This is a genomic window from Rhizobium sp. K33 (assembly GCF_056501445.1).
On the sequence record NZ_CP096479.1, the window covers coordinates 57,672 to 115,342 of the forward strand.

Consider the following 57,671-nt stretch of genomic DNA (forward strand, 5'->3'; position numbering starts at 1 on the left):
AATCACATCCGGCTCGAGATGGATGAAGATTACATGGCCGATCCGACCGAGCCTTTTTACTGGAAGAGTGAAAAGAGATCGGGATACGGCGCACTCGATGACTTCGCAGTTCATCCGATTTCGCTGCTGGCAGTCCTCCACGGACGCATCACCTCCGTGGTCGCCGATATGGCCAAACCCTATCCAGACAGGCCGACCAATGATGGTGGTCGTCGCAATGTCGAGAACCACGACATCGCCCAGGCTCTGTTTAGGACTGAGCTGGGTGCTTCGGGTGTGCTGATGGTCAACCGTTCAGCCTGGGGTAGGAAAGGTCGAATTGCGCTGCAAATCTTTGGCTCCAAGGGATCCATCCTCTACGATCAGGAGCGGATGAACGAACTGCAGATCTATTCGACTGAAGATCCTGCTGACCTTCAGGGCTACCGGACGATACTCGCGGCACCCATCCATGCCCCCTATCGCCAGTTTATCCCTGCCCCGGGCCATGGTTTGGGGTTCAACGAACTCAAGGTGATCGAATGCCATGAACTGCTAGAGGCAATACCCGGTAACCGAGGAGCTCATGTGATCGACTTTGAAGACGGTCTTGAGATCGAGCGAGCGGTGCACGCAATGGCTCAGTCTAAACAAGTTGAGAGGTGGGTGGATTTGTAAGTGACAAACTCTCCAGCATCTGAACGGTTCACGTCGCCAAAGCCTAAGCGTGCTTGAACGTGTTGCGGACTGCCGACCGAGCTTCGCGCACTTCAAGTCAGCTCATTTGATTAAACGCGATCTGGCTTTCATATCTGCAACATCCGCGCTGAAATGTGCAGCTTAGAGTGTGACGTGATATCTGCAAAGCTCCGACCCTCGAGAGCTGCCGCGCATCGCGTGCAACAGCATTCCAGCCTACAGAGATCTACGCCACCGCCTGAGCACCAGTGATTTCCACGAGCGAGCCGCAGATGAATTGAGCCTCTTCAGAAGCCAGAAACGCCACCAACGCAGCGACTTCCTCCGGCTTTCCGATACGGCCGTACGGCACCAGCTTGTCGAGATCCGCAATCGTTCGCCCGGATCGCTTCACGCCTGCCTCCAGCATGGGCGTATGTATCTCACCCGGACAAACCGCGTTCACGCGGACCTTGTTGGGCGCGTAGTCACGAGCAAGGTTCTGCGTGAACGCAGCCACCGCAGCTTTTGTCGTGTTGTAGGCGATGTGGTTCGGCGCCGGATAGAGGCCCCACTGTGACGCTGTGTTTACGATTGCACCGCCTCCGGCCTCGATCATCAGCGGCAGAGCGGCACGGCACAGATGGAACATGGAGTCCAGATTGACCGCGAAGCTCAGGGCCCAATCTTCATCGGTGAGAGACAGAAGATTACCGCGTCGATTGATCCCAGCATTGTTGACGAGCACATCCAGACGGCCGCGCAGTGCATTTGCTCGTCGGACGAGGTCGAAGCATGCATTCTTGTCCGTAATATCAGCGGTCATCGCTTCGGCGACATAGCCGTCAGCAACGATCTCGGCAGTGACCGCAGCCGCAGCGTCAACGTTAACATCCGCAACGACGACCAGTGCACCCTCAGATGCAAGTCGCTTGGCGATAGCCGAACCGATTCCCCCGCCCGCGCCGGTGACGATTGCCACCTTGTCTTCGAAACGCTTCATCAAGCTGTCCTTTCAACGAATGTAGCTGCCGCCGTTGACGTCAAGTGTTGCGCCATTTAGCGATGTCTGGGAGGGGCGGAACGTGAAGGCGACCAGTTCGGCAACGTCCATTGGATCCGCCATCTCACCGATCGGAATATCCGCCACGGCCGCCTGCTTGCCGTTTTTCGCGATGAAGTCATCGGCCATGTCGGTATGAACCCAGCCCGGTGCGATGGCGACCGCGGTCACGCCATCCGGACCGAAGGAGCGCGCAACCGATTTCGTCAGGTTGATCAGGGCGGCCTTGCTCGCACCATAAGCCATGGCGTCAGCGGCATAGCCTCTTTGTCCGGCCCGGCTTGCAATATTCACAATGTGACCGCCACCCACCGCTTTGAAGTGCGAGATTGCCTGCTTTGACAAGTCGACCGCCGCGAAAAAGTTGATCTGGAAGTCTCGCTGCCATGTCGTCTGCCAGACCTCCACATCGGCCTCGATCCCCACTCGACCCAGGGTCCCGGCATTGTTGACAAGCCCGTGAATGCGGTCAGCGGAACGAAGCGCTTCCTCCCAAAGGACAAATGCGCCTTCACTTGAGGCAAGATCCGCAGTCAGCACGATACCCTTGCCGCCGATCTCATCGTTCAGGGCCTCAGCAGCTTGCCGATCGCGACCGTAGTGAATGATGGGCCTAGCACCTTCTGCTGCAAGCGCCTTCACAATGGCGCGGCCTATTCCGCCAGAGGCACCAGTCACCAGTACCGTTTTGTCAACGAGTGCTGCCATCAACACTTAGCCTTCAGAAGATCACCGACCTGCGAGCCCCAGGTGTCCGACAAAGCGAAACCTGCCGCGAAAGGATCGTCGCTTCGCAAGAACAATTGTTCACGCCCGTAGATGTAGCCGCGCCCCGTGATGCGGGGTAGCACGGCCCGGCGTCCGGCCACGTCGGTCTCGCCGATCGCCTGGGCAAGGAATTCGCCACCGATGATGGAGCGCGACACCTTGCGGTCCCCGACACCAATCTGGCCGCGCGCGAAGAGCGTCGCCAGGTTGGCGGAGCTCCCCGTGCCGCAGGGGGACCGATCGACACGACCCGGCTTCAACGTGGTACAGGTTCGCACAGCGCCATCCACTTCCAGCGAACGGAACATGACGTAGGCGATGTCACTGAGGCCATCGATCAGCGGATGGCTGACCTGAACCTGGTGACCGAGAAGTTCCTTCAATTCTGTGCCCGCCTCCGCCAGGTTCCGGGCATTATCCGGCGCGATTGACGAGCCGATCTGCTTTACGTCAACAAGCGCATAGAAGACACCGCCGAACGCCAGATCCACCTTGATCCGTCCCCATTTCGGCGTCTCGATTTCGCGATCAAGCGCCTCGGCATAGCTCGCGACATTGTCGAGGCTCACCGCTAGGCAGCGGCCGTTTCGGCACGTCGCGCGAGCCACGATCAGACCCGCGGGCGTGTCGAGCCTGACTTTCGTCTCCGGTTCCTGCATGGGCAAGCGTCCGCTCTCCAGCAGTGCGGTGACGACGCAAATGCAATTACTGCCGGACATCGGATGAGCGCGATCCGGCTGAAGCACGATGAAGCCGGCATCAGCATCGGGGCGGGTTGGTGCGAGCACCAGGTTGACCGACATGGCAACATGTGCGCGTGGCTCGAAGGTTACGAAGCGCCGCAAGCTGTCGTCCACCGTGTTGATATGGTTCATCTTGTCGAGCATTGTCGCACCAAGTATCTCTGGTGCTCCACCCAAAATAACCTTGCCGATTTCACCTTGGCAGTGGACCAGAAGTATGTCGAGTTCACCCTCCAGGTTCATCATGCACCTGCCTGCGGTTTGATGTACCATCCCCACGGCTCGTCGTTTTGGAACCGTGTGATCTGCTTGGTTTCCAAGTAATTTTCGAAGCCCCAGCGACCGAGCTCACGCCCGATACCGGATTGCTTGTAGCCGCCCCATGGCGCTTCGGTGAAGGTCGGCTGCGAGCAATTGATCCAGACAATACCCGCTCGGAAGGCCGCCGCGACCCGTTCCGCTCGTGTCTCGTCTTTCGACATGACTGCCGCTGCCAGACCGAAACGGCTATCATTTGCCAAAGCGACCGCCTCGGCCTCCGTTTGGAATGGCCGGATGCAGACGACTGGTCCAAAGATCTCTTCGACCCAAGCCTCGCTATCAAGCGGCACATTTGCAAGAATGGTCGGCTCGAACCAGAAACCTCGGTCGAATCCTTCCGGTCGCTGTCCACCGCACAGTACGTCCGCACCTGCAGCCCTCGCCTTCTCGACGTCTCCCGCCACCTTGGCATGCTGACGGGCCGACACCAAAGGACCGAGAAGTACCCCGTCTTCCAGCCCATGACCGATCTTGATTTTCTTAGTTTCTTCGACAAGGCGGGTAACAAGCCGCACATAGATATTCTCTTGCACGAGCACTCGTGAAGTGGCCGAGCAGACCTGACCCTGATTCCAGAAAATGCCGAACATGATCCATTCAACGGCCTCGTCTATATCCGCATCGTCGAAGATCACGAAAGGCGATTTACCGCCGAGCTCCAGGCTAACCCGCTTCACGTCGCGCGCAGCTTCAGCCATGATTTTGGAGCCCACCGGTCCAGATCCGGTGAACGCGAGCTTGTCGACCAGTGGATGCTCAACAATGGCTTGCCCCGTCGTCGAGCCCGTGCCTGTCAACACATTCAGCACACCTGCTGGCAGTCCGACTTCATCGGCGATTGCCGCGAGCTCAAGCGCTGTGAGCGATGTGAGTTCGGCTGGCTTGAGGACGACCGTGCAGCCAGCGGCCAATGCAGGCGCGACCTTCCAGGAGGCCATAAGCAGAGGGTAGTTCCAGGGTACGATCGCGCCGACCACACCAAGAGGCTCTTTCACAGCCTTGGACACGAAACGCGCGTCCCCGAGCGGGATTGGCTCAACCCGATTGTGGTCGAACTCCTCCGCCAGGCCCGCGTAGAAGTCGAAGCATCCCGCCGCATCCGCGATGTCCCAATCGGCTTCAGGAAACGGCTTGCCGTTGTCGAGCACTTCAAGGCGGGCGATTTCGGCTTGTCGAGCACGAATTCCGTCTGCGATGGCGCGAAGATATCTCGCCCGTTCAGCTCCCGAAAGCTGAGGCCAACCGTCTTGATCGAAAGCGCGCCTCGCGGCCTTGACGGCAACATCAACGTCTTCGGCTGTTGCCATGGCGATCTGCTGAATGACCTCTTCAGTGGCCGGATTAATGACATCCGCGCTACCGCCACGGGCCGGGGCAACCCAATGTCCGTCGATGTAAAGCTTGTCGTGCATGGATATGTCTACCTGGTTGAACCTGATTCAAAAGCGATCGACGCGATAGGGCGCCATGTCGATAGGGGGGGCGATACCGGAGATCAGATCTCCCATCAGCCTTGCAGTTGTGGCCGCGTAGGTCAGACCCAGATGACCGTGCCCGGTTGCATAGAAGATGTTGCGGTGCCGGCCCGACGCGCTCATCACAGGCACCGTGTCGGGCAAGGCCGGTCGATGCCCCATCCATTCGGAAGTCTCTCTCACCTTGAGGTCCGGCAGGGCTTCCAGCGCTCGCTTTACTGTGATCTTCGCACGGCGATAATCGGGGGCTGCATCTATGCCGGCCATTTCGACCGTACCTCCGACGCGGATCCCACCCGCTGTTGGAGTAACCATGAATGCCTTTGCGGGCCAGATGATCGAATGGCGCATTGAGATGCCAGGATCCATGATTTGGGTGTGATAGCCGCGTTCTGTTTCCAGCGGGATTGGCTCTCCGAGTTTTTTAGCCAACTGGGCGGTGAATACCCCCGCTGCCAGCACAACCTTCTCGGCCAGGATCTTGCGACCATCCTTTAAGGAAATGGCCCTGGTCTCGCCTTCACTGACATCGACATTCGCTACATCGCCTTTAACTACCGACCCGCCGAGGGCTCTGAACCTGTCGGCAAGCGCTGCGACCAACTTGAAGGGATCGCTTACCGACCGGTTGTCGGGAAACAGGATCGCCTTGCTGATCTTCGTCGTAAGCGCAGGCTCCAGATCACGGATGGCATTCCACCCAATCAGCTCATAGCGAAAGCCGAACCGCTCGAGGATTTCAATGTGCTCACGGTCGGCATGCAGCTCGCCCTCATCGGCATAAAGGCTCAGGCAGCCTTCGCGACTGAGCATGTGGGAAAGCTCAGTCTCTTTCAGAAGAGCATCCAGATCCTCGTGCACCCGGCGGCACAGTACCGCCCCCTGCTCTTCCAGAGCCCGCAACTTGGACGGTCGACTGGCAGCGAGAAACCGCAGGAACCAGGGGACGAGCTTGGGCATGTAGCTGGGTCGAACACGAACCGGACCCTCAGGATCCAGCAGCCATTTGGGCATTTGTCTCCAGATTGCGGGCCTGGACGCCGGCATAAACTCGGTAACTGCGATGCTTGCCATGTTGCCATAGCTTGCACCGCGACCGGGCGCGTCACGCTCGATAAGCGTGACAGCGTTACCTCGTTTTTGAAGGTCGTAGGCCATGGCAGTCCCGATGATGCCAGCGCCGATGATCGCGATGCTTGCCATTGACTGCTCCCTAAGGCCGCGTTGCTGCCATTACCACTTGAGGATCGGTTCCATGGCAGCCCGGAATTCGGCCTTCTCGTCCTCGGTCAGCGCACCCAGCGGTGCTCGGCACTCTCCGACGGGCATACCCTGCAGCTCGCAGCCATACTTGATTTTCTGGACGAACTTGCCGGACTCCAGGATGTTCATGGCACGGTAAAGGACCTTCATCATGTCTCTCGCTTTGCCGAGATCGCCCGACTTGTAGGTCCGGTCGAGATCGCAGCAGGCTTTAGCCATGCAGTTGGATGGACCGCAGATCCAGCTCTCGGCACCCCAGAACATGAAATCGAGCGCGATGTCGTCGGAGCCGCTGACGAGCTGGATCTTGCCTTCGTAGCGGCTGGCGATGTCGATGGCGCGCTGCAGAACCCCGGAGCTTTCCTTGATGCCGATCACACGCGGGTTGTCCGCGAAATGGTCCATCAGTTCGAAGGAGATGTCGGAACCGTCCTTCGCGGGGTAGCTGTAGAGAACCAGGTTTACGTCTACTGCCGAAAGAACAGCTTCATAATGGCGGGTAAGCTCGTCCTGGGTGGGACGGGTGTAGAACGGAGGGGCCAGCAGTACAGTGTCATAACCGATGTCCTTTGCCATTTCAGTCTGCTCAATGACCTCGCGGGTCGCGGGCGCATTGGTCCCAGCAATAAGGATTTCACCCGGTTTAGCGAAATCTTTGACGAACTGGAGAACTTCGCGGCGTTCTGCAGTCGATTGGCTGAAATACTCACCTGTCGAACCGTTCGGCACCCACCCGGTTACCCCTGCCTCGCGCAGATGGACGAGAAGGTTCTCGAAGGCCTTGAAGTCGATCTTGCCTGCAGCGTCGAAGGGGGTAACGAGCGCAGGCATAACGCCGGACAGTTTCATAGAAATCTCCATTGGCTAATGTGACAGGCCTCAGACGGCGAGGCGTTTCAGAATGCGTTGTTCGATGACAGTAACCGCACGGGTTAGTGGGAAGGCGATCACAAAGTAGATGAAGGCAACCACCGTCAGCACCTCGACAGGTCGCGCGGTGTTGTTGGAGATGTTCTGACCAACAAACATCAGGTCCGCCATTCCCACAGCCGATACGAGAGCGCTTTCCTTGAAGAGACTGACACAGTTCGAGAGAAGTGTGGGGGCAGCTCTCAGCACCGCCTGAGGAAGCACGACACTCGTTGTGCGGACCCAAGGCGTGAGACCGAGCGCCACACAAGCATCCAGTTGCTCGCGACCAACAGATTTAAGCGAAGCCCTGAAAGTCTCGCTGCTGATTGCACCCATGTAGAGCGACAGCGCGATGATGCCTGAAGCCAGGTTTGAAAGTTCGACACCAAGGACCAACGGCAGACAAAAGAAGATCCAGAAGAGCTGCACAAGAACCGGAGTACCCCGGAAGAACTCGACATATATGCTCGAAACCGCACGCAACGTGGTACTTTTCGAGGTTCGGGCCAGAGCAATCAGGAAGCCAAGGATACAGCCCAGCAGGATGCAGACGACAGTCAGCTTGATCGTCATCCACAAGCCGAGGAGCAGAGCATCCTGGAATTTGAGGATTACTGCGAAGTTCAGATCCATCTCCCGTTACCCCTCAGCTTGCCAGAACTTCACGTCGGCGCTCGAGATAGCCGACGATTTGGGAGACTGGGAAAGAGACCGCAAAATAGACCAAGGCCACGATGGTGAAGGTCTCGATGGGTCGATATGTCTGCGTCGCCAGCGTCTTCCCTTGGTACATGAGATCCTGAACGGCCACGATGGCGACCAGGGCACTCTGCTGGAAGGTGCCAATACCGTTGGTAAGGAGGACGGGAACCGAATTGCGCACGGCGGTCGGCAGGACGATGTAGAGGATTCGTTGCAGTGGTGTCAGGCCCAGCGCTATTCCGGCGTCGAGCTGCTCTCTAGGTACGCCTTGAATTGAGGCACGATAGGCTTCGGCATTGAAGGCCGCCAAGTTAAGGCCAAGTGCCAGGATGCCCATGGTGACCGATCCCAGGAACACGTTGAACAGCATCGGCACACAATAGAAGAACCAGACGATCTGGATAATAGCTGGCGTACAGCGGAAGAACTCGATGAAGAGCATGACCGGGATGCGGATGACCGCCCACTTGCTCATCACCAAGAGGGCAAGAACGAAGCCAAGGGTCAAGCCGATCAGATTTGCGGCGATCGTCAATTCGATGGTAACAGCAAGGCCTTCCCAAAGAGGACCGAAGTTGCGGAAGACCGATGCGAAGTCGAATGTGTAGTTCATCATCGTCCCTCCCTAGTGCTTGATGTGGAATACCCGTTCGATGAATTCCCTGGTACGCTCCTCCTTCGGAGCCCCCAGAACCTGTTCAGGAGGCCCGTCCTCGACGACCACTCCGCCAGCGCAGAAGATCACCCGAGAGGCAATGTTTCTTGCAAACCACATGTCGTGAGTGACAATGACCATCGGCATTTGCTGCTCGGCCAGTTGCAGGATGACCTGCTCGACCTCGGCAACCAATTCCGGATCGAGAGCCGACGTGACCTCATCGAACAGCATGAGCTTGGGATCGAGCATGAGCGCCCTGGCGATCGCTACGCGCTGCTTCTGCCCGCCGGAAAGTTGGGCCGGATAGGCACGCGCCTTCTGGGCAAGACCAAAACGGGTCAATAGCGCCATTGCCCGTGCCTCTGCGTCTGCTCGCCTTTCCCCTCTGACTTTCACCGGTGCCAGGACGAGATTGCCGATGACATCGAGATGCGGGAAGAGCGTGTAATGCTGAAAGACCATACCGATCGAGCGACGAACATTCACATCGATTGCGGTCTTCCCACCATTCGCGGCGATATAGGGTTTGCCTGCGAAAGAGATTGAACCCTTGTCAATCTGTTCGAGCCCCATGAGGACGCGCAGGAGCGTGGACTTGCCGCCGCCACTGGGGCCGATCACGACGACCCTGTCGCCAGGTTTCATTTCGATGTCGAGCCCCTGCAGCACTTTGATGACGCCGCCGTAGCTCTTGTGCAATCCTTCGACCTTCACCAGCGCTGCGCTGTCTGACATGGCCGCCTCCTCACTCGAATGGAAGGTGAGCCGCCCAAAGGCGGCTCGGGTTGGTCAGTTGCCAGCCTTCAGGACTTCGTCGACGGCCTTGCGGATCAGCTCGTCGACGTGTCCGGTTGCCACACGCTCCTCGAGGAAAATATCGACAACTTCGACATCAGCCGCAGAAAGCTGGTGCGGCAAGCCAAAGGCTACGCCCTGCTTGGCGAGCGCCGGAGTGGGATTCATTGCAACCGCCCAGTCCGGGTTGGACTGCGTGAAGAGCTGATTGGTGTCTGAGGCATCTACGAGAATATCGGCCCGGCGAGACACGACGGCGAGACGGGTCTCATCGTTGGTGGGCAGTCGAAGGATCTGAGCGTTCTTCACAGCAGCGGAAATCGCCTTGTCCTGAGCAGTGCCCGACATGACCGCGAGGGTAACGTCGGCCTTGTCGATATCTGCGACGGACGTGGCCCCAGCCGGGATCTTGGGGTTCTCCTTGTTGTAGGCGAGCGAGATCTGATACTCCATCGCGGGGATCGAGAACTGAACCGCCATAGCACGAGCCGGCGTGCGGTTGAGTGCGAGCGACAGATCCCATTTGCCCGCCTGGAGACCCGCCACGATGTTGTCCCAGGTCGTATCGACGAACTCGGGCTTCACCTGCAGGACTTCGGCGAACTCGCGGCAAAGATCCGCAAAGAAGCCGGAATACTCGCCCGATGCCGGGTCACGCATGACATAAGGCGGTGCGACAGCGGCACCACAGCGCAGGGTTCCACTCTTCTGGACGCCCTGCCAGTAGCCGTCTGCCGTCTGTGCCGCAGCCGTTGTTGCGAATCCTGTCAGCAGGACGAGCGCTGCCGTCGCCCGCGTCGCGGACGTGAAAACTTTCGAAAGCATGTCATTCCCCTTTTCAAAGCGCGAGGATCGCGCGGTTCCACCCGTCGGCTGAGGCCGTTCTTGATGTCTTTTTATGTCGGCTCCGTGTCGACTAGAGAATTTATGTCGTCTGCGTGTCGACAAAGTCAAGCGGAAAAATTACAATTGATGACGACCGGAAATTCTGGCCCAATGCCCGCGAACACACGAAAGGGGCGCAAGTGTCTGACGAAATTGAAAACAAGCGGGTCAGGGGTACTGGCTGGAAGAACGTGTACGACACACTGCGCAACGAGATCCTCGCTTTGACGCTGCCGCCCGGGCAGCTCCTTGATGAGACGACACTGGCCGAGAGATTCGATATGTCACGTTCGCCAGTCCGAGAGGCTCTCATTCGCCTCGCGGGTGAAGATCTGGTGGTGACCCTGTCCAATCGCAGTACGATCGTCGCGCCGATCGATGTGGCCAGCTTTCCGAAATACGTTGAGGCGCTGGACATCGCGCAGCGAATGAATACCCGGCTAGCTGCCGCCCTTAGAACCGAAGCCGACCTGAAGGTCATCGCCAAACGGCAGAAGGAATTCGAAGCGGCCGTGAAGACCGGCAATCACCTCGCCATGTCCGAGGCCAACAAGCGCTTCCACATGGCGATTGCTGATGCGGGTAAGAACCCGTTTCTCGCTTCCTTCTACGAGCGTTTGCTCGCACAGGGCCAGAGAATGCTCCACCTGCACTTCGAATATCTCGAACGCACGCACGAGGGCTACCTTCTGACGGACGAACACGACCTGATGCTGCAAGCGATCCGTGACAAGGATGTCGAGCGCGCCGACGAACTTGCACATGCGCATACCCGGCAGTTCCAGGACAACTTCATCAACTTCATGCGCGAAAACTACACAACGGACGTCTCCCTCATCCCCTTGAGTGCTGCTGAATGAGTGCGGCATCTCACTATGGGTTCATCGGTACGGGTGCGATTACCAAAGCCATCATCGCTGGTCTGCTAAAGGAGCCGGACGAGGCGCTGCGCATCACGGTTTCGCCGCGTAATGCAGAACTGGCGGCTGAACTTGCCGCCCGATATCCGCAGGTTACGGTGGCGGCCGACAACCAGACAGTAGTCGATGAAGCCGACGTCGTATTTCTGGCAGTGCGGCCACAAATTGCTCCTGAAGTCGTCCCTGCCCTGCAGTTTCGGCCGGATCAGCAAGTCATCAGCCTGATCGCGGCGACGCGCCTCGAGCAACTTGAGAAATGGATGCCGGCCGTCTCCCGAATTAACCAGGCAATTCCCCTCCCCTTCGTGGAAGATCGCGAAGGCGTAACAGCCATTTTCCCTCCGAGCGCCCCAGTTGCCGCGATCTTCGATCGGATCGGCACAGCCCTCCAGTGTGAGAACAAGAACGAGTACGATCTGCTGGCCACAGCAAGTGCGACAATGTCTGTGTACTTCGGGTTCATGGGCAGAATTGTTGAATGGCTTCAATCCAACGGCATGCCTGACGATAGCGCACGTGCGTATGTCGCCGGGCACTTTGAAAGCCTCTCAAAGGTCGCAGTCAGACAACCAGATGCGCCACTCCACACGTTGGCACGCGAGTATGCGACCAAGGGGGGCCTCAACGAGCAGGTCTGGATGGATTTCGATCGGCGCGGCGGGACAAGGGCGCTCTTCGAGTCACTCGATAGGGTGCACCTTCGCATAAAACGGTCGGCTTGATTATTGACTTGTCGTCACGGTGTCGACATAGATAGCTCGCAAGTCTTATGACGCCATGCGTTCCCGGAGGCTACATGACCTTGAATCTTCAAACCAACGATCTTGGCGCAGTTGTCGAAGCCGACCGCGCCCATGTCTGGCACCATCTCAGCCAACATAAAGCTTATGAGACGGTGGACCCGCGCATCTTCATTGAAGGCAAGGGCATGCGTCTCTGGGATGCCAAAGGCATGGAATATCTGGATGCAGTCTCGGGTGGTGTCTGGACAGTCAATGTCGGATACGGACGTGAGAGCATCGCCAATGCGGTTCGCGATCAACTTGTGAAGCTCAACTACTATGCGGGTGCAGCAGGCACTGCGCCCGGCGCAATTTTCGCCGAAAAGCTCATTTCCAAAATGCCGGGCATGAGCCGCGTCTACTATTCGAACTCGGGATCCGAGGCGAACGAGAAGGTCTACAAGATGGTGCGCCAGATCGCTCACCGTCGCCATGGCGGCAAAAAGTGGAAGATCCTGTTTCGTGAGCGCGACTACCACGGCACCACGATCGGCACCCTGGCTACATCTGGACAGCCACAACGCGCCGCGCAGTATGGTCCCTACCCCGACGGTTTCGTTCAGGTTCCGCATTGCCTTGAGTACCGCAAACAATGGGATGTCGAGAATTACGGTGAGCGAGCGGCAGACGCAATCGAGGAAGTGATCCTGCGCGAGGGGCCGGACACGGTCGGCGCCATCGTTCTGGAACCGGTCACGGCTGGCGGTGGCGTAATAGTTCCCCCGGAAGGTTACTGGCCTCGCGTGCAGGAGATCTGCCGAAAGTACGACATCCTCCTCCACATCGACGAAGTCGTTTGCGGTTTAGGCAGAACCGGAAAATGGTTTGGCTACCAGCACTACGGCATCGAGCCGGACTTCGTCACAATGGCCAAGGGCCTGGCCTCCGGCTATGCGGCCATCTCTTGCACTGTCACCACCGAGCGCGTCTTCGACATGTTTAAGGACGACGCAACTGACCCAATGAGCTACTTCCGCGATATCTCCACCTTTGGAGGTTGCACAAGCGGTCCAGTGGCTGCGATCGAAAACATGCGCATCATCGAAGAGGAAGGCCTTCTCGAGAACACAACGCAGATGGGCGAATACTGCCTTGGGCGGCTTGAAGACCTCAAGGTCAAGCATACGGTCGTCGGCGATGTGCGCGGTAAGGGGCTTTTCCTGGGGGTCGAGCTTGTCTCGGATAGAGACACCAAGGAACCGCTCCCGGAGAAGTTGGTGCAGGCAGTCGTAGCAGACTGCCTCAAACAGGGTGTCATCATCGGCGCGACCAACAGGTCTCTCGACGGCCACAACAATACTCTATGTCTCTCGCCTGCATTGATCGCGACGCGGGAGGATATTGATCGGATTGTTGAAGCCATAGATGCTGCTCTGACGAGGACCATGCAGGAATCGCTCGGCATGCGGCAGGGGCTCTAGGACGCGCCTCGTTCTATCTTTGCCGAAAGCGGCCCGCCGAAAAGCAATGTGGGAGCTATAAACATCCGCTATCAGAAAGTTCGGCGATTAACCCATGGAGCCGCTTGGTGGCTAACCGCCTTCGGACCCAGAAGACGCAAGGGACCAGAGCAGTTCGCTTCCCCAAGTGCGCCTTTGGCCTTCGAACTTCTGTTGTATGCCGTAGCTCACGAATTGGCAGGCAACACCTCAGGATTGATCTAAGCTGATCAGCATCGGTTCGCGCGTGCATGAGCGGATAAATGCGAGAAGGTCCATAGGCCTCAGACCGGTGCTCTCCGTGTTGACCAGCGGGTGAAAGTTGACTTGGTCAGCGTCCATCAAGGAGGCGTCAATGACGGCTGTCACGACCCCATCATGATCGTTGATCAATCCGAGCGGCGTCAGTGCGCCGGGCACCACCCCCAGTAGCTCCGTCATGCGTTCGGCGGATACAAAGCCGAGACGGCCATTCGCGCCAACACGCATGTGAAGCGTCTTGAGGTCCAGAAGCCGATCCTCATGGATCGCGAAGAGGAAGACGCGGCCTTTCTTGTCCTTGAGGAGAAGGTTCTTGGTGAAGGTGCCTGCCATCTGCCCACGCAGCGCCTTGCCTTCTTCGACTGTAGAATGAACCGGATAAGGGACAGTCGGAGCCTCGATCCCGAGTTCGGCGAAGCGGGCGAACAATCGTGCGCGGGCGTCGGCACGGGTGGTACCGTTAGGTGCCATCTCATTCATGTTCTTCAACCCTGCAGTGACTTCGACGCGAGACCAGCCTTCGAGCTCTTGCCTCGCTTCCAGCCGAGCCAGAGGAGCGCAAGGGCTGCTACCGCCATCCATGGTAGAAGCACGAGATTGAGCGTTTGCCAGCCGAGGAACTGTAGCAGAGCACCAGCACCAAAGGAGCAGGCCAGTCCCACGGCGAAGATCGTCATGTCATTGGTGGCCTGTGCCTTGCCTTTCTCAGCAGCAGTGTAGGTACCGGTCAGCAATGTGGTGCCGCCGATGTAGAGGAAGTTCCAGCCGACGCCGAGCAGGATGAGCGCCCCGGCGAAGGAAACGAAACCGGTCCCGGTCAAGGACATCGTCACGTGCCCAGCGAAGAGGAGGACGCCCGTCAGCATGACCCTGAGGACGCCGAAACGGGCGATCAGCGACCCAGTGAAGAAGGAGGGCAGGAACATGCCCAGCACATGGAGCTGTATCACTGTCGCGGTTTCCGGAAGGTCATGGTGGTGATGAGCCATGGCGAGCGGCGTGGCGGTCATTGCGAGGATCATGATCCCGTAACCGGTGACAGCACCGAACAACGCCACGAGGTAGGTCGGCTGCGTGACGATCTCCCGCCACGAGCGGCCTTTGCTTATATCGGCCTGAGAGGGCTGAGTATTGGGGATATGAAGCCCGAGCAGAATTCCTGCCGCGATCAGCGAGACGAGGGCCAGCAACAGGAAGGATCCCATATATTCAGGAGTGAGCAGCGGCCCGCCGAGACGGCCGAGCATCGGTCCAGCCAGGGCAGCGACGACTCCACCGCCGAGCACCAACGAGATGGCCCGTGGGCGGAAAGCTTCGTCGGCCACCTCGCTAGCGGCGAAACGATAGAACTGCGCGAACGCCTGATAGGCTCCGACGCAGAACGTGCCGAGTGAGAGCAGGAGCAACGATCCGATCCAGATGCCGAGGGCCGCTAGAAGGCCACCCGCAACCCCTAGAGCTGCACCCGCCACGAAGCCGGCCCGACGGCCGACCCGCGTCATCCACATTGAGGCGGGAAAGGTCATCGCTGCCGTTCCAAGAAACATCGCCGCAATGGGCATCGTAGCCAATTCAGGTCGCGAGGCGATCTCGCCTCCTGCCAAGCCGCCAATGGTCATTACGAGAACAGACGCAGTCTGAAAGAGCGCCTGCGCTGCGGCGAGCAGGAAGACCTGCCAGTGCATGGGATTGCGGATCATCTGGAGCCCTTACAAAAGAGGTGTTGGCACTGGTAGTAGCGAAATTCTATTATGAGCGGAAATGGCGATATCTCATGAGCTGATAAGCAGGAGTAATCGATGCTTGAGCGACAACATTTGACGATCTTGCGTGAGGTGAACCGTCTCGGGAGCGTCACAGCCGCCGCCGAGCGTCTAAACGTGACGCAACCCGCCTTGAGCCATATCATCCGGAAGCTGGAGGAGCGGAATGGCATCAGGATTTGGATGAAGCATGGACGCAGCCTTAGGCTGACACAGGCGGGAGAGTACCTCCTAAGCCTTGCCGAGCGCATACTTCCACAGCTTGAACATGGGGAACGGGTACTGGCGGATTACGCTTCAGGCCGACGCGGTGCCTTGCGGGTCGGGATGGAATGCCATCCTTGCCAGAAGTGGCTGATGCGCGTTACAGCACCTTACCTAACGGCATGGCCGGATGTGGATTTCGAGCTGCGGACCGCTTTCCCACTCACGGGGATCAATGCGCTGACGAACTATGAGATCGATCTTCTGATCACGCCTGATCCGGTTGAGCTTCCAGGGCTCCATTACACTCCTGTGTTTGATTATGAACTCGTGCTGGCGGTCCACGAAAGCCACCCGCTGGCCGAACGGGGTGTCGCAGTTCCCTTCGATCTAGTGGACGAAGAACTCATCACCTATCCCGTCAGCTTCGAGCGCCTGGACGTTTATACGCAGTTCCTCGTGCCCGGCCGCTGTCGGCCACGCCGATACAGAACGGCCGAAACTACGGAACTCATGCTGCAACTCGTGGCCGCCGGGCGGGGCATCAGCGTCGTGCCCGACTGGTTGCTATTCGAAGATGGTGCCGAGCTTCCACTCAAACCCGTACGCCTCGGGTCCGAGGGCATCATGAAGTCTATCCATCTCGGTGTGAGGAAGACCGAGAAGGATGTCGACTTCATCTCCGGGTTCCTGGACATGGCAAAGCGGGGACGAGTTCTGGCAGACGCTTGATGCCCGCGTTTCTCTTGATGCTAGCATCAATTGTGGCAGCCGTTCCGAACTCAACCAACAAGCCTTTCAACGAGGATGTCTTGCCTCAGGCGGGGCACAACGAGTGATCGCCTCTACATGCTGGGGAGCGCGCGTGATGCTTCGGCAACCGACGAGAGACTACCTCAAGCGTCTAATCAACATTTGCCTCTATCAGAACTGGCCGGCCCAGGGTCCGTGATGGATGTCCTTGCCATCGAGGCGATCGAAGCCGTGGGCACCGAAGAAATCACGCTGAGCCTGGATCAGGTTGGCCGTACCCCGCCCACGACGATAGGTGTCAAAGTAAGACAGCGCGGACGCAATCGCCGGGACCGGAAGCCCCGACAGCGCGGCATGGGCGACAACACGGCGCAGCGCACCATCGGTTTCCTTGACCATGGCAGCGAAGGCCGGGGTGACGACGAGGTTCGGCACGTTCGGATCCTTGGTGAAGGCCGAGGTGATCTCGTCGAGGAACTGCGAGCGGATGATGCAGCCGGCGCGCCAGATGCGGGCGATCGTCGGCATGGGCAGCGACCAATTGAATTCGGCAGACGCCGCCGACATCACGGCGAAGCCCTGGGCGTAAGCCGCGATCTTGGCGGCCAGCAGCGCGTTTTCGAGATCGGCGATGAAGGCCGCCTTGTCCGCAGGCTCTTCGGCCAGCGCTGGCAGGCCGAAGAGCTGTTCGGCCGCGATGCGCTCTTCGCGCAGCGAGGACAGGACACGACCGGAGACGGCCGCTTCGATCCCGCTCGCGGCGACCGCGAGGTTCTGCGCCTCGATGGCCGACCATTTGCCGGTGCCCTTCTGGCCGGCGGCATCGACGATGACGTCGACCATGGGCTTGCCGGTTTCCGGATCGGTTGCCTTCAGCACCTTCTCGGTGATCTCGATCAGGTAGGAATTGAGGCGATCCTTGTTCCACTCGCCGAAGATCTCGCCGATTTCGGCAGCCGACATCTTCAGGCCGTCGCGCAGGATGCCGTAGATCTCGGCGATCATCTGCATGTCGGCATATTCGATGCCGTTGTGGATCGTCTTGACGAAGTGACCGGCGCCATCGGTGCCGAGCCAGGCGACGCATGGGTCGCCGTTGAACTTTGCGGCAATCGAAGTGAGAACCGGCTCGACGCGCTTCCAGCTCTCTTCCGTGCCGCCGACCATGATCGAGGGCCCATGGCGGGCCCCTTCTTCACCACCCGACACACCCATGCCGATAAAAGTGACATCGGTTCCGGCGAGCCGCTCGAAGCGGGCGACGGTGTCGCGGAAATTGGCATTGCCGGCATCGATCATGATGTCGTTCTCGGCAAGATGCGGCAGAAGCGCGGCCATCTGCTGATCGACGGCCTCGCCGGCCTTGATCATGACGATGATCGGACGCGGCGGGCGGATGGCAGCGACGAATTCTTCGATCGTGTGGCAACCGATGATGCGGTCGGCGAGATCGCCAGCTTCGCCGAGGAATTCATCCGTGCGCGCGGGCGTCCGGTTGAAGACTGCGATGCGACTGCCTTTCTCGGCAATGTTGAGCGCCAGATTGGAGCCCATGACTCCGAGACCGATCAGTCCGATTTCCGCTTGCTGCATAATGCCTATCTCCATTTCTCAGCGCGATCAAAAGGCAAGCTGAACCTTCATGGATTGGGTCCGATCTCCGGCTATATCGAAGGCGCGCACGACCTCATTAAGGGGATAGACGCCCGTGAGGAGAGGCGAGAGATCTACTCGGCGTCGATTGATAAGATCAACTGCCAAGCCAAACTCTTCGTGGAAGCGGAACGTGCCCTTAAGCTCGATCTCCTTGGTTACCACCATGTTCTGCGGGAAGGAGATGTCGCCGCCTAGGCCCAGCTGCACCAGGGTCGACTGCGGCCGAAGAGCTTCCAGCCCCGAGCGCATGGCACGCTCGTTGCCGGAGGCCTCGAACTGCACGTCGAAGTAGCCCTTGTTGGCTGCATAGTCTGAAAGACGTTCAGGGTTTTCGGTGCTGTTGATGACCCGATCGGCCCCGACCTGCAGCGCCTTTTTCAGTACCCCGTCCATGACATCTGTCGCGACAATCTCGCGAGCGCCATGGGCGCGTGCGGCAATGATCGCAAGCACCCCGATTGGACCGCACCCGGTGACAAGCACGCGCTTGTTGGTGAGGGTCCCTGCCCGCTTAACCCCATGCAGCGTCACTGCGAAGGGTTCAGCCATCGCAGCCTCGTGGATCGAGATCCCGTCATCGACCGGATGGCACTGCCAAGCTTCCGCAACCAGACGCTGACGGAAGGCTCCCTGGATGTGCGGCATTGGCATGGCCGAACCATAAAAGCGCATGTTGAAGCAATGGTTCTGCTTGCCTTCGAGGCAGTAGTCACATTCATTGCAGGGGCGGCTCGGTGAAATCGCGACACGGTCGCCAACCTCCAGATGGGATACACCTGCGCCGAGAGCTTTGACCGTGCCGGCCACCTCATGGCCGAGGATCATCGGCTCACGGATCCGGACCGTGCCGAAGCCTCCGTGATTGTAATAATGCAGGTCCGAGCCGCAGATTCCACCGGCATCAACCGCGACCTCCACCTGGCCGGCGCAGAGTGCCTCAACCTCACGGTCTTCGATACGCAGATCCTTGGCGGCATGAATGACGATGGCTTTCATCGAAGAGCTCCTCAGAGAACCGGGGTCGGCAGCGCTGCGCCTGCAAAATGGGCGGCGAGATTGTCGCGCACCAGCTTGCCCATTGCCTTGCGCGTTTCGATCGTGCCGGAGGCGTGATGCGGCTGGACAAGCACATTCTCCAGCGCCAGAAACCGGGGATTGAGTTTCGGTTCACCTTCGAAGACATCGAGGGCCGCTGCACCCAGTACACCTGTCTCCAGAGCATCAAGCAATGCAGCCTCATCGATATTCGAGGCACGGGAAATGTTGATCAGCATGCCTTCGGGGCCCAGTGCCTCGATCACTCGCTTGCCGACGATGTGGCGCGTATCGGCAGAGGCCGCCAGTGTCACGAATAGGAAATCGGCATGGCGGGCAAGCTCCACCGGATCGGCGACATAGGTCATGCCTTCCGCATACGGCTTGGCCGCAACGTCGCTATAGGCGATGTCCATGTCGAAGCCCTTGAGGCGCTTGGCCACCTCGTAGCCGATGCGGCCGAGGCCGAGCACGCCGGCCTTGCGGCCCCAGACGCGGCGCTTCAGCGGATAGAGGCCCTTCTGCGCCCAGCTGCCGTCGCGCACCCAAGTCTCGGCTCCGATCATGCCGCGCGACTGGACCAGCATCATAGCCACCCCGAGATCCGCCACGTCATTGGTCAAAACGTCAGGGGTATTGGTGACGCGGATGCCGCGGGCACTGGCCGCCTCCAGATTGACCGCATCGAAGCCGACGCCGTAGACCGAGATGATCTCCAGCTTGGGAAGCGCTGCGATCAGCTCTGCCGAGGCACCAAGCTCGCCGCGCGTGGCAATCGCCCGGATCTTGTCCGCACGGCTGCGGATGAAGGCGTCGCGATCGCTTGCCTCATACAGCTTGTGGACCGTGTAATGGGCTTCCAGTTCGACCATATCCCATTCCGGATAGGGTCCGACCAGAAGGAGTTCGGGCTTCGTCATGGTGTCCTCCGATAGCGTGGTTCAGCTCGTCTTTCGCTTGCGCAGCGCAAGCACGGTCATGGCCCGTCCGACGATGGCTTCCAGCGGTTGATTGATATCGATCGTCACGACGTCGGCTTCCGCCTGGGGCAGTTCCAGCGTCGCAAGTTGGCTGTCGAGCAGCGACAGAGGCATGTATTCGTGGCGGCGTTCGGCCATGCGCGCGGCGAGCAGCGTTCGGTCTCCTTGCAAGAAGATGAAAGTCAGCGGCTGGCCGGCCAACTCCCGCAGCCGATCACGATAGGCGCGCTTCAGCGCCGAACACGAGACCACAACCGATCCTGATCCTTGCGCCCCGCCCGACAGCAGCTGACCGATCCGGTCGAGCCACGGCCACCGGTCCTGATCCTGAAGCGGCGTGCCAAGCCGCATCTTGCGTACATTCTCCGGCGGATGCAGGCTGTCGCCCTCAACGAAAACTGCCTCGAGATTGTCCGCAAGGCTTGCGCCGACCGACGACTTGCCGCAGCCCGACACGCCCATGACCACGACCGGGCCGGGTGAATAAGCCTTGGCTGAGATTGTCGGGTCAGAGACTGCCGGATCAGAGACTGATGGTGATGCCGCCGTCGACATAAAGCGTGTGTCCATTCACAAAGGAGGAAGCATTCGACGACAGGAACACGGCCGCACCGACCAGTTCCTCCACGTCACCCCAGCGACCGGCCGGCGTGCGCTTTTCCAGCCAAGCGGAGAATTCCGGATTGTCGACCAAAGCCTGGTTGAGCGGCGTACGGAAGTAGCCCGGTGCGATCGCATTGACCTGGAGGCCATGTTTGGCCCAATCAGTCGACATGCCACGGGTCAGGTTCTTTACCGCGCCCTTGGTGGCCGTGTAGGGCGCGATACCAGGCCGGGCGAGCTCGCTCTGCACCGAGGCGATATTGACGATCTTGCCGCGACCGCGGGCAATCATGTGGCGGGCCACAGCCTGGCCGACATAGAATACGCTCGAAACATTCGTCTTCAGCAACTGCTCCCAACGGTCAACCGGGAAGTCTTCCAGAGGCGAACGATACTGCATGCCGGCGTTGTTGATCAGGATGTCAATCGGACCGATCTCAGCCTCGATCGCGGCAACGCCTGCCTTAACCGCCTCGGCATCCGTCACGTCGAATTCGCTGGAGGAGGCATTGAAGCCGGCATCCTGCAAAGTCTTGACCGCCGCATCAAGCTTCACCCGGTCACGGCCGTTCAGCACCACTTCGGCACCATGCGCCGCAAGGCCCTGCGCCAGCGCAAGGCCAATGCCCTGCGACGAACCGGTGATCAGAGCACGACGCGCCGACAGGTCAAATAGTGCGCTTGTCATGGCGGGCTCCTATTGTTTCAGCGTCTGCTTCACACCGGCAATGCCACGACGCAGGAAGGGGTCGGTGTGAATGTAAAAGTACTGAACACCCCGCTCCAACCAGTGCGACAGCTCTTCTGCGGTCACCAAGGTGCCCGCAATCCTGCCGGCCGCGCGAATCTTGTCGACGGCAACCGCAACTTTATCCATCACAGGTGCTGGGCGCGGTTCACCGAAAGGTGGTGCGGGTGGAAATCCCATGTCCTGCGACAGGTCACCCGGACCGATGAAGAAAACGTCGATACCTTCAACAGCCAGGATCTCATCGAGACGATCGATTGCATCCGCAGTTTCGATCATGACTACGACAAGACGTTTCTCGTAGTCAGAGGGCAAGGCGTAACGCACGGCTTCGACGATTGCCCGGGCCTGCTCTGCCGTGTCGACCATCGGCACCATGATGCCGTCCGCGCCTGCATTAAGGTAGCGGATGATGACTGGTCGTTCGTGGGAGTGAGGCCGAACGATAGCTGCTCCCCCTGCGGCCCGAACGATCTGTCCGGTCATGCGGACATCTTCGAAGCTCCAGGTGCCATGCTCGCAATCAACGAAAACGGAGTCAGCACCCAGCTCGATCAGGCGCGATGCCAGGCCTGACGATACGTGGTGGGTGTTATACATGGTGACAGCCTCGCCGGCCAGAAGCCGCGAGCGTAGCTTCGCCCCGTTCATGAATTCCTCCTATTTCTTCGGCATGTCCGGCGTGTCCGCCGGCGCGCCGACCCAGCGTGCGATCTCGATGTCCTGGGACGTGTCGCGCATGAAGGTCGGACAGATATGAAGTTCCGGGATGACCGCGCTTTTGTTCAGGCTCGCGCAGAGAGCGATGGCCCGGGCCACGTCATGCGGATCCATCATGACAGCACGCTCCGTCTCGAGAGGCGGCCGCGCACGATTGTCCATGATCGGCGTATTGGTCTCGCCCGGAAGGATTGTCGTCGCGCGGATACCCTGATTGCGATAGGTGTTGTGCAGAAAAGTCATGAAATTCTTCACGCCTGCCTTTGCTGCACCATAGGCTGCCCCGCCCAGGAGGTTCGGATTGACAACAGCAAGCGAAGAGACGGTGATAATCGTTCCGTCGCTCTTGGCGATCATGTCCGGAAGAACCGCTTGAGTGAAATTGAAAACCGCGGTCAAGTTAACATTAAGCGTGGCGTTCCACTCTTCTTCACTTATAAAGCGGGCATTTAAGACCTTGCTCGCACTGCCGGCGTTGTTCACGAGGATATCGATCGATCCGATTCCCTCCCTTACCCATTGAACAGCGCTGAGGATCTCATCCCGCGAGCCGATGTCTACCGCTCGTGCAAACGCCCGTCCCTTTCCCTTCTCAATAAGTGCTGCAACTTCGCGAAGAGGCTCCAGTCGGCGCCCAACGAGCACGACGCTTGCACCGTCCCTTGCAAGCAACAATGCTGTCTCACGCCCAATACCGGAACCCGCCCCTGTGACGAGCGCGATTTTACCAGAAAGATGTCCCATCACTTTTCCTTATTCAGCCGCCACAGCCGCTACGCCGGAATAACCGTAGATGTCCTTTGCGGCCTCAGGCGTAACCAGATTTTCCGAGATGTCGCGGGCGATCAGCTCGGGTGACCTTTCGCTGGCACGTCCCCAACCGCCACCTCCGGGCGTCTCCACCTCAAGCCGCTCACCCGTTTTCAGGACCACCTTTCCCTTGGGGAAATGCGGATCGCCGTTCTTCATCACCCTGCCGGCCGTACCGCTTTGGCCATCAACGACGCCGAAGCAAGGATGCCGGACACGCTCCGATGCCAGATAGATATTCATGGGGTTCTTGCCGAGATTGCGCAGGACAACGCGCTGGCCAAGTCCACCCCGATACTTCCCGGCGCCGCCCGAATCTGCAATCAGCTCCTTGCGTTCTGTCAGCACCGGTACGGCAACCTCGAACATTTCAACTGCAGTTACCTTGCAGTTCGACGGGAAGCTGAGCGTATCCAGTCCGTCAAACTCCGAACGGGCACCTTGTCCACCGTGAAAATTCTGCACCGAACCATATTGCGAGCCATCATCGCGCCGACCAACACAATTCGCCGCCCAAATCGGTGCGCCACCACTGTCACCCATGACCTTATCGGGCACAACGCCTTCCAAAGCCTTGAAAATCAACGAAGGAATGACATGTCCGATGAGGTTGCGGGAATTGCCGGCAGTCCATGATTGCGGATTGAGAATGGAGCCCAGAGGGGCTTCATCCGTGATCGGGATGATACATCCCTCGTTGTTCGGCGTTTCCGGATCTAGCAGGCACTTCAGCGCATAGACCGAATGGGCGTATCGATAGTTGGTGCGGCAATTGATCGAGTGTAGAACCTGGTCCGACGTACCGGTGTAGTCCACGTGGATCGCATCGTCGCTGACGATGACGGATGCTTTAAGCGTGATATCAACATCATAACCGTCGAGTAAGACTTCAGCGCTGTAGGTGCCGTTCGGCCACTCCTTGATCGCCTTACGAGTCTGCGCCTCTGATCGCGAATGGATGGCCTGCGCCAGCCCTTCCACATCATCGAGACCGTATTCGTCGAGGAATTTCAGCAGTTCGCGGCCCATGACGTCATTGGCGGCGATCATCGATTCCAGATCACCGCGAACTTCCGTGGGCAGACGCACAGAAGCTTCGATGATGTCGAAAACATCTTCGTTTGGGACGCCGGCTTTGAGAAGCTTCACGATCGGGAAACGTATGCCCTCAGCAAAGATGTCGCTCGCCTCGGAATGCAGCGGAGCCCCGCCAATATCCGGCAGATGGGCGATCGAGCCGGCATAGGCAACCACCTTGCCATTCTTGAAGATTGGCGTGATCATCGTAACGTCTGGAAGATGGCCCGTGCCGATCTCCGGGTCATTGGTTGCAAGAACGTCGCCCTCTAGCAGCTGATCGGCGGGGAACTTCGGCAGGAAGTATTTCTGAGCCGCAGCCGGAAGGGACGTGATGAAGACCGGAATCGACCAGGTGCACTGGGCGAGAGCCCGTCCCCGGGCGTCCAGAAGGACCGTCACATAATCGTGGTTCTCGCGCACGATCGGCGAGAACGCCGTTTTGCCGAGAACATTGTCTGCCTGATCAGCGATGAAGATCAGGCGGTTCCACATGACCTGCAGATTGATAGGGTCGTTGAAATCGGTAGCGGGCTTCGACATCGGAGATCCCTCAGAGAATGTTGATTACGAGGTTGCCGTGGGCGTCAACATGGAAGACGCCGCTCGGGCCGACGACCGCCGTGGACTCACGCTGTTCGACGATCGCGGGACCTTTCACGGCTTCGCCGACGGGGAGTTTGTAGTGGTCATAGACCGAGGTCTCCACATAGCCGTGGGCCTCCTGGAAATAGACCTCGCGGCTGCCCTTCTTAGCGTCGGCAACCATTGTCTCGTGCGGTCGCGTCACCTGGTCTTTTTCGCCGCTGGCACGCAAGCGCCAGGTGATGACTTCCAGTGGCGCAGCGACGGTGCGGCCGAACAGCTCCTGATAGAGCTTGAAGAATGCTTCACGCAATTCCTGGAGGAACCGATCCTGAGGCAGGGACCGGTCCGGCAAGACGACCGTAATCTCGTGCCCTTGTCCGACATGGCGCATGTCCACCGTGTAGCGGTTCGTGATGGCTTCCTTCGAGACGCCTGCAGCCGAGACCACTTCCGCACCTTGAGATGCGAGCTCGTCTAGAAGACCATTCATCGCGTTCATGTCCCAGGCATCGACTGCCATTGGATGACTCGCAGAAAGATCAACGGCGACTGGCGCAATCAACAGGCCAATAGCCGAACTGACACCCGCGCCGGTCGGGCAGATAATGCGACTGATGCCAAGCTTGCGCGCGATGCCATAGGCATGGACCGGACCGGCACCGCCAAAAGCAACCATGGGCAGAGAGCGGGGATCTACACCAAGATCCGTGGCATGCATGGCCGCGGCCTTGCTCATCGATTCATTGACAAGATCGTGGATACCCCAGGCGCAGCGCTCCACCGACACGTCGAGCGACGTTGCCAGCTTGGCCATGGCCTCGCGCGCGGCTTCCTTGGACACCTTGAAGGAACCGCCCACGAAGGATTCCGTACCCATGTACCCCAACAGGATGTCGGCGTCGGTTACGGTCGGCTGGGTGCCACCCCTCTGATAGGCGGCCGGCCCCGGCATGGCCCCGGCAGAGTGCGGGCCAACATCAAGCAGGCCCAGCGAATTCTTGGCTGCGATCGACCCACCGCCCGCACCGATCTCGATCATCTGTATGGATTGGATCTTCAACGGAAAACCCGAGCCCTTGCGAAAACGCTGATAGTGGGCAACTTCCAGATCGGTTCCGACATTCGGCTCGCCGTTCGGGATCAGGCAGAGCTTGGCAGTGGTGCCGCCCATATCGAAGGAGAGCACGCTGTTTTCCCCGGCCGTGCGGCCGAATTCTGCAGCGGCCACGGCCCCTGCGGCAGGGCCGGACTCAATCAGGCGAACCGGCAGCTCCGCGGCCCGTCGGCTAGGCACAAGTCCGCCGGAAGAGGTCATCCAGAGAACCTGCCGATCAATCCCTTTGTCTGCGAATTCGCGCTGCAGATGCGCCACGTGTCCCGCCATCTGTGGGCGCGTATAGGCGTTGACGACCGTCGTCGAAGCCCGGTCGAATTCTCTCATTTCCGGGCACACTTCTGACGACAATGACACGAATACGTCTGGATATTCCTCTCGCAGCAAGGCTGCAACGCGCTGCTCATGTTGCGGGTATTTGTAGGCATGCAGCAGGCAGACCGCGACGGACCGAATTCCCTTGTCCTTCAGACGACCGGCGATCTCCCGCACGGATTCTTCCTTGAGTTCGGCCATGACCGAACCGTCTGCAGCGATGCGCTCCTTCGCACCATAGCTGTTCGCGCGGCTGACCAGCGGATCAGGATATTTGATGTTCAGATCATAGAGGTCGTAACGGCCTTCGTTGCGGATGCGCAACATGTCCTGGAAACCATCCGTCGTGACGAATCCCGTCTCCACGCCCTTGCGCTCCAGGACCGCATTTGTGACCACGGTGGTAGCCCCGAGCACCTGCAGTTTCTCGATCGAAATCGTATCGGCGAATTTTTCCAGAAGCTCGGAAACGCCCTGAACGACCGCCTCGGCCGGATTCTTCGGCGTGCTGAGAACCTTGTGAAGGTGGAGCTCGCCCTTGTCGTCCAGGAGCGCGAAATCGGTGAATGTACCGCCGGTGTCAAAAGCCAGTTTTGCCATTTTTCCCTCGATGCGACTTGACCAGCGGTCACGCCGCTGTGAAGCGGGTCGATCACATCCGACCCTTGTCTGTCATGAGGTTAGGCGAGGGGTGGTTCTATTGGCCAACACAACTACCGTCTGCCGCCATAGGGTTTGCTTATGACGATTCAGATCGGACGAATGCCAGGGTGGCGACTACCCAAGAGCTTCCCGACGATGTCGAGCAAAATCGAACGCGCAGCGAGTGCAGGCTCCGAAAGCGGAAGATGGTCGGATACGCAAAGCGAGACGGTTGCATCGATGACCGGGGTCGTCAGGGCACGCACCTGCGCTCCCGCGAAACTAGATGTCTCGGAGACGACTGAAGCCGGCAGAATAGTCGATCCCAGTCCATCCAGAACTGCCGCGCTGAGGGCAGGCACGGATTCAATTTCCGAGACAACATCCGGAACCGCGCGTGCTCGATGCAAAGCGTCGTCAATCAGGCGTCTCAGAAAATGGTTCTTACTGGGCAACAACAGAGGGCGATCGTTGAGAGCCGCGAGCGGCAATGGTTGGCCGGCCTCTCCCGCTAGCTCCATATTGGCAGGAGACACGAGGAACATCTCTTCTCTAAATAGAGGCTGCAGCGTGACTCCCTTGATCGGATTGGATGTATAAATCAAGGCCATGTCCATTTTTCCGGTCATGACGAGTTCGCTGAGGATATGCCCAAAGCTGTCATTAATGTGGACGATGATCTGCGGGTATCTGGACCTGATCTCCTTGAGGATCGGCAGCGAAAGTGCGCTCGAAGAAGAATAGGTAGCAAGGCCGATCGACACGCGCCCAGCAACGGATTTCGCCGATTGTTCTATATCGGTCTGTGCCTGATCAATCTGCCGCAGCATGATCTGTGCGTGTCTGTAAAGGATCATTCCCGCTTCAGTCGGCGCGATCCCCACATTGCTTCGGATCAGAAGCTGATGCTTGAAATGGGCCTCCAGGGAGGCGATTTGCTGAGAAAGCGCTGGCTGAGCAATGCGAAGCAAGCCTGCGGCGCGCGACACGCTGCCCGTGTCGACAATCTTTACGAAGCTTCTCAGTTTCTTGAAATCGACGCTCATGGTTCCCAAGCCTTTTGGCCGGAACCTAAGGCCAGCAGGAAGAATATTGCAAGGCCCCCTGCTGGCTCGCTAGAATTATAGAAGCTGCCTGACCGCCTGTTCGATCCGCTTGCAAGCCTCCTCGATTATCTCCATCGATGTTGCAAAGGATAAGCGGAAATGAGGGGACAGCCCATAGGCTGCTCCTTGCAGCGCAGCCACCCCTACCCCGTCCAGGAGGTAGAGGACGAAATCGAGATCGTTTTCGATCACCTTGCCATCTGGTGTCTTCTTGCCAATTACCCCACCGCAATTCGGGTAGAGGTAAAAGGCGCCATCTGGGACTGCGCATTTGAGGCCGGGTATCGCGTTGAGCCTTGCGCAGGCATAGTCGCGACGTTTTTTATAGACGGCGGTACTTGTTTCGATGAATGACTGATCGTCGGCAAGCGCATACGCGGCCGCAGCCTGACTGATCGAGGAAGGGCACGATGACATCTGCGATTGCAGCTTGTTGATCGCCGCCACCAAGGGCGCCGGTCCTGCGGCATAACCGATCCGCCATCCGGTCATGGCATAGGACTTGGAAACGCCATTGGCCAAGAGTATACGATCCTTGAGCTCGGGTACGGCAGCCGCCAGAGTCGTCATCGGCTCATTCCGAAACCAGACCTGGTCGTAGATGTCATCGCAAAGCACGAAGACATGCGGATGTCGCAGCAGGACTTCACCCAACGCTTGGAGTTCGGCCTGGCTATAGGCTGCGCCTGTCGGATTGGACGGGGAATTCAGGATGAGCCACAGCGTCTTCGGCGTGATTGCCTTTTCAAGCGCCTCCGGAGTAAGCTTGAATCCCTTGTCCTGCGGGCACTCCACAATCACTGGCTTGCCTTCGTTGGCAATCACCATGTCGGGATAGGACACCCAGTAAGGGGCTGGAATAATTACTTCCGCATCATTCTCAACGCTCGCCATCAACGCCAGAAACAGGATTTGCTTCGCGCCGCCACCGACGCAGATCTCGTTTTCGGCATAGGCTATTCCGAGACGACGCTGAAAATCGCCGATAATCGCCTTGCGCAGTGCAGGGGTGCCATTGACCGCAGTATACTTCGTCTCGCCGCGTTCTATAGCCGCATGAGCAGCCGCCTTGACATTGTCGGGCGTATCGAAATCAGGTTCGCCGACGGTGAGGTCGACAATGTCCCGGCCTGCGGCCTTTAACTCGCGCGCACGGGCTGACGCCGCGGTGCTGGGGGAAACCTTGATCCTGGACACGCGTGTTGCTGGCACAAAAGTGCTCATGGCCGATCTCCTCGATAGTCTGTTTTGAAAAGGGGTGGGAAGCCGTCAGTGGACGGCTTCGGTCTCGCCGCGCATCTTGCCGGTCAGGAATAGCTCGCCGAGTTCATCATGGGTAATATCCTTCGGCAAGCCGTCCCAAATCACTTTGCCTAGGCGTAGGATGACGGCCCGTTCCGCCACTTCCATCGCCTTCTTTGTATTCTGTTCCACTAGGAGAATGGTCATGCCTTCGGCGTGAAGTCGCAGGAGCTCGTCGAAGACAATTCCTATCGCCGCAGGAGAAAGCCCGACCGACGGTTCGTCGACCAAGAGAACCTTCGGTCGCTGCAGGACGGCCATGGCAACCTCAAGCAACTGCTGCTCGCCGCCCGACATGTTGCCGGCAAGGGTGGACCTGCGTGTCTTCAGGATCGGGAACAGATCATAGACATAGTCGCGATCAGCCTTCACCTTGGCGTCACGAATTGTATAGGCCGCCATCTGGAGGTTTTCATCGACGGTCATTACCGGAAAATTGCACCGCCCCTGCGGAACGAAGGAAATGCCCTCTCCAAGAATTGTACGGGATTTTGCTCCCGCGATATTCCGCCCCTGCCAGTCAATGCCCCCGCCTTTGACGGTCGTCATGCCATACAGTGTCTTCAGCAGCGTCGACTTTCCCGCGCCGTTTGGTCCCATCAGCGCCACAAATTGCCCCGCTGGAATATCGAGGTCGACCCCGTTGAGGATGTCGAGATTACCGTAGCCTGCTCGCAGGTCACGGATCAGAAGATTGGAGCTAGCCACCAAGATAGGCCTCCCTCACGCGCTGGTCTTTGATGATATCAAGCGGCAGGCCCTCGACGAGCTTTGAGCCCTGATCGAGTACGATTACTCGTTCGCAAATACTCGTCACCACATCAATGTTGTGTTCGATCACCAGGAAACTGACACCGAGAGACTTGTTTGCATAACGAATGGTCTCTACCACACGCTCGATGATCTTCGGATTGATGCCAGCCATCGGTTCGTCGAGCATGATGAGCTTGGGCTCAGGCATCAGCATTGAAGCGAACTGAATGAGCTTCTGCTGGCCGCCGGAAAGATTCCCCGCCGGCTGATGACGAACATCCCACAGCCCCGCCATCTTGATAAGTTCACGTGCCCTCTCCCGAAGAGCTGAAATCCTGCTTCTGGACAGCTTGCCGAGGCCGAAAGTCGAGGCCAGTGTCGGGAATGTGAACATCTGCCCCGCGATGATGAGGTTCTCTTCCACATCCAGGGCTTTGAAAGTCACTGTTTTCTGGAAGGAGCGCAACATTCTGCCTTCTCGGGCAATCCTGTTGAGAGACCAGCCGGTGATATCTTGACCGTCCAGGATCACAGTACCGGAATCGGGCTTGGCAAGGCCGGAACTGCAATCAAAAAACGTTGACTTGCCGGACCCGTTGGGACCGATCAAACCGGCGATCTCTCCCCGGTTTACGTGGATCGAAACATCGTTAACCGCGCGGATTGCTCCGTATGACTTTGAGAGGTTTCGAATTTCGAGAATGGGCAGGTGTTCGGTCACTTGGCACCCCCAATTGCATTCCAGAAACGGTTGATAAGAGGTGCGCAGCCATTCTTGAACCAGAACACCAGGACTAGGAGGCAGCATCCGTAAGCGATCATTCGCAACTCAGGCGTGATGCGGAGCGCTTCCGTCAACCCAACAAAGAGCAGACTTCCGAATACTGTGCCCGAGATCATACCCGCTCCACCACCGAGCACGATAATCAACATTGTCGTGGAGTAGTACATCTGGAAAGTTAGCGGGCTGACAACCGTGAGGTAGTAGGCATAGAGGCATCCACCCACACCTGCGAAGACCGCGCTGATCATGAATACGATGAGCTTGTAGCGCCAGGTCGGAACACCAAGGGACTCTGCGAGTGTCTCGTTTTCGCGTATTGCCACCATGTTTCGGCCTGCGGGAGACCGCACTATCGCCCAGACTGCCAAGGTAGCGAGCGCGCCAATGGCCAGAGCTAAATAGTAGAAGTTGGTAGTACCACTGACCGTAAACGACAGAGGGCCCAACTCAAAATAGGGTTTGGGGATACCCGAAAGGCCCATGTCGCCCCGAGTGACAGAAATCCAGTTCTTGGAAATTGCCTGACCGATAATCACGAAGCCCAGGGTACACATGACAAATGAGGTCGAGCGAAGTCGCAAGGCAGGAATGCCGAGTGGTAACGCCAACAGGCCGGATACAATCCCTGCCGCGAGGAGATTGACGTAGAAAGGAGTGCCGTAAGTGACGGCGAGTAAGCCGGCTGTATACGCACCCACCCCAAAGAACGCCGCCTGGGCAAGCGAAAGCAGGCCCGTAAAGCCAACCAGCAGGTTCAACCCATGCGCTGGCAGCATGAAGATCAAAGCGATGATCAGTGCGTGAGTAACGTAACGCGTTCCAATGAATGGAAATACAAGCGCAAGAACGATCAGAATGACTGCAAGCGGCAATCGAAGGTCACGTCTGCGTGGTCGTTGTGCTGTGTCTATGAGAGACATGTCTAGTCCTCGAGTTCGAGAATGTTCGGCGGGCGCAGCAGCTAGAAGCGCGCCTGCGTCGAGAAAAGGCCATGCGGACGCCACATCAGCATCAGGATCAAAGTGGCGAAGCCAACAGTATCCCTGTATTGCAGCCCGACATAAGTGGCGACCAGACTCTCAGCGATGCCAAGGATCATGGCGGCAAACAAAGTGCCACGCACGTTTCCGAGACCACCCATTATGATGATAGGCAGAGTCTTGAAGGTGATCAGCTCTCCCATACCGCCATAGACGCTGACATTGACTGGAGCAGTCAGGACACCTGAAAGCGCCGCCAGTGCCGCCCCAAGGACAAAGGTGCGTAGGACGACCTGGGGTACGTCGATGCCAACCACACCACAGCATTCCACGTTCTGCGAAACGGCACGCATCGCCATGCCAAGGCGGCTGTAGGTGACCATAAGCTCGAGGCCAACAAAGACCAGGAGACACACGACAAGGATGAGCAGACGCTGCTCGGCAAGGCTAAATCCCAGGATCGAGATCGGTTCGATGTAGCCGCCGGAGAAGAATTTGTAGCCTCCGCCAAAGACGAAGATGACCGTATTTTGCAAAATCAACGCGATGCCGAGGGTGGCAAGCACCCCCGATTCCGGGGGCGCGCCAACCATACGCCGCATGACCAACTGGCCAACGACATAGGCCAAGACGATCGTCGCAAGAACGCCCACGACGATCGACATTTCGTAGGAGAGACCGAGATGATCGATTGCGAACCAAGCCCCGAACGTCCCGAGCATGTAGTATTCGCCATGGGCGAAGTTGATGGCCCTTAGCACGCCGAAGATCATGGTCATGCCGACGGCGACGATCGCATAGACGGAACCGGTTACGACGCCGTTTACGACCTGCTCGAGAATGGTCGAGAGCATAGTTTCAATCCTCTCGTCTTGTTAGTTGGCAGGATACTGGATGTCCGCCGAGTAGGCGCCCTTGATGCTGGGCGCGCCATTCTCGATTTGCAGAAGGATCATGGGCAACCGCGCCTGATTATGATCATCGAACGTTACCTCACCGACCGGGCTCTGGTACTTGATCGTTGACAAGGCATCCCGCACTTTGAACTTGTCCGCACTGCCTGCCTGCTTGATAGCCGAAGCCAGCAGGTTCACGGTATCCCAGTGAACGTAAGCGTGATTGTTGGGTGCCTCGTTGTAAGTTGCCGTGAACTTTTCGACGAAGGCCTTGCTCGCAGCCGATTCATACTGTGGCAGCCAAGCTGCGGCCTCGACTGCACCTTCGAGCACGGCAGGCGCGGACTTGATAGTCTTCTCCGTGTTGAATTCACCATTCCCGATCAACGCGACCTTGCCGGCCATGCCGAGTTCCAGCATTTGCCGAGCAATGATGGGAGTGGTGTCGGCAAGACCATACATGATGATCGCCTGAGCCCCGCCATCGCGGATCTTTGCCAAGACGCTGCGGAAGTCGACTTCGCCTTCCTTATAGTAATCTTCGCTGAGGATCTCGCCCTTGTAGTCCGGCAGGTACTTCTTGGTGAACGTGATCGCGGACCGACCGTAGTCGCTGTCTACAGACAGAACTGCAAACTTCGTGAAGCCGCGCTGCTCTGCCGCATACTTCGTTATGATCAGAGCACGATTTTCATCCGTGGGATAGTTGCGATAGGTCCATTTGAAGCCGCCAACGCCAGCTTGATAGGTAATCTTGGGATTAGAAGATGCCGCATTCAGCAGGAGAACTTCCGCGTCCTCGGCCACAGGCTGTATTGCAAGCGTGACAGAGCTTGAGACGTCGCCGATAAGGAAGTCGACCCCGTCTTGGTCGATCAGTCGGCGAGCCGCCGAAACACCTTCGACAGGCGTCCCTTGGCTGTCAGCGTTGAACAATTCGATTTGCATGCCGTTGACGCCACCGGCGGCGTTGATGTCTTTCACGGCCAGTTCGGCGCCATGCATCGAAAAGGCGCCATAACGCGCGTTCGGTCCGCTCATGGGGGCAACGAGCCCGAGCTTGATTGTGTCTGCGGCTTGTGCCGCGCCTCCTGGCATTGCTCCAACGATGGAAAGGATCGCTGTCGAGATGCAGAGCATTCTGCGAGTGATGTTGTGTGTCATGTTCCCACTCCGTGTTCGGATGACCACGCTGGCCCGATGCCAAGCGCGAATTGCCGTTTGACGGTTCTTGCTTGTCAGTCTGGATGCTGACTTCCTAACACACTAGGTTCACGCTCGTAGGATTGGCCAACACAACTCCTTTCTGCCACCATAGCGTTTCGTTATGGCGGGCCGCCCACAGGCATTGGAAGCGGGGTGGATTGTCCGAAATGCATGCCTCCCATGCAGGCAAATGCATTTAATTTCATCAGCCGTTCGCACATATTGTGGCCAGAAACGAGATGAGTGGAGAATAAGATGCGTTTCACGAGCAAGCTAAAAGCCTACTTCGGCAGCCGTCGCGCAATGCGGGAACTGGAGGCGCTGGACGACCGTGCGCTCAGCGATCTGGGCGTTTCCCGGCAAAACATCCGTGCTGCTGTGCAGGGACGGCGCTGACCATCCTTAGCCCGCAGGCATCAGCGGGATTGCGCAAGGTATTTCGTTGATAATCGACAGTGCAGGCAACTGCGCATGGGAATGTCGCTCGCGACGGTCGCATGAATCTGGCTCCATCGATCACTCCTATCGGATTGTCCACACTTCGAGGAAGGAAGCTTATGGCGCGCATGATGGCATCAGGTCTATACCGGGGCGGTTCGCTGTTACGATGCTTCTTCTATCGTGAACCCGCCCGTCTTTGTGTCGCAGCGGGGGAAGTCGGGTTTTCACGAGAATACAGCGCAAGGTCCTGCGTGCATTTCTGAACCAGTCCAGCCACCAGTATCTCTGCTTTTGGGCCCAAGACATCATCCTTCGTCGTACCCAGACACAGACGCTTTCGGGCTACTCACAACCGCAAAGCATTTGCAAGCTCCAGAAGTTAATTGGACAATGCGGACGCGGATCTGGTGAATGATGGTTGCGCTTGGTAACCATGTGAGATCGAGCCGCGTTGCAGCATCCCGTTCAGCCTGTGAGGGAAGCCGCGTCGGGGGTTCCGCGGCTTCCCTCGCCTCTCCTCAGAGCGTCATTCTCTCCTTTGGATGCGGGCTGTCCTCGTAAGCGCCCCAGATCGACTGATCGAAATTGATCGTGGCGCCCGTCATCAGGCCGCTTTCCTCCGACGACAGATAGGCGCAGGCGCGGGCGACCTCCGCGGGATCAACCAGACGGCCGAAAGGCTGTCGAGCAGCGGCCTGTTCCAGCCAGTCGGCAGGCGCGCCGTGATATTCCCGCTGGATTCGGTCTTCGCCGTCGCTCGCCATCCAGCCGATGTTCAAGGCATTGCAGCGGATGCGGTTTTTCAGGAGGCCGAAGGCGACGTTGCGGGTCAGCGTGTCGAGGGCGCCCTTGGAGGCGCAGTAGGCGGCGATGAAGGGCTGGCCGGCCATTGCAGACATCGAGGAGATGTTGACGATCGTGCCCTCGACGCCATCGCGCAGCATCAGCTTCACCGCATCCTGGATGAGGAAGAAGGGCGCGCGGGTGTTGATCGCGAACATGCGGTCGAACAACGCCTCGTCGGTGTCGAGGATCGTGCCGCGATCGGTGATGGCAGCGACATTGACGAGGGCATCAATGCGACCGAATTTCTCATCGGCTGCGGCAATCACCCGGCGGCAATCAGCGACCTTGCCGAGATCGGCCGAGACGAAATGCACCGGGGTGCCATAGCGCTCGGTGATCTCACGGGCCTTCGCCTCGCCCTTGTCGCGGCTACGACCGCAGATGACGAGGCCGCCTGCGCCCCGCTCAGCGAAGAGCCGGGCAACTTCCGCGCCGAGCCCCTGCGTGCCGCCGGTGACGACGGCGATCTTTCCATCCAGTCTTCCCATTTCAATCCTCATGCCCTGCGCTTGGCAGCCTGTGTCTCGACGAACGCTGCGAAGGCATCCGGTTCCATGCCCGCCTTCAGCGCTTCCGTCATCATGGTGTTCTGCGTCTTCGGCGCAAGGCCACCGACCGGCGGATCGCTGTCGAGATTGGTCGGGAAGGCATAACCTTCCGCCGTGGCCGCGATGGCATTGGCGATTTCGGCCGAGGTCAGCGATCCCGATGTGCGGGCAGCCAGAAGCGCCGGATAGACGGCCTTGCACATGGCGTCGCGGTCGACGCTTTCCATGGCGCGACCAAAGGCAGAGGAGACCTGCAGAAGGTTTGCCATCCGCCAGATGTCCTTGGACACATTGTTGCCGGCACCATGCATGAGCGCCGGATTGAAGAACACGGCGTCACCTTTGGACAGCGGCAGCTGCACGTGGCTCTCGGCGAACACGGCCTGGAATTCCGGCCGGCCGAAGGCGAGGTAGCCTTCGAAGAAGGCTTGAGAATAGGGCAGGAAGAGTGTCGGCCCACTTTCGACCGGCATGTCGCAATGGGCGACCGCGCCCTGGAGCGTCAGCAGCGGCGAGACCGCATGGATATGGCCCGGATAGGCCTGCATCTGTTCCGGTGACATGAAGCCGAGGTGATAATCGCGATGCGGGACCTGCGCCTTGCCGCCGGGGTTCACCCGGTTCATCTGGGCCGTCATCTGGTAGCCGCGTCCGAGCCAGGCCTCCGACGCCATGGCGATCGCGTCCGAGGCATAATAACGGGCGAAATTGTCGGGGTCGGCGAGCGCGTGTTTCTGCAGCGAATTCCAGATGCGGTCGTTGGCGCCGGGCTTGGCGAAGTGGTCGGCTGCGGCCTTGCCGCCTTCCTTCTCGGCCTTGACGATGGCGTTGAAGACCTCGGTCGCGCGATCGACGACCGCAAGATCGGCAATGGCGTTTTTAATGACGATGACGCCGGGGCCGGTCGTGAAGACGTCGACCCATTCTGCCATCACGTCGCGACGGGCCTCCGGGTCGCGGGCGATGTCGCGAACGGCCGACCCATCATAAAGGAGCACGTTCTTCTCGACGCCGCTCGCGAATGGCCAGTCTTCGCGCCTGGTCTTTTGTGCCACCAGCGCCTTGAAGGCCTCGATGTCGCCGGCCTCACTGTCGAGCCAGACCTTGTCGCGGCGACGGCTGGTCAATGTTCTCTGCTCCATGGTTTCCTCCCCGAAATCCTCATCCACCTTGACCATAGTCAGATGATGGGTGAGAGATGAGCGGTGAAACACCTCAAAAACACCTCAAGACCGAAGCCATGCGTCCGCCCTTTCCGCTCAAGGACATCGCCCTGCAATCGGGCCTCAGTCTCGCTACCGTTGATCGGGCACTGCATGGACGCGGGCATGTGGCGAAGGCGACGGGACTTCGCATTGAGGCGGCGATCGCGGAACTGGAGCGGCAATATGCCGAGGCGCGCATCGGCGGGCGGCGTCTCGTCATCGACGTCGTCATGGAAACGCCGCAGCGATTTTCGAATGCCGTGCGCGCGGCCTTCGAAGCCGAGCTGCCGGGCATGCGGCCGGCCTCGCTGTCGGCGCGCTTCCACGTGGCCGAGACCATGGAGGAACGCGATCTCCTTGCCATCCTCAAGCGCATCCGCCGGCGCGGCAGCCATGGCGTGGTCGTCAAGGTGCCCTCGACGCCGGCAATCGCGGCGATGGCAGCCGAGTTGATGGCGAGCGGCATTCCTGTGGTGACGCTGGTGACCGACCTGCCAGTCACTGTGCGGCAGGGTTATGTCGGCATGGACAATCGGGTGGCGGGGGCAACGTCCGCCTATCTGCTCGCCCGCATGGCGGGGCCGGCTACTGGCAAGGTGCTGGTCACACTATCGAGTGCGCGCTTTTCCGGCGAGGAAGAACGCGAGCGCGGCTTTCGCGATGCGCTTCGAACGGATGCGCCGTATCTGGGCATCGTGACGATATCAGAGGGCTTCGGTGTGGACCGTACGACGGAGCGGCTGGTGAAAGCGGCTCTAATCAGCCATCCCGAGATCCGCGCCGTCTATTCGATCGGCGGCGGCAACCGGGCGATCCTGCGCGCCTTTGCCGAGGAGAAGCGCCGGATCGACGTCATCGCCGCCCATGACTTGGATGCCGACAACCGGGCGCTTTTGGCCGAGGGGCGTCTCACCTTCGTCATCCATCACGACCTGCGCCAGGACGCCCGCAGCGCCTGTCAGATGGTCATGGCCCATCACCGCATGCTGCCCCGGGATTTCCAGGTGGCACCGTCGCGGGTGGCAATCGCCACGCCGCATGAGGTGATGTGAAAGAAGCAATCCGCTCCCATAACCCGTAACCGGCTGCTCACAATCGCCCAAGGGAACACCGGACCACTGTGATGGCCCGCCTTCCCTTTGGGCAGCCCGGTTTGGGATGCGAACCGCCAGAAATGATCAGTCTGAGTCTGTCTGGAGGCAATCCGCAACTGCCTTATAGCTTACAGAAGCGGACACCGTAAAACCGAGCGCATAGGGTTAGTTTGCCCTTCCTGAGTCTCACGCTTCGACGACACAGCCTTGCTTTTCGAGAGCAGCGTCGACCCAGCCTCGCTCGTTTTTGCCCGCACGGATTTTTTCCATCTGCGTTGTCTCGGCCTCGTGCTTCTTCTTGGCTGCGAGGAAGACAGTCTCGGCATCATCGATCGGCACGCTCAGCAAGCCGTCCGCATCGCCGCAGATCAGATCACCCGGGTTGATCACCATACCGCCGATCGAAATGGGTACATTCACTTCACCTGGACCATCCTTGTAGGGACCCCTGTGAGTGACACCGCAGGCGAACACAGGAAACGAGCCGGCAATCAACTCGGCGCTGTCGCGGATCGCTCCGTAGATGACAATACCGCCAAGGCCACGCTGAGCCGCGTGCGCAACCATCAACTCGCCGATGATGGCATTGGTGAGATCGCCGCCTGCATCGACCACCACGATGTCGCCGGGTTCGGCAATGTCGAGAGCCTTGTGCACCATCAGATTGTCTCCGGGACGAGCCTTCACGGTGATGGCCGGTCCGACCATTGGGCCCCCGGTGTAGAAAGGCCGGAGCGCTGCTCCTGCGGCTGTCATGCGACTCATAACGTCGCTGACATTGGCGACCGGCAGCTTCCGATAGGCCTCGACCCACTGCGCGTCGACCTTTTGTTTCCTGCGGCAGACCCGAAATCCAATCATTCCATTCCTCCTTTTAAAAACCAGCCGCGCTTCAAGCGGCAGCTACGAGTTCTTTGTTCGCCAATGCGCGGCTGTCATAACCTCGCCCCTCAAGCACACCGATGATGTGCTCGGCACTGTGGACGGCCATGTTGCGAAGAGCAGAGCGGCTGGCGCCGCCGACATGCGGTGTCGCGATGACGTTCGGCAGCGTAAAGAGCGGGTTGTCCGGCGCAGGCGGCTCGATTTCGAAACTGTCGAGGGCCGCTCCAGCGATAATCTCAGACCGGAGAGCGACAATGAGAGCGGCTTCATCGACGACGGCGCCGCGGGCAGTGTTCACGAGGAAGGCAGTCGGTTTCATCATCGCGAGGCGATCGGCGTTGATGAGGTGGTGGGTTTGCGGGGACAAGGGGCAATGGAGGCTGACGACATCAGCGATCTGCAAGACGGCGTCCAGATCCCGCTCGACCTGGACATCCGCCGTACCGGCGGCGAAGGGGTCATAGGCTGCGACTTGCATTCCAAGTCCGCGAGCCAGCGAAGCGGCCCTTTGCCCGATCTCTCCGTATCCGATGACGCCGAAGACCGCGCCCGCAAGATCACGTCCGACGTACTTGGTTTTCGGCCATGCCCCTGCTTTCACCGCCTCATTCAGCGGTACTACGTCCTTCATAAGACTGACGGTCAGAGTGATTGCGAGTTCTGCAACCGATTGGGCGTTCGCTGCAAGAGCACGCAGAACGGGCACGCCTCGTGCGGTCGCCGCGAATAGATCGATATTGTCGACGCCACTGCCGTGCTTGGCGATCACCTTTAGTCGCGGAGAAGCGTTGATAACGGATTGATCGATCTGCCCCTGACGGACCAGAATCGCGTCAACTGCTTGATCCCGAGCGAGAGCGGCCAGATCGTCCGAGGTTGAATAGGCGGGCGCGTAGATTGTCTCGATCCGATGGGACGCCAGAAGCTCCCTCGCTTCTTGAACCAGTTCTGCGCCGGTCACCATCACCCGTCTCGGCTGCGTGTCACCGGAATCGGTTGCCGCACTCATCTGCTCCTCCATCGAACTTCGCTGCTTGACGACAACGGGAACGGCCCCGTTGACGAAAACCATTTATCGCGTATTGTACTAAATGAAAAGGTGTTGTACTGAGTACAACGGTCAACATCTTGGGAGGAACCAATGCCTGGAAATTCAGCCGGCGTCGCAGCCGTAGAGCGCGCCGCATCATTGCTGGAGGCTTTCACCGACCGCGACTTTTCACTGTCGCTGGGCGAGCTGTCTCGACGTGTCGAACTCGACAAGTCCACCGTGCTTCGGATCGCGCGGTCGCTCGCAAAATTTGGGCTGCTCATTCGCAATGAGGATGGAAGTTGGCGGCTTGGGCCAAAGCTGATGAAGCTGGGCAACATCTATCAATCGACGTTCCGAGCCGCAGACATCATCGAGCCACTCCTGGCCCAGCTCGTGGAACAAACAGGCGAGAGCGCCGCGGTATACGTCCGCGAAGGCGATGAACGACTATGCCTCTTCCGCCATGATTCCCACCAGTCCATTCGCCATTCGGCCCGCGTCGGAGACCTGATGCCACTCGATCGCGGTGCGCCGGGACGCGTCATCCTCGCTTTCGTCGGCAAGGCGGGCCCCGTCTACGACGAAATCCGACAGAAGCGGTTTTACGCCACCTTCGGTGAGCGCGACCCTCAGGTTGCAAGCCTCGCCGTCCCGATCTTCCGTGATGGGGACACGCTCTTCGGATCGCTCGCGCTGACAGGTCCACCGGCCCGCTTCACCGAAGAGGCGATCAGCAAAAATCTCGAAATTCTTCAGATGGCAGCCCGCAAACTGTCGGCTGCCATGGGAGGACAACCCGGATAGTCACGCGGGACCGGGCCCGCCTGTTTCCAATGGAGGATTGGATATGATGAAACTGACACGATTTTCGCTTGCCCTTGCAGCTCTGGCTGCATCCACGTCGCTTGCCCATGCCGAATGGCCAAACGATCGTCCTATCCAGATGATCGTCGCATTCGCGCCCGGCGGCAGCACAGACGTGATGGCGCGCGCGATCGAGCCTCTGCTGGAGAAAGAACTCGGCGCGGACATTGTCATCGAGAACCGTCCTGGAGCGTCCGGCGAGATCGCCTATACCGCACTTTCCAAGGCCGCCCCCGACGGCTACACCTTCTCCTACATCAACACGCCGGGCTTCCTGTCGATGCAGGTGCAGCGGCAGCTCGGCTATGACCCAAAGTCAATCAAGCCGATTGCACGCATCGTTGACGATCCGGCAGCAGTCGTCGTTCCCGCCTCATCGAATATCAACACCCTCAAGGATTTTGTCGAGGCGGCTAAGGCCAATCCGGGAAGCGTCTCGTTCGGCTCATCGGGCGTAGGGACCGACGATCACCTCGCCATCATCCTTCTCGGCGCAGCAACCGGAACCACCTTCACGCACGTCCCCTTCAGTGGTGCCGGCGAGACCCGCACCGCTATCCTCGGCTCGCAGATCTCCGGCGGCGGCCTCAACGTGAGCGAGTTTGCCGGGAACGACACCTCCGGGCTGCGCATGGTCGCGCATTTCGGGTCCGAAAGGTCCGCCCAGCTTCCGGATGTCCCCACCGCGAAAGAACAAGGCTTCGATGTCGAGATGACCTCCGAACGTGGCATCGCTGCACCAGTGGGTGTCCCGGAGGAAATCACGACGAAGTTTTCCGAGGCCGTAAAGCGTGTCATCGAAAGCCCGGAATTCCAGGAACAAGCAAAGCAGCTTGCCCTTCCTCTCGCTTATCTCCCCGGTCCTGAGTGGGAGAAGCAGATGCCCGGTCGACTGGAGCGTTTCCAGAAGATCTGGAACGAAACTCCGTGGGTGCAGTAATGTCCGGCTCGTCCAACGTGAAGCGGGACTACCCCGATATTCTCGCCGGAACCGTCATGATTGGACTGGGAGCGCTTGGCCTTTGGGCCGGGCGCGACCTCCACTTCGGCACACCTTCGCTGATGGGCCCGGGCTTTCTGCCAACTGTCATCTGCGGAATCATCGTCGCCATAGGCCTGTTCGTCCTCATCAAGGGTTTAATTAAGGACCACGAGAGTATCGGCAGCAGCAATGTAAAGCCGCTCCTCATTCTTGTGGCGGCGATCGCGGGCTTCGCGCTCATGGCGGAGACGTTGGGCTTTGTTGTCTCGACGGCGTGGTTGCTGGTTGTCGGCAGTTTGGCGGATCAGGAATCCCGTTGGCGGGAAATCCTGATCTCAACGGCCATCCTGACAGCCTTTGGCGCTCTCGTCTTCATCTACGGCCTCGGCGTTCAGATGCCGATCCTGCCTTTCTGATCGGCAGTGGAAGGACTTAGACATGGAATTCCTTGACGTCCTCATGCTTGGCTTCTCGGAGGCCCTGACACCGACGAACCTACTCTTCTGTTTCATCGGCGCACTTCTTGGCACGTTGATCGGCGTCTTGCCGGGCATCGGCCCCACCGCCACCGTTGCCATCCTTCTGCCGGTCACGTTTTTCCTGCCGCCGCTCGGTGCGCTGATCATGCTGGCCGGGATATTCTACGGAGCTCAGTATGGGGGATCCACAACGGCAATTCTCGTGAATTTGCCGGGTGAAGCTTCGGCGGTGGTGACGGCGATCGATGGCTATCAGATGGCGCGTAAGGGCCGTGCCGGTGCAGCGCTGGCCATTGCCGCACTGGGCTCCTTCTTTGCTGGAACGGTCGCGACGATCGGCTTGGCTATCGCGGGTCCCACACTTTCGTCCTTCGCGCTTTCGTTCGGACCGGCCGAATATGTTGCGCTCTGTGTGTTCGGCCTGCTGGCAGCAACGATCTTGGCTCACGGCTCCGTCATCAAGGCGATTGGCATGGTGTGCCTGGGACTGGTGCTTGGCATGGTCGGCATCGACGTGAACAGCGGCTCCACGCGTCTCACTTTTGGTTCGACCGAGCTCTATGACGGGATCGACTTCGTGGTCATCGCCGTCGGCCTCTTCGGCGTTGCCGAGATCGCAAGCAATCTGGAATTCAAGGAGGCCAGGGGCGTCCTGCAGAGCACCATCGGTCGGCTCTGGCCCACGAAAGACGAGTTCAAGCAGAGCTGGGCCGCTGTCCTGCGTGGCACTGCCGTCGGCACGCTGCTTGGCGTGCTGCCGGGTGGTGGTGCGACGCTGAGTGCCTTCAGCGCCTATTCGGTGGAGAAGAAGATCTCCAAAACGCCTGAAAAATTCGGGCATGGTGCAATCGCTGGCGTCGCAGGACCGGAAGCCGCAAACAATGCAGGGGCGCAATCGTCCTTCATTCCACTGCTGACGCTCGGCATCCCCTCAAATTCCATCATGGCTATGATGCTGGGCGCCATGACGATCCACGGCATCACGCCGGGCCCATCTGTGATCCAGAACCAGCCTGAGCTGTTCTGGGGCCTGGTCGCGTCGATGTGGCTTGGCAATGCCATGTTGCTGATCATCAACCTGCCCTTGATAGGGATCTGGGTTCGACTTCTGAAGGTGCCCTACCGTCTGTTGTTCCCGGCCATCCTCCTGTTCTGCTGCATCGGGGTCTACAGTGTGAGCAATCGCGGTTTCGACGTCGCGCTGGTCATCCTCTTCGGCGTCCTCGGATACATCCTGCGCAAGGCGAAATGTGAGGCCGGGCCTCTTCTGCTCGGCTTCGTCCTGGGACCTTTGCTGGAGACCAACCTGCGCCGCGCGCTCCTGCTGTCGCAGGGGGATCCGCTCGTCTTCGCTGAACGGCCGATCAGTGCGGTTCTGCTTCTGATCACCGCGGGCATGCTTCTGACGCTTATTCTCCCGACGATCCGGAAAGGGCGCAAGGAGGCGTTCGAGGCGAGCGAGGATTGAAATGAGCATGCCGGCTTTGCGCAATGTCCCAATCCGTGGTCGACTGAAGAACGTTTTGTCTTTGGAAGATTTCGAACTCCAGGCGCGGCGTCATCTGCCGCGCCCCCTGTTCGGTTACATTGCCGGTGCGGCGGAAACCAACGCGTCCCTGCGCATGAATGCTGAAGCTTTTAGCAGATACGCGTTCAGGCCCCGCGTCCTGCTGGACGTGTCTGGCCGGTCGACCGCGACGGAGCTGTTCGGAAAGAGCTACGATGCGCCGTTCGGTATCGCTCCCATGGGCATCAGCGCGTTGATGGCCTATCGGGGTGATCTGGTTCTGGCCAAGGGTGCCGCGCAGTCGAACATACCCATGATCATGAGCGGATCGTCGTTGATCCCACTGGAGGACGTTGCTCAGGCTGCGCCGGAGAGTTGGTTCCAGGCGTATTTGCCCGGCGAGGAAGATCGTATCGACGCGCTTCTAGACCGGGTAGCAGCGGCGGGGTTCAAGACGCTGATGCTCACGGTAGATACAGCCGCGCTCGCCAATCGCGAGAACAACATCAGAGCAGGTTTCTCCACGCCGCTCAGGCCAAGCCTCAATCTCGCCTGGCAGGGCCTGTCGCATCCCCGTTGGACGACGGGAACATTCATCAGAACGATCCTGCGACATGGCATCCCTCACTTTGAAAATTCCTATGCCACGCGTGGCGCACCGATTATCTCGTCTTCGGTGATGCGCGATTTTGGCAAGAAGGACCATTTGAACTGGACCCATTTGCAGCGCATTCGCGAGCGATGGCAAGGCAACCTCGTGGTCAAGGGTATCCTGCATGAAGCCGACGCACGCAAAGCGGCCGAACTTGGCGTTGACGGGATCGTCGTATCGAACCACGGTGGACGACAGCTCGACGGCGCGCTCTCACCGCTCGATGCCCTTCCAGCGATCGTAACTGCCGTTGGCGCTCAGACGGTTGTCATGATGGATGGTGGCATAAGACGCGGAACCGATGTCTTAAAAGCCTTAGCTATGGGAGCCAAATTCGTGTTCATCGGCCGCCCGTTCCTCTATGCCGCTTCCATCGGTGGCATAGACGGGGTCCGGGTGGCAGCGGACATTCTCAGGACTGAGGTAGACCGGAACATGGCACTGCTCGGTTTGAATAGCCCGATCGAGATGTCGGAAGAGCATCTACACGCCGTCTAGCTCGGCGCAATTCGTCAAACGTTGCTGCTCCGACCTAACCAATGTATCCCTGAAGTCTCCTCCCATCAGCTATTTGACGGCGCCAAGGGGACTGCGGCAGTCAGCGGCAGTTGCCCCAGCCACAACGCGCCATCTTACCCATCGAACACGAAGCGTGTCATGCGTCAAACGAGATGCCGGAGCCATGCAAGGTAGCTCACCCGACGCGTATTGGTTCGGAGGCAATCCCGATGAGCGGTGATCAACGCCTATCTCATCCAGTCGAATAGCCTCTCCAACCACCGTCTGAGCTTCTTCACGGCCAGGCGTTTGGTCCGGCTACGCTTCGTCCTGTTGCTGCTGGAGTAGCCCTCGCCGAGGCTCCCTCTACATCGTGAATAAGCCAGCGCCGACGACGATGATGGCACCCAATATCATGTTCGGGGTCAGGCTCTCATTGAACAAGAGCGCGGCCAGCGCGACGCTCAGGACGAGCTGGAGGTAGGTCACTGGCTGCACTTCCACGGCCGTGAGATGGCCGTAGGCCTTGATCAGGAAGTAGTGGCTCGTCGCCCCGCAGATGCAAAGGGCTACCATGGCGGGCCAGTCTTGCATCAAAAGAGGTGTCGAGAAAAATGGTCCGATGATGGACGCCGTGACTGCACCAGCTACACCTGCATAGAACACGCTCGTGACTGCACTGTCCCGGGTGCCTACCGCCCGCGTCGCAATGTTGTAGAGCGCATAGAGAACGCTTGCGCCGAGCGGGATGAGAAGGCGAAGGTCGAAGTGGACGTTCAGAGGATTGAGGATCACCATCACGCCGAGCAACCCCGCGGCCACGGCAAGACCGCGCCTCCAGCCTACCTGTTCGCCGAGCAGCGGCACAGACAGAACGGTGACCATCAGGGGTGTGACCTGCATGACGGCCTGGCTCATTGCTAGCCCTGCCGTGTTGAAGGAGACGATAACCACCACCACCTCACTGACCAACAGGACACCCCAGAGCACTTGGAGAAGAGGGCGGTCGGTCTTTGCAGCAGCGCGGATGCCACCCGGAGATGTCGCTGCCAGGATCGTCACGAAGACCGCAAAGGCCCAGAACCGAATCATGGTCACCATGATTGGCGGGTACTTTTCGCCGAGGATTTTGGAGACCACATCCTGGCCCGCAAAGATCGTGATCGCGAGGAGGACGTAGAGGTAGCCGAGGGTCTTGTTGCTCATAGTCAGCCAAAAAAAATGGGCTCACGGTTTCCCGGAGCCCAATAAGTGAAGGTCATGGACCTCCAGAGGGGAACAGCAGATACGCGGAACTGGGAGGAAAGCCGCGTGGTGCATCTGCTGCAGGCGTTGTGCCCGGTTTTTGACCAAAAGGATAACATTCATTGTGCAGTGCAGCTATGATGATGCTGCATTGCTCTCCCGGCCCCAACTCTGCCACCGAAGCTGCTAAAGGCCATGGTATGGTATCAGCGCAGCCGTGAGCCGTGTGACAGCATCGCCGGCTCATGATGAAGGAGTAAATGATTGCTGCACTTAGGTGGCCTTCGTTCATACCCAAGGATCGGCGCCTGCAGACCGACTGGCCACACCCAAAGAGTGTGCGGCGGCCTACGCCATGAAGAGAACCGAACTGACGACCCCGTGCATGGCCTTCTGCTCAGAGCATGAGCCATTGAGCAACCATTCCGATCAAGACACCTGTAATGAAGACGGCGAAGGCAGTGACAGGTGGCTGCGCAGTGGAACCGGTCGGAGGCAGCGGCTCGGATGGCTGCCTTTGCTGCACAACGTCAACAGCGGGGTATGAAGCCTCCTCTTTAACGTTAGGTTCAGGCCGCACTCTTCCCGGCGATCCAGTGCTCCGAACCGTTACCTGCTGAACGGCGTTCTCGTCGTACCTGGCTGTGAAGGTGACCTCAGGTGCCTCCTGCAACTGGGCCAAGACCTGCTCGGCAGCGGCAACCTCGTCCTTCGCCTCAACAAGCGAAGTCTGCGTCACAAGATAATACGGCATTCGCTCCCCTGCTCCGATTCGACCAATGTACTGAGACGGCCGGCTTGTTCCATGGCTGGGCTGATTGACGAAGGGGCGCACGAATTCGTCAAGCGGGAGCTCAATCGGCCACACCGTCCGTCCACCAACGTATACCCGCACCTGCTACAAAGGCGTATCGAGATGAGGAAAGTTCATGCAGCCGATCAACCTGATTGATCTTGAGCCAGACGAGTAGTTTCACCGTGCCTTGACGTTGGAGTTCAAGCCTGCGCCATCTCCACCACAGGGTTGGATCTATGGCGCTACATGCATGGGCCATGGCAGCATGAAGCAACGATGTCCTTACAATAGTGAGCCTTCGCTCTTGAGAGGATATGAACCATCGACCCGTTCGACTGGAGTCAAGCTCGTCATCCTCCTGGGTACCGAACTCACGGGTACGTGGTGCTTTTCGGATGACGCCCATCTTAGGAAGTCGTGTAGCCCTCCGCGCAGGCTCCATTCCAAGAATTGCCATCAAGCGGTTCAATGAGACCAAGGAGGAGGTCAGTCGTTCTATCGAAGCCCGACATATCGTGCCCGGGGCCGAATAAGGCGCTGATCGTGGTATTGCTCAATTGCATGCCCCACCCAACCAACGACACGCCCTATTGCAAGGATACAAAGACCTGCGGGCGCGGCCAGACCAAGGTGTAGCGAAAGCGCCGCCAAGGCACCATCGAAATTCAATAGCTTGCCGGTGACTGACTGTGCGGTATTGACCGCCTGGATGACATCCGTCGCCCCGCGGGAGCTGCGGTGGCGGTTCAATAGACCCAACAAAGTTTGCGCTCGGGGATCGCCTGAGGGGTAAAGCGGATGGCCGAAGCCCGGGACACTCTCACCTCGCCTCATCCAACCTGCAACCACTTCAGCATCTTTCTGTCTGCTGTCCAGAATCTCCTGCAGCAAACGATATGTCCTCTCAATTTCCCCGGCATGTCTGGCGCCCTGCAGCGTCGCCAATCCGGCCGCTGCGGCATGGTATATTGGCGCTCCGGCGGAGGCCGCTACCCTCACTGTGAACGTAGATGCGTTCAGTTCGTGATCTGCTCCGAGGATTAGCGCTGAGCGTAACAGGTCAGCATGTTCTTCGACCTTCCAGGCAGACGACAATACCGCATGTACTGGGCGGGTGCTCGGCGTCATGCCCGACACCAGAGCAGTTACAAGTCTCAGTACATTCAAGCCAGCTCGTGACGCACCTTCTCGTGACAAGTCATACGCGCGAACGTCTCTCTGCCCCATTAGAGGCAGCAGGGCCTGGCAGGTAACGAGTGGGTAGTCAGGATCTACAGTCCCGGCAAGGTCAAGATACTCTGGGGGGAGCTCAATTGAGCCGGTTGAAAGTTTTGGCTCGTCATCGCAACCCCAAATCAAAGCTGCGACCGATTCAAGGCTCCCACTGTTCGCGGCCAACTGCGAGGCATCGCGCCCGCGGAAATAGAGTTTCAGTCCATCGGTGAACGTTATTTCAGAATCCAGCAGTGGGGCCCCAAAGGAGAGCAGCTTGCTTGAGTCACCATGCTTTGTGGCAACCTTGTGCTTGTTGGCTAAAGCGCGGACGTCAGCTGCACGATACCGCCTTGCCCGCGTGCCAGTTCGAGCCTCCGACTGGATAATCCCGCGGCTCACGTAGGCGTAAAGCGTCGCCACGCTCACATTGAGCTCCGCCGCCGCCTCCGTCGCGGTCATGTATCCGGTGTCGTCCATGCCTTTGAGTAGCACCATACATTGATTCAATCAATCAAGATTGACCATCTAAGTGATCAATGGGAAATCGTCCGCAGGTTGCACAGAAGATGGCGGTACGGGATGCCTTGGAAGCTTGGGATAGTAGGAATGGGTCCACGTGGCCTTTCTCTGCTGGAGAGACTGTCTAGCCTTCAGCAGGATCACTTTGAACCAATTGAACTTCATCTGTTCGAGCCAGGGCAGCCGGGTTGTGGAGTACATGCAACCGATCAGCCAGAATATCTGCTCGCCAACACAGTCTGCTCTCAAATAACTGCATTTGGGATCAACAAACGAACCATCGCGCGCCCGATTGGCTCTCCCTCCCTGTTTGAGTGGGCTCGAGCACGGCAGTATGAGGTCGCTGAGGGCGACGGCGCCAATCATCTGGTTCATGAAAACGATTATCTTCCACGAGCGGTGCTGGGAAAATACCTCGCTTGGGCTTTCGAATACATCGTTCGGAACCTACCCGACAGCATCAACGTCACTCTTCATCAGCAGGAGGTTACTGACATCCGCGTGCTTGAGCGGCACAAATATCACATCCTCGGCACGAATGGCCTGCGCGTCGAAGTTAACGGGCTTGCCATCACTACGGGCCACTCGTCGTGTGGGGCCACCGGTCGTTCACCGAGATCCGCTCATGCTCCCGCTTACCCCGTCGATCGAATGATGGACCGGGTGGGCAGCACTGATGAAATCGGCATCGAGGGCATGGGATTGACCGCGCTTGATACGATCACAGCGGCAACAGTTGGTCGCGGAGGCCAGTTTACACGCGAGGGCGGGAGATTAAGGTACCGACCATCTGGTCGCGAACCTAAACTCGTCTGCTTCTCGCGAAGCGGCGTGCCTCTGCTCGCACGAGCACGCAATCAGAAGCCACTAAATTGGGACTATCAGCCCTTTTTTACGACGACACAGGCAATTGATCGCCTTCGAGATCCATACTGTGGAGGCTCTAGAGCTCAACGAAAACTCGACTTCGCTCGTGAGGTTTTACCGCTGGTCAACTCTGAGATGGAGTTGATGTATTATAGCACGCTTATCCGCAGGACCATGTGCGCTGAAAGAGCAGAGAGATTTGTCGTATCCTATCTCTCGGGAGGCCCAAAGTCTGCGGAGGTACAGGCTATTCTAGCTGCACTACCCACTGAATCTCGTTGGGATCTTGCATCACTTATGGCACCAGCGCCGCAAGATGTAATGGTCGACGGCACCCGTTACCGCCAGTGGCTGATCGAGAAAATGCGTGAGGATGTTGACGAGGCTCGCGTGGGTAACATCGACAGCCCAATCAAGGCAGCTTGTGACGTGCTGCGCGACATCCGACCCATTCTACGACATGTCGTGGAACATGGCGGGCTTACGCCGGAATCACACCAGTCATTCCTTACGGATTTCGTGCCAGTAATGAACCGGCTCGCTGTCGGGCCACCACTTCAGAAAATTGAAGAACTGGCGGCACTTGTAGAGGCCGAAATTGTGGATGTCGGCCTTGGCCGGGCTCTCTCAGTGGAAGCTCCAACATCTGGCAAGACTAAAATCTACGGATCGGCTGGCACGCGCCAAGTCGACAAATTGGTCCGTGCACATCTTCCGCTCGCGCCGGCCGTCTCGCTTCGAGGGGGCATCATCCAAGCGCTGCTTCGTGCCGGCGTGGCGAGAGCATTCACAAATGGTGGCTACGAACCGGGCGGACTTGATGTGACGCCCGAACATCGGCTGGTATCTCATGATGGACACTCTACATCGCCAATTTGGGCCCTTGGAACGCCGATTGAGGGGCCTCGCTTCTACACGTTCGTTCTATCCGCGCCTGGTGCCGCAAGGTCCCCACTACAGGAGGCGCAAGAGTGCGCGGAAGACATCCTGCGTACTGCCCAAACCCTTTCCGCGGCTGTGCCGTCAGCCCGTGGGGATGCAACACGCATTCCTACGACGCCGGAATTCTCGGCCGCCTAAATCTCAGACCATCCCAAGAGACGATCAATGACCTCACTTATTTTGTGTACTCCAAAGGTGCTGCTGCAAAACACTCCAGAGGAATGGCTTGAAGCTACTGGCGGTGATGCCGTGCTGTTCACTGGTATCGCCGATGCTGAAACTTCCAAAGCCGTTGAAGAGCTTGCCACTCGGGCATTCCGGCAATCTGAGTTCTTCCACAATTACGAGCATAGCGAGTTGATCGAGCCGTCAGCGATCGATCTACATCTTCGAACGAAATTCAGTCGCGTGTTGGCCTTTTCTGAAGCAGACGTGCTCCGCGCCGCTCGGATCCGCAACAAGCTTGCGCTGCAGGGCCAAACGCCTGAAGCAGCTCAATTCTTCCGAGACAAGATCTTGATGAAACGCAGAGCTTGGGAGCGCGGCGTTGACGTTCCCCGTTTCGAAGAAATCACAAGTGCCACCGACCTTACAGAATTCATCTCCGCACACGGCTTGCCTGTCGTGGTCAAACCATTCGATGGCCGCGGCTCGTCAGGCGTCGCGGTTCTCTCTACCGAGCAGGATGTGGTCTCCTTTCTAGAGAGCGGTGCGTCCAGTACGCACCGATACACGGTCGAGCAGTTCGTGCAAGGAGAGATGTTCAGAGTCGACGGGCTCTACGTCGACGGCAGCCCAGTGGTTATTCATGCAGCCCGTTATCTGAAGGACTGCCTCGCATTTATCCGAGGAGAGACTATCGGCACTCATAGCCTTGATGCCGGCAACCCGCTCGTCGGAAGGATTGAAGAATTCACACGATACCTGCTGGAGAAAGCTCTTCCTTTCCCCGCGACATCGATTTTCCATCTTCAAATCTTTCACACGCCTGATGATCGACTGGTACTTTGTGAAGTGGCCAGTCGTCTGGGAGGTGGTGTGATCAACGAGGAAGTGCTGATTGCGACGGGCGTAAATATGAAGATGGGATACGTCAAAGCCTCGATAGGTGGCGGAGATACATTAGAACGTCGCGCTGCAAGGGACTTCCGGCCAACGGCGCGCATAATCATACCACCCAAACATGGTGTTCTAGAGAGCCTCCCCTTGGCTGCAGAACATGACTGGATCGACATCTACAAACCTTACGGTGTCGTCGGTCGCCGTTACGGCGGCGCATCCATGACAAATGCCGAAGTGGCCAGTTTCGTCTTTGGCGGCGAGAATGAGGAAGAACTGAGATCGCGGGCGCTAGACCTGGATAGCTGGTTCAACTCCAAAACGATGTGGGCACTATGAGCGTCTCCCCTCTGGAGGAAACTGACACCCGGCTTTGGGCGCCTCTGTACAATGAGCGCTTCAGATCGCTTTGGATCGCCAACGGCATTTCAAACCTCGGCACCTGGATGCAGGGCATGGGCGCCGCATGGTTGATGGTTCAGTTAAGTTCTTCATCCCAGATGGTGGCGTTGATCCAAACCGCGATGACGCTGCCAATCTTCCTGCTCGTCGTACCAGCCGGAATTCTCGCGGACCGATTTGATCGCCGATCTTACCTTCTCGCCACGCACGTCGCAATGGCTATTGCCGCCTTCGGCCTCAGCATAATCATAGCCCTGGAAGCGGTGACTCCCAGCCTACTTCTGTTGGGCACATTTTTGCTGGGATGCGGCGCGGCCATGACGATGCCAGCGTGGCAAGCGGCAACATCCTCTTTAGTCGAACCGACGGAAATACACAGCGCGGCAGCTCTGAACGGCATGAGCTTCAATTTTGCCAGGACCGTAGGGCCTGCCGTAGCAGGCCTCATCGCTCAGATATCGGCCATTTCCCTGATATTCTGGATGAACGCAGCTTCGTATCTTGCTCTCATCTTCGTATTTTGGAGGTGGCGTTCAACGTCAGCTAACGCGATCACAGGACCAAAGGCGCCCAAAAAGAGCAGGTCTCTCGGGTTTGGCCACATCTTGCAACACGAGCGCTTCATAGCACTGCTTGTACGGACCTTTCTCATTTTCTTTGGCGCAAGCAGCATGTGGAGCCTACTTCCCGCGTTCGCTGGGCTCGAGCTGCACATGAATGCCTCGTCCGTTGGCCTCTTGATGGGCACAATTGGAGCAGGTGCTATCGTTGGAGGCATGCTGCTGCCCTCACTCAAAGCAAGAGTTGGCATAGACCGTCTGACGCGTATTGCTGCCGCACTGCTAGGCTTTGCGCTAATCCTGGCAGCCTGTAACGTGAGCTACTTCGCGCTCTGGCTCGCCATGGTGTTAACGGGAATGGGATGGGCTTTCATTGTTTCCGGGCTGAACGGAACGGCACAGGCTACGTTCCCCGTCCAGATCCGCGGCAAAGCAATTTCGGTCTATCTCATGGCTATGTATGGTGGCACCACGTCAGGCAGTTGGACCTGGGGATTGATATCCACATCTTATGGCGTCCCGTACACATTCGTTGCAGCAGCCACAATGTTGCTCATATGTGCCTGGGCATTGAAACGATTGTCGATCGCCTGAGCGGACATCGTCTCCGCCTTGAAGGGAATCGAACCGTTGACCCAGCGTCCTTTTGCCAGACATTTGAAATCTCACCAAAAACTTGACCTGTCTAAATCGTCCAGTTTCGCGGCGCCTCGGACCGATAGAATTGGGTGAGGTGCTTCCGAGAACGGGAATTCTTACACCAACCGGCCGGTTTACCGTCGATGCATCAACGGGTTTACTGCCCTCACTGCAGCTCTCCGCCCACGGGGTTCTCAAGCGCAGATCGCGTGGCGGCGGTCTCCTTCCTCCTCTTGGTGAGCTCGATCTTGAAGTCTTCGAGCACCTTCAGGTCTGATGCCATCTCGTCCGGGGACGGCTGAGGTATGTCCCTGCCCGCGGACATGTCGTGGCCCGACCGTTCCGATGCGCGCTTCATTGCGAAGAAGATGGTGCGGTAGTCCTCGTCGGTGACGGTCACTTCTTTGAGTCGCCCCGTCATCACGTCCGGCACAAACCTCACAACGGTCTTTGCTAGAACCACCTCCTCCACTGCCCGCTCCCATGATTCGCGCAAGTCCGAGTAAAAGTCTTTCGCTTGTCGCCTGTATTCGTCAGTGTCAAATTCGGTCACCGACTTCAGTGCTTTCGCGCGGTTCCGGAGCGTTTCGATCCGTGCGTTCAAATCCGCGACCCACGGCTCGCTGTTCTCGCGGATCACGCCGAAGCCCTCGGACTGGGTCTTTGCAACGACCGTCTTGATCAACGGCGCGGCATCCCCGGCTCGAGCTGCCTCCGAGGCTACTTCATTGAAGAATACCAGGTTGTGCGTGAAGATAATGACCTGTCGCCCCTTTCTCGCTTCAGCAACGAGACGTTGGGCTACCTTTCTGATGCGAAGATGATCGAGAGAGGATACAGGGTCGTCGACGATGATGCCGTATCGCGCGTCGTTGCCTCCGATCTCTGCGAGGAAGCACGCCAAGGCCAATGCTCGCTGCTCCCCCTCAGAGAGAACTTGATTGTTCTTCACAGTGCCGGCGCCTTTCAAACCCACCGAGAAAAGGCTCTTGCCGCCCGAACTAGAGTCACTAACCTTGAAGGGAAGGTGGATCAAATCAAGCGCGCGAATTTCCTCGGCTATCCGGCGTTCCAGCTCCTCGGTTACAAGCTGCTTACGAAGAGCGGTGATCTGCATCGATATAGAGCGCGTCGCCACCTGTGCTTGGCAGCTCGCCAGCAACCTCTGCTCCGTCACATCCCTAAGACGCTGCAGGACGATCTCAAGGTCATTAGCGAGTTTCACCCTATCCTTGAGTTCAGCGAGCCGCACCCGCATAGTGTCTAGCACTTCTGTGTGTGAGGCACCTTGCTGGAGTAACGCAGCCTCGTTCTCAAGGAGGGCGAGTTCGGCGGTGATCGTCGCGATGAGCGCGGCAACGTCTGGAGCGGGCGCCGGATTCCCACACCCGTCCAGCAGCGAGGAACGCCTGGCCTCGAACTCCCCTAACACCTTAACGATTTCGGCAACCGTAGACGCACGTTTGGCCGCGAGCTGTCCGTATCCAGTCAGGCTCTCCTCCACGACCGCTAACTCAGGCACCTTGACTTGCTCAACCTGCGCCAAAAGGGCCTTCAGAGCATTGCGTGCACCGTCAGCACGCTTAGTGGCCGCTCCACTTATAAAGTCGTTGAAGCGGGCAAGCCTGGCGGCGCCGGGCGAGGTAAGCGGCTCAAGACACAATAGGCAGAGATCGCCGGGTGCGTCCGGCAGGCGCTCGGGAGGTAGCCCTGCTCCCGCAGCCGCAAATTCGCGCGCCGCCTCAAACAGAATGCGCCATGTCGTGCTACCGACGTTAGCGACCGGTTCGTCGGCGAAACTAGCGGATGCCGCAATCCTTTCAGCTTCTATCGCGTGGACAAGTTCCTGCGAGGCCGATGCGATTGCGGCGCCAACCGTCTCCGATAACGCGTTATGAAGGCTAGCCAGCACTTCCCACACGCGCTTTAGCACTGCGGCGGCACGGCGCCGCGTGGCCGCCAAGGCGACGGGGTCGGCTGCAAGTTCGGCCTCCAGTCTGGCGAGTTCCGTCAGTTCCGCATCGGAGAGTTCAGACAGGTTGCGCAGATCTTCTTCCGTCGGCAGTGAAGACGCCTTCGGGTCAAGACTGCGGAGCGTAACGGAGACAAGGCTACCTTGCGTGTAGCCGGCAGGTAGTGGAACGCGAAGTCGCGCTAGTAGAACCTTCTCGTCTGCGGAGAACCTCGCGGCCATCCGCTGGCACAGTTCCCCATGATGCTCAAGGATTGCAAGCTCGCGCGGCAGATAGGCGATCCTGTTTTCGCTGTCCACGTATAACTGGGCGTTGTGGCTGTCGAAAACAGAGATCTGGCGGAGCTGCGGGGGCGCAGGGGTACCGGGATCCCACTCTATTTCCGTTACCGCGTCGTCGCCAACTTGGTAGCGGACCTGCACCCGCATCGGCCCGCCGCCAGCGTCGAAGACGTTCCCCCGCAGCTGATCCGCAGTCAGACTGCGGCATAGGCGCTTTGCGATGCGTGTGTATCCGCTCTTCCCGCTCCCGTTCTCCCCATACACTAGTGTTATGCCCACTGCGGCCATGCGCAGCTTCTGTCCACCGGCAAGTCGGTCGATATTACGAACAGGACCGAGTTGCGCCAGGACGGTCCGGCGCGTGTCTCCAGAGATGGTTCCAAGATGCGAGGCGTCAATGGCAGTCAACGTGTGAGTCGACGAATTAGACCTAACCGCGGCACGCACGTTGTCCAAGATGCAGTCCGCATCCGCTTGCCCAACGGAATAGTCCGTCGCGATGGCGATCCGCCGCAAACTGTCCTTAACCCAATCGGGCTGCTCTGCAGCCCAACTCATCAAATCCTTCGCCATTTCCTCTCCTGTGTGAGGCCGAAGTGCTTGCGTCCTCCGGCTGACAATCGTGACGAACGCCTCGAGTTTGGCTGGAGTAGAGAGAGCCTTGAGCGTCGGGCGTGTTGGGCGAACATTCAACCATCTCTGGCTAGAGGCAGTATTCATGTATCCCTAAGATGCTTGCGCAATCTAGATCTAGTTATGAGCTCACTTTTCTCGAGAACTAAACGAATATTATGAAGCTAAGGCTGCCAATCCTTCATCTGCAGCACGTTTCCGCCGAGCTTCTGAAACGCACGCTGGCGACAGGAGAACACGATAATCTGCTGGTCTCGAGACTGCCTGTGGAGTGCGTCGAACATCTTCTCGATACGGTCGTCGTCCGAATAGACCAGCGCATCATCGAGAATGACAGGGGCAGGCCGGCCGTCACGTGCGAGAAGCCGTGCAAACGCCAGCCGGGTCAGGACGGACAACTGCTCCCGCATTCCACCGCTCAGGCGATCGACATCCTCTTCCTGACCATTGCGCAGAATAGTCTGGGGTAGAAGCGTCTTGTCATCGAAGGTGATTGAGACATCGTCGAAGAGCAGTCTTAGCAGCGGTCCGAGCTCAGCCATGACAGGCTTGAGGTAGAGTTCGCGGGCCTCAGACCTGGCATTTTCCAGTGCAACAGTCACACGCTGGAGGACAGCCACCTCCTTCTCGAATGCCGCCACCCGCGCGATCACCGCGGTAAGTGTCTCCGAAGTCTCCCGCCACTTCTCTTCTACGGCTTCGTCGGATTGTGCCCGGATCTCTGCGTTCAGGCCGGCCATGGTCTCCCGTAGTGTATTCATCTCCTTGTCGACCGCAGCTTCCATCGAGCGGGCACGGGTCAGCGCCGCCTCTATAGACGCGAGATCACCGGCATCTTCGCCCAGTTTCAGGGCTCGCGCCTCAGCCTCCGAAAGCGATTGATCCAGATCGGCCAGCGTGGCCGACAATGTGCGTTCGCGCTCTTCACGCGCTTCCTCCGGCCCAAGGATCAAAGCCAACTGTGCCTGATCGGAAACCAGAGACGCCAATCGTGTCTCCGCGGCGACGAAGGCGTCATCGGCACGAGCCTGATCAGGCTCCACTTCACGGAGCGCTAGACGCGCCTGCTTGCGGTGTTCTTCGGCTTGTGCCAGCGCGGCGCGAAGCAGCGCCGGATCCTCATCCAGGTCGAGACCCTCAAGGCTGATCGTTCTACCTGCTTCGACTTCCTCTCTGAGTTTCGCCAGGCCCTCTGGAGCAATGAATGACAGCCGGTCTTTCGATCCCCGCAGGTCAGCATCGGCCTGCTGTGCCCTGGCCTGCCTGTCTCGCGCTGCAAAGAGGCTATCGACGCCCATTGACGCAAGAAGGGCGGTTCTTGCCGCTTCCGCCTGCACCAGTTGGTTGTCGCTCCGACTGGGGCGGTTCGAACGCAAGGTAATTGTCCCAATTCCTGCGACTTCAAGTCGAGCATGTCCGTCGTAGGTCCGGTCTTCGCCATCTACCAGGGGCTTGCCGTCGAGGGTCACCATTCCGGCTGTATCGGCTTCGTAGTGGATTGAGACTGACGGGCGAGCGGCCTCATCGATGGCACGCAGCTTGGCGATTTCGACTTCGCATGCTTGCAGTTCTTCGATGGACTTAGTCGGTATTTGCAGAAGTGCGAGTTGAGCCTCACCCTCTTCAATGCTCTGACGTAGCTTCTCCGCCTCGGCCAATCGCTGCTTCAGGTCGGCCAGACGCTTGTGGGCTTCGTGTGCCTTTGTTGCGGCGTCGAAGCGGGTTAGCCGCTCGCGGAGGCCCTGCTCCTCAGCCTCCGCGAGATCCACGTTCTCGCGTGCCTTTTCGATCGCCTCGGACACCTCCCGGCGCCGCTTTATCGCCTCA

At 58.7% G+C, this 57,671-nt stretch carries 51 protein-coding genes (2 of these 51 cut by a window edge); 15 read left to right on the forward strand and 36 right to left on the reverse strand.

Going from position 1 to position 57,671, the window contains the following annotated elements; genetic code table 11:
• Positions 1–657 carry the 3' portion of a Gfo/Idh/MocA family protein gene (locus M1E12_RS22340; protein ID WP_479565039.1) on the forward strand. The gene continues 459 nt to the left of window position 1, outside the view, so only the last 657 of its 1,116 coding nucleotides appear in the window; its start codon lies off the left edge, out of view; the stop codon is at positions 655–657.
• Positions 658–904: 247 nt separating this feature from the next.
• On the opposite strand, the gene M1E12_RS22345 is transcribed toward M1E12_RS22340, so the two are convergent.
• Genes M1E12_RS22345 through M1E12_RS22390 form a run of 10 tightly spaced genes read right to left on the reverse strand, consistent with a single transcriptional unit; the run spans position 905 to position 10,182 of the window.
• Entirely contained in the window at positions 905–1,660 is a 756-nt protein-coding gene (locus M1E12_RS22345) for an SDR family NAD(P)-dependent oxidoreductase (protein ID WP_479565040.1), read from the reverse strand.
• Positions 1,661–1,672: 12 nt separating this feature from the next.
• Positions 1,673–2,428, reverse strand: coding sequence for an SDR family NAD(P)-dependent oxidoreductase (locus M1E12_RS22350; RefSeq protein ID WP_479565041.1), 756 nt, complete (start codon positions 2,426–2,428; stop codon positions 1,673–1,675).
• Entirely contained in the window at positions 2,428–3,474 is a 1,047-nt protein-coding gene (locus M1E12_RS22355; protein WP_479565069.1) for a proline racemase family protein, read from the reverse strand. Before M1E12_RS22355 ends, M1E12_RS22350 begins: the two co-directional genes overlap by 1 nt.
• Positions 3,474–4,964, reverse strand: a complete 1,491-nt coding sequence (locus M1E12_RS22360; protein ID WP_479565042.1) for an aldehyde dehydrogenase family protein — start codon at positions 4,962–4,964, stop codon at positions 3,474–3,476. Before M1E12_RS22360 ends, M1E12_RS22355 begins: the two co-directional genes overlap by 1 nt.
• Before the next feature lie 27 nt (positions 4,965–4,991).
• Positions 4,992–6,230 (reverse strand): NAD(P)/FAD-dependent oxidoreductase, encoded by a 1,239-nt coding sequence (locus M1E12_RS22365; protein WP_479565043.1) that lies wholly within the window; start codon positions 6,228–6,230, stop codon positions 4,992–4,994.
• Between the two features lie 30 nt (positions 6,231–6,260).
• A complete protein-coding gene (locus tag M1E12_RS22370) occupies positions 6,261–7,139 on the reverse strand; it encodes a dihydrodipicolinate synthase family protein (RefSeq protein ID WP_479565044.1) in 879 nt (292 codons plus the stop codon).
• Between the two features lie 30 nt (positions 7,140–7,169).
• Complete coding sequence (locus M1E12_RS22375; protein ID WP_479565045.1) at positions 7,170–7,835, reverse strand: amino acid ABC transporter permease; 666 nt, start codon at positions 7,833–7,835, stop codon at positions 7,170–7,172.
• A gap of 13 nt (positions 7,836–7,848) precedes the next feature.
• A complete protein-coding gene (locus M1E12_RS22380; RefSeq protein ID WP_479565070.1) occupies positions 7,849–8,517 on the reverse strand; it encodes an amino acid ABC transporter permease in 669 nt (222 codons plus the stop codon).
• 12 nt (positions 8,518–8,529) lie between these two features.
• Entirely contained in the window at positions 8,530–9,297 is a 768-nt protein-coding gene (locus M1E12_RS22385; RefSeq protein ID WP_479565046.1) for an amino acid ABC transporter ATP-binding protein, read from the reverse strand.
• A gap of 54 nt (positions 9,298–9,351) precedes the next feature.
• Positions 9,352–10,182 carry a substrate-binding periplasmic protein gene (locus M1E12_RS22390; protein ID WP_479565047.1) on the reverse strand — a complete coding sequence of 277 codons (831 nt, stop codon included), beginning with the start codon at positions 10,180–10,182 and terminating at the stop codon, positions 9,352–9,354.
• A gap of 200 nt (positions 10,183–10,382) precedes the next feature.
• Here M1E12_RS22390 and M1E12_RS22395 point away from each other — a divergent pair, with 200 nt between their 5' ends.
• The 3 genes from M1E12_RS22395 (at position 10,383) to tpa (ending at position 13,365) form a co-directional block, all read left to right on the forward strand.
• Positions 10,383–11,102, forward strand: a complete 720-nt coding sequence (locus tag M1E12_RS22395; protein WP_479565071.1) for a GntR family transcriptional regulator — start codon at positions 10,383–10,385, stop codon at positions 11,100–11,102.
• Positions 11,099–11,884, forward strand: a complete 786-nt coding sequence (locus M1E12_RS22400; RefSeq protein WP_479565048.1) for a pyrroline-5-carboxylate reductase — start codon at positions 11,099–11,101, stop codon at positions 11,882–11,884. Before M1E12_RS22395 ends, M1E12_RS22400 begins: the two co-directional genes overlap by 4 nt.
• Positions 11,885–11,958: 74 nt before the next feature.
• Positions 11,959–13,365, forward strand: coding sequence for a hypotaurine--pyruvate aminotransferase Tpa (tpa, locus tag M1E12_RS22405; protein WP_479565049.1), 1,407 nt, complete (start codon positions 11,959–11,961; stop codon positions 13,363–13,365).
• 228 nt (positions 13,366–13,593) lie between these two features.
• Here tpa and M1E12_RS22410 read toward each other — a convergent pair whose 3' ends face one another.
• Together M1E12_RS22410 and M1E12_RS22415 are read right to left on the reverse strand one after the other, a co-directional pair.
• On the reverse strand, positions 13,594–14,124 hold the full coding sequence (locus tag M1E12_RS22410) for a prolyl-tRNA synthetase associated domain-containing protein (RefSeq protein WP_479565050.1): 531 nt from the start codon (positions 14,122–14,124) through the stop codon (positions 13,594–13,596).
• Between the two features lie 5 nt (positions 14,125–14,129).
• Positions 14,130–15,344, reverse strand: coding sequence for an MFS transporter (locus M1E12_RS22415; protein WP_479565051.1), 1,215 nt, complete (start codon positions 15,342–15,344; stop codon positions 14,130–14,132).
• 99 nt (positions 15,345–15,443) lie between these two features.
• Between M1E12_RS22415 and M1E12_RS22420 the strand changes: the two genes are divergently transcribed.
• Positions 15,444–16,343 (forward strand): LysR family transcriptional regulator, encoded by a 900-nt coding sequence (locus M1E12_RS22420; protein ID WP_479565052.1) that lies wholly within the window; start codon positions 15,444–15,446, stop codon positions 16,341–16,343.
• Between the two features lie 192 nt (positions 16,344–16,535).
• Here M1E12_RS22420 and gndA read toward each other — a convergent pair whose 3' ends face one another.
• From gndA to M1E12_RS22500, 16 genes are all read right to left on the reverse strand, one after another.
• The gene (gndA, locus tag M1E12_RS22425; RefSeq protein ID WP_479565053.1) at positions 16,536–17,957 is read right to left on the reverse strand and encodes an NADP-dependent phosphogluconate dehydrogenase; all 1,422 of its coding nucleotides are present in this window, start codon (positions 17,955–17,957) and stop codon (positions 16,536–16,538) included.
• Positions 17,958–17,984: 27 nt separating this feature from the next.
• Entirely contained in the window at positions 17,985–19,016 is a 1,032-nt protein-coding gene (locus M1E12_RS22430) for an L-idonate 5-dehydrogenase (RefSeq protein ID WP_479565054.1), read from the reverse strand.
• An 11-nt stretch (positions 19,017–19,027) separates the two neighbouring features.
• Positions 19,028–19,975 (reverse strand): 2-hydroxyacid dehydrogenase, encoded by a 948-nt coding sequence (locus M1E12_RS22435; protein ID WP_479565055.1) that lies wholly within the window; start codon positions 19,973–19,975, stop codon positions 19,028–19,030.
• 21 nt (positions 19,976–19,996) lie between these two features.
• Positions 19,997–20,497 (reverse strand): gluconokinase, encoded by a 501-nt coding sequence (locus tag M1E12_RS22440; RefSeq protein WP_479565072.1) that lies wholly within the window; start codon positions 20,495–20,497, stop codon positions 19,997–19,999.
• Between the two features lie 61 nt (positions 20,498–20,558).
• Complete coding sequence (locus tag M1E12_RS22445; RefSeq protein WP_479565056.1) at positions 20,559–21,326, reverse strand: SDR family oxidoreductase; 768 nt, start codon at positions 21,324–21,326, stop codon at positions 20,559–20,561.
• Positions 21,327–21,335: 9 nt separating this feature from the next.
• Entirely contained in the window at positions 21,336–22,037 is a 702-nt protein-coding gene (locus M1E12_RS22450) for an HpcH/HpaI aldolase family protein (RefSeq protein ID WP_479565057.1), read from the reverse strand.
• 9 nt (positions 22,038–22,046) lie between these two features.
• A complete protein-coding gene (locus tag M1E12_RS22455; RefSeq protein ID WP_479565058.1) occupies positions 22,047–22,850 on the reverse strand; it encodes an SDR family oxidoreductase in 804 nt (267 codons plus the stop codon).
• A 9-nt stretch (positions 22,851–22,859) separates the two neighbouring features.
• A complete protein-coding gene (locus M1E12_RS22460; RefSeq protein WP_479565059.1) occupies positions 22,860–24,536 on the reverse strand; it encodes a hydantoinase B/oxoprolinase family protein in 1,677 nt (558 codons plus the stop codon).
• Positions 24,537–24,546: 10 nt separating this feature from the next.
• On the reverse strand, positions 24,547–26,610 hold the full coding sequence (locus M1E12_RS22465; protein ID WP_479565060.1) for a hydantoinase/oxoprolinase family protein: 2,064 nt from the start codon (positions 26,608–26,610) through the stop codon (positions 24,547–24,549).
• A 149-nt stretch (positions 26,611–26,759) separates the two neighbouring features.
• Positions 26,760–27,698, reverse strand: a complete 939-nt coding sequence (gene nac, locus M1E12_RS22470; RefSeq protein ID WP_479565061.1) for a nitrogen assimilation transcriptional regulator NAC — start codon at positions 27,696–27,698, stop codon at positions 26,760–26,762.
• 75 nt (positions 27,699–27,773) lie between these two features.
• Entirely contained in the window at positions 27,774–28,982 is a 1,209-nt protein-coding gene (locus M1E12_RS22475) for an aspartate transaminase (RefSeq protein ID WP_479565062.1), read from the reverse strand.
• 45 nt (positions 28,983–29,027) lie between these two features.
• Positions 29,028–29,771, reverse strand: a complete 744-nt coding sequence (locus tag M1E12_RS22480; RefSeq protein WP_479565063.1) for a branched-chain amino acid ABC transporter ATP-binding protein — start codon at positions 29,769–29,771, stop codon at positions 29,028–29,030.
• Complete coding sequence (locus M1E12_RS22485; RefSeq protein WP_479565064.1) at positions 29,761–30,534, reverse strand: ABC transporter ATP-binding protein; 774 nt, start codon at positions 30,532–30,534, stop codon at positions 29,761–29,763. The genes M1E12_RS22480 and M1E12_RS22485 overlap by 11 nt, the downstream gene beginning before the upstream one ends.
• Entirely contained in the window at positions 30,531–31,517 is a 987-nt protein-coding gene (locus M1E12_RS22490) for a branched-chain amino acid ABC transporter permease (RefSeq protein ID WP_479565065.1), read from the reverse strand. Before M1E12_RS22490 ends, M1E12_RS22485 begins: the two co-directional genes overlap by 4 nt.
• 41 nt (positions 31,518–31,558) lie before the next feature.
• A complete protein-coding gene (locus tag M1E12_RS22495; protein ID WP_479564945.1) occupies positions 31,559–32,431 on the reverse strand; it encodes a branched-chain amino acid ABC transporter permease in 873 nt (290 codons plus the stop codon).
• A gap of 21 nt (positions 32,432–32,452) precedes the next feature.
• Positions 32,453–33,637 carry an ABC transporter substrate-binding protein gene (locus M1E12_RS22500; protein ID WP_479564946.1) on the reverse strand — a complete coding sequence of 395 codons (1,185 nt, stop codon included), beginning with the start codon at positions 33,635–33,637 and terminating at the stop codon, positions 32,453–32,455.
• Positions 33,638–33,934: 297 nt separating this feature from the next.
• Between M1E12_RS22500 and M1E12_RS22505 the strand changes: the two genes are divergently transcribed.
• Complete coding sequence (locus M1E12_RS22505; protein WP_479564947.1) at positions 33,935–34,075, forward strand: YjiS-like domain-containing protein; 141 nt, start codon at positions 33,935–33,937, stop codon at positions 34,073–34,075.
• Between the two features lie 563 nt (positions 34,076–34,638).
• On the opposite strand, the gene M1E12_RS22510 is transcribed toward M1E12_RS22505, so the two are convergent.
• Both M1E12_RS22510 and M1E12_RS22515 read right to left on the reverse strand, forming a co-directional pair.
• Positions 34,639–35,466, reverse strand: a complete 828-nt coding sequence (locus tag M1E12_RS22510; protein ID WP_479564948.1) for an SDR family oxidoreductase — start codon at positions 35,464–35,466, stop codon at positions 34,639–34,641.
• Entirely contained in the window at positions 35,463–36,656 is a 1,194-nt protein-coding gene (locus M1E12_RS22515; protein ID WP_479564949.1) for a phytanoyl-CoA dioxygenase family protein, read from the reverse strand. Before M1E12_RS22515 ends, M1E12_RS22510 begins: the two co-directional genes overlap by 4 nt.
• Before the next feature lie 56 nt (positions 36,657–36,712).
• Here M1E12_RS22515 and M1E12_RS22520 point away from each other — a divergent pair, with 56 nt between their 5' ends.
• Positions 36,713–37,771 (forward strand): LacI family DNA-binding transcriptional regulator, encoded by a 1,059-nt coding sequence (locus M1E12_RS22520; RefSeq protein ID WP_479564950.1) that lies wholly within the window; start codon positions 36,713–36,715, stop codon positions 37,769–37,771.
• Between the two features lie 228 nt (positions 37,772–37,999).
• On the opposite strand, the gene M1E12_RS22525 is transcribed toward M1E12_RS22520, so the two are convergent.
• Positions 38,000–38,674, reverse strand: coding sequence for an RraA family protein (locus M1E12_RS22525; protein ID WP_479564951.1), 675 nt, complete (start codon positions 38,672–38,674; stop codon positions 38,000–38,002).
• A gap of 31 nt (positions 38,675–38,705) precedes the next feature.
• Positions 38,706–39,707 (reverse strand): hydroxyacid dehydrogenase, encoded by a 1,002-nt coding sequence (locus M1E12_RS22530; RefSeq protein ID WP_479564952.1) that lies wholly within the window; start codon positions 39,705–39,707, stop codon positions 38,706–38,708.
• Positions 39,708–39,839: 132 nt separating this feature from the next.
• Here M1E12_RS22530 and M1E12_RS22535 point away from each other — a divergent pair, with 132 nt between their 5' ends.
• The 5 genes from M1E12_RS22535 to M1E12_RS22555 are packed head-to-tail and all read left to right on the forward strand — an operon-like array spanning position 39,840 to position 44,713.
• Complete coding sequence (locus M1E12_RS22535; RefSeq protein ID WP_479564953.1) at positions 39,840–40,535, forward strand: IclR family transcriptional regulator; 696 nt, start codon at positions 39,840–39,842, stop codon at positions 40,533–40,535.
• 43 nt (positions 40,536–40,578) lie between these two features.
• Positions 40,579–41,535: a tripartite tricarboxylate transporter substrate binding protein gene (locus tag M1E12_RS22540; RefSeq protein ID WP_479564954.1), complete on the forward strand. Its 957-nt coding sequence runs from the start codon at positions 40,579–40,581 to the stop codon at positions 41,533–41,535.
• A complete protein-coding gene (locus M1E12_RS22545) occupies positions 41,523–41,993 on the forward strand; it encodes a tripartite tricarboxylate transporter TctB family protein (RefSeq protein WP_479564955.1) in 471 nt (156 codons plus the stop codon). The genes M1E12_RS22540 and M1E12_RS22545 overlap by 13 nt, the downstream gene beginning before the upstream one ends.
• Before the next feature lie 22 nt (positions 41,994–42,015).
• Positions 42,016–43,524 (forward strand): tripartite tricarboxylate transporter permease, encoded by a 1,509-nt coding sequence (locus M1E12_RS22550; RefSeq protein WP_479564956.1) that lies wholly within the window; start codon positions 42,016–42,018, stop codon positions 43,522–43,524.
• 1 nt (position 43,525) lies between these two features.
• Positions 43,526–44,713, forward strand: coding sequence for an alpha-hydroxy acid oxidase (locus M1E12_RS22555; RefSeq protein ID WP_479564957.1), 1,188 nt, complete (start codon positions 43,526–43,528; stop codon positions 44,711–44,713).
• Between the two features lie 366 nt (positions 44,714–45,079).
• Here the strand turns inward: M1E12_RS22555 and M1E12_RS22560 are convergent, their stop codons facing one another.
• Both M1E12_RS22560 and M1E12_RS22565 read right to left on the reverse strand, forming a co-directional pair.
• Entirely contained in the window at positions 45,080–45,919 is an 840-nt protein-coding gene (locus tag M1E12_RS22560; protein ID WP_479564958.1) for a DMT family transporter, read from the reverse strand.
• Between the two features lie 1,330 nt (positions 45,920–47,249).
• Positions 47,250–48,464: a citrate synthase gene (locus tag M1E12_RS22565; RefSeq protein WP_479564959.1), complete on the reverse strand. Its 1,215-nt coding sequence runs from the start codon at positions 48,462–48,464 to the stop codon at positions 47,250–47,252.
• Between the two features lie 111 nt (positions 48,465–48,575).
• Between M1E12_RS22565 and M1E12_RS22570 the strand changes: the two genes are divergently transcribed.
• The 3 genes from M1E12_RS22570 to M1E12_RS22580 are packed head-to-tail and all read left to right on the forward strand — an operon-like array spanning position 48,576 to position 52,912.
• Positions 48,576–50,435 carry an FAD/NAD(P)-binding protein gene (locus M1E12_RS22570; protein WP_479564960.1) on the forward strand — a complete coding sequence of 620 codons (1,860 nt, stop codon included), beginning with the start codon at positions 48,576–48,578 and terminating at the stop codon, positions 50,433–50,435.
• A 27-nt stretch (positions 50,436–50,462) separates the two neighbouring features.
• Positions 50,463–51,695 carry an ATP-grasp domain-containing protein gene (locus M1E12_RS22575; RefSeq protein WP_479564961.1) on the forward strand — a complete coding sequence of 411 codons (1,233 nt, stop codon included), beginning with the start codon at positions 50,463–50,465 and terminating at the stop codon, positions 51,693–51,695.
• Positions 51,692–52,912: an MFS transporter gene (locus M1E12_RS22580; RefSeq protein ID WP_479564962.1), complete on the forward strand. Its 1,221-nt coding sequence runs from the start codon at positions 51,692–51,694 to the stop codon at positions 52,910–52,912. The genes M1E12_RS22575 and M1E12_RS22580 overlap by 4 nt, the downstream gene beginning before the upstream one ends.
• A gap of 211 nt (positions 52,913–53,123) precedes the next feature.
• On the opposite strand, the gene M1E12_RS22585 is transcribed toward M1E12_RS22580, so the two are convergent.
• Positions 53,124–55,784, reverse strand: a complete 2,661-nt coding sequence (locus M1E12_RS22585; protein WP_479564963.1) for an AAA family ATPase — start codon at positions 55,782–55,784, stop codon at positions 53,124–53,126.
• A 224-nt stretch (positions 55,785–56,008) separates the two neighbouring features.
• On the reverse strand, positions 56,009–57,671 hold the 3' portion of the coding sequence (locus tag M1E12_RS22590) for an AAA family ATPase (RefSeq protein ID WP_479564964.1). It continues 962 nt past the right edge of the window; 1,663 of the gene's 2,625 nt are visible here — the last part of the coding sequence; the start codon falls outside the window, past its right edge; the stop codon is at positions 56,009–56,011.

Excerpts from the sequence above, each read along its gene's own strand:
- M1E12_RS22580 (WP_479564962.1), top strand. The coding sequence starts at position 51,692 with ATGAGCGTCTCCCCTCTGGAGGAAACTGACACCCGGCTTTGGGCGCCT.
- M1E12_RS22475 (WP_479565062.1), bottom strand. The coding sequence starts at position 28,982 with ATGAGCACTTTTGTGCCAGCAACACGCGTGTCCAGGATCAAGGTTTCC.
- nac (WP_479565061.1), bottom strand. The coding sequence starts at position 27,698 with ATGAGCGTCGATTTCAAGAAACTGAGAAGCTTCGTAAAGATTGTCGAC.
- M1E12_RS22435 (WP_479565055.1), bottom strand. The coding sequence starts at position 19,975 with ATGACGAAGCCCGAACTCCTTCTGGTCGGACCCTATCCGGAATGGGAT.
- tpa (WP_479565049.1), top strand. The coding sequence starts at position 11,959 with ATGACCTTGAATCTTCAAACCAACGATCTTGGCGCAGTTGTCGAAGCC.
- M1E12_RS22575 (WP_479564961.1), top strand. The coding sequence starts at position 50,463 with ATGACCTCACTTATTTTGTGTACTCCAAAGGTGCTGCTGCAAAACACT.
- M1E12_RS22585 (WP_479564963.1), bottom strand. The coding sequence starts at position 55,784 with ATGGCGAAGGATTTGATGAGTTGGGCTGCAGAGCAGCCCGATTGGGTT.
- M1E12_RS22375 (WP_479565045.1), bottom strand. The coding sequence starts at position 7,835 with ATGGATCTGAACTTCGCAGTAATCCTCAAATTCCAGGATGCTCTGCTC.
- M1E12_RS22455 (WP_479565058.1), bottom strand. The coding sequence starts at position 22,850 with ATGGGACATCTTTCTGGTAAAATCGCGCTCGTCACAGGGGCGGGTTCC.
- M1E12_RS22450 (WP_479565057.1), bottom strand. The coding sequence starts at position 22,037 with ATGAACGGGGCGAAGCTACGCTCGCGGCTTCTGGCCGGCGAGGCTGTC.
- M1E12_RS22365 (WP_479565043.1), bottom strand. The coding sequence starts at position 6,230 with ATGGCAAGCATCGCGATCATCGGCGCTGGCATCATCGGGACTGCCATG.
- M1E12_RS22370 (WP_479565044.1), bottom strand. The coding sequence starts at position 7,139 with ATGAAACTGTCCGGCGTTATGCCTGCGCTCGTTACCCCCTTCGACGCT.
- M1E12_RS22505 (WP_479564947.1), top strand. The coding sequence starts at position 33,935 with ATGCGTTTCACGAGCAAGCTAAAAGCCTACTTCGGCAGCCGTCGCGCA.
- M1E12_RS22420 (WP_479565052.1), top strand. The coding sequence starts at position 15,444 with ATGCTTGAGCGACAACATTTGACGATCTTGCGTGAGGTGAACCGTCTC.
- M1E12_RS22445 (WP_479565056.1), bottom strand. The coding sequence starts at position 21,326 with ATGACAAGCGCACTATTTGACCTGTCGGCGCGTCGTGCTCTGATCACC.
- M1E12_RS22350 (WP_479565041.1), bottom strand. The coding sequence starts at position 2,428 with ATGGCAGCACTCGTTGACAAAACGGTACTGGTGACTGGTGCCTCTGGC.
- M1E12_RS22530 (WP_479564952.1), bottom strand. The coding sequence starts at position 39,707 with ATGAGTGCGGCAACCGATTCCGGTGACACGCAGCCGAGACGGGTGATG.
- M1E12_RS22380 (WP_479565070.1), bottom strand. The coding sequence starts at position 8,517 with ATGAACTACACATTCGACTTCGCATCGGTCTTCCGCAACTTCGGTCCT.
- M1E12_RS22515 (WP_479564949.1), bottom strand. The coding sequence starts at position 36,656 with ATGGAGCAGAGAACATTGACCAGCCGTCGCCGCGACAAGGTCTGGCTC.
- M1E12_RS22465 (WP_479565060.1), bottom strand. The coding sequence starts at position 26,610 with ATGGCAAAACTGGCTTTTGACACCGGCGGTACATTCACCGATTTCGCG.
- M1E12_RS22495 (WP_479564945.1), bottom strand. The coding sequence starts at position 32,431 with ATGCTCTCGACCATTCTCGAGCAGGTCGTAAACGGCGTCGTAACCGGT.
- M1E12_RS22390 (WP_479565047.1), bottom strand. The coding sequence starts at position 10,182 with ATGCTTTCGAAAGTTTTCACGTCCGCGACGCGGGCGACGGCAGCGCTC.
- M1E12_RS22360 (WP_479565042.1), bottom strand. The coding sequence starts at position 4,964 with ATGCACGACAAGCTTTACATCGACGGACATTGGGTTGCCCCGGCCCGT.
- M1E12_RS22520 (WP_479564950.1), top strand. The coding sequence starts at position 36,713 with ATGAGCGGTGAAACACCTCAAAAACACCTCAAGACCGAAGCCATGCGT.
- M1E12_RS22440 (WP_479565072.1), bottom strand. The coding sequence starts at position 20,497 with ATGGGCGTGTCGGGCTGCGGCAAGTCGTCGGTCGGCGCAAGCCTTGCG.
- M1E12_RS22430 (WP_479565054.1), bottom strand. The coding sequence starts at position 19,016 with ATGAAAGCCATCGTCATTCATGCCGCCAAGGATCTGCGTATCGAAGAC.
- M1E12_RS22355 (WP_479565069.1), bottom strand. The coding sequence starts at position 3,474 with ATGAACCTGGAGGGTGAACTCGACATACTTCTGGTCCACTGCCAAGGT.
- M1E12_RS22500 (WP_479564946.1), bottom strand. The coding sequence starts at position 33,637 with ATGACACACAACATCACTCGCAGAATGCTCTGCATCTCGACAGCGATC.
- M1E12_RS22565 (WP_479564959.1), bottom strand. The coding sequence starts at position 48,464 with ATGGTGCTACTCAAAGGCATGGACGACACCGGATACATGACCGCGACG.
- M1E12_RS22345 (WP_479565040.1), bottom strand. The coding sequence starts at position 1,660 with ATGAAGCGTTTCGAAGACAAGGTGGCAATCGTCACCGGCGCGGGCGGG.
- M1E12_RS22490 (WP_479565065.1), bottom strand. The coding sequence starts at position 31,517 with ATGTCTCTCATAGACACAGCACAACGACCACGCAGACGTGACCTTCGA.
- M1E12_RS22385 (WP_479565046.1), bottom strand. The coding sequence starts at position 9,297 with ATGTCAGACAGCGCAGCGCTGGTGAAGGTCGAAGGATTGCACAAGAGC.
- M1E12_RS22540 (WP_479564954.1), top strand. The coding sequence starts at position 40,579 with ATGATGAAACTGACACGATTTTCGCTTGCCCTTGCAGCTCTGGCTGCA.
- M1E12_RS22415 (WP_479565051.1), bottom strand. The coding sequence starts at position 15,344 with ATGATCCGCAATCCCATGCACTGGCAGGTCTTCCTGCTCGCCGCAGCG.
- gndA (WP_479565053.1), bottom strand. The coding sequence starts at position 17,957 with ATGCAGCAAGCGGAAATCGGACTGATCGGTCTCGGAGTCATGGGCTCC.
- M1E12_RS22535 (WP_479564953.1), top strand. The coding sequence starts at position 39,840 with ATGCCTGGAAATTCAGCCGGCGTCGCAGCCGTAGAGCGCGCCGCATCA.
- M1E12_RS22400 (WP_479565048.1), top strand. The coding sequence starts at position 11,099 with ATGAGTGCGGCATCTCACTATGGGTTCATCGGTACGGGTGCGATTACC.
- M1E12_RS22410 (WP_479565050.1), bottom strand. The coding sequence starts at position 14,124 with ATGAATGAGATGGCACCTAACGGTACCACCCGTGCCGACGCCCGCGCA.
- M1E12_RS22560 (WP_479564958.1), bottom strand. The coding sequence starts at position 45,919 with ATGAGCAACAAGACCCTCGGCTACCTCTACGTCCTCCTCGCGATCACG.
- M1E12_RS22525 (WP_479564951.1), bottom strand. The coding sequence starts at position 38,674 with ATGATTGGATTTCGGGTCTGCCGCAGGAAACAAAAGGTCGACGCGCAG.
- M1E12_RS22460 (WP_479565059.1), bottom strand. The coding sequence starts at position 24,536 with ATGTCGAAGCCCGCTACCGATTTCAACGACCCTATCAATCTGCAGGTC.
- M1E12_RS22555 (WP_479564957.1), top strand. The coding sequence starts at position 43,526 with ATGAGCATGCCGGCTTTGCGCAATGTCCCAATCCGTGGTCGACTGAAG.
- M1E12_RS22570 (WP_479564960.1), top strand. The coding sequence starts at position 48,576 with ATGGGTCCACGTGGCCTTTCTCTGCTGGAGAGACTGTCTAGCCTTCAG.
- M1E12_RS22550 (WP_479564956.1), top strand. The coding sequence starts at position 42,016 with ATGGAATTCCTTGACGTCCTCATGCTTGGCTTCTCGGAGGCCCTGACA.
- M1E12_RS22510 (WP_479564948.1), bottom strand. The coding sequence starts at position 35,466 with ATGAGGATTGAAATGGGAAGACTGGATGGAAAGATCGCCGTCGTCACC.